General features: G+C 63.9%; 58 protein-coding genes and 1 pseudogene (2 of these 59 only partly in view). 39 read left to right on the forward strand and 20 right to left on the reverse strand.

The annotated features are described in order from the left end of the window. A protein-coding gene (locus CK228_RS03545) for an amidohydrolase (protein WP_095786938.1) crosses the window boundary here: on the reverse strand, positions 1–460 show its start. 1,220 nt of this gene lie to the left of the window's left edge; 460 of the gene's 1,680 nt are visible here — the first part of the coding sequence; the start codon lies at positions 458–460; its stop codon lies beyond the left edge, outside the window. 260 nt (positions 461–720) lie between these two features. On the opposite strand from CK228_RS03545, the gene CK228_RS03550 reads away from it, so the two are divergent. Both CK228_RS03550 and CK228_RS03555 read left to right on the forward strand, forming a co-directional pair. Next, positions 721–1,374, forward strand: coding sequence for a TetR/AcrR family transcriptional regulator (locus CK228_RS03550; protein WP_095772678.1), 654 nt, complete (start codon positions 721–723; stop codon positions 1,372–1,374). Positions 1,375–1,397: 23 nt separating this feature from the next. Further along, a complete protein-coding gene (locus tag CK228_RS03555; protein ID WP_095772677.1) occupies positions 1,398–2,429 on the forward strand; it encodes a histone deacetylase family protein in 1,032 nt (343 codons plus the stop codon). Positions 2,430–2,501: 72 nt separating this feature from the next. Here the strand turns inward: CK228_RS03555 and CK228_RS03560 are convergent, their stop codons facing one another. Further along, on the reverse strand, positions 2,502–3,695 hold the full coding sequence (locus tag CK228_RS03560) for a TMEM43 family protein (protein ID WP_179295799.1): 1,194 nt from the start codon (positions 3,693–3,695) through the stop codon (positions 2,502–2,504). Positions 3,696–4,200: 505 nt separating this feature from the next. On the opposite strand from CK228_RS03560, the gene CK228_RS03565 reads away from it, so the two are divergent. Together CK228_RS03565 and CK228_RS03570 are read left to right on the forward strand one after the other, a co-directional pair. Further along, positions 4,201–4,911, forward strand: a complete 711-nt coding sequence (locus CK228_RS03565; RefSeq protein ID WP_095772675.1) for a helix-turn-helix transcriptional regulator — start codon at positions 4,201–4,203, stop codon at positions 4,909–4,911. Then, positions 4,908–5,678: a helix-turn-helix transcriptional regulator gene (locus CK228_RS03570; RefSeq protein WP_095786940.1), complete on the forward strand. Its 771-nt coding sequence runs from the start codon at positions 4,908–4,910 to the stop codon at positions 5,676–5,678. Before CK228_RS03565 ends, CK228_RS03570 begins: the two co-directional genes overlap by 4 nt. A gap of 159 nt (positions 5,679–5,837) precedes the next feature. On the opposite strand, the gene CK228_RS03575 is transcribed toward CK228_RS03570, so the two are convergent. Genes CK228_RS03575 through motA form a run of 6 tightly spaced genes read right to left on the reverse strand, consistent with a single transcriptional unit; the run spans position 5,838 to position 10,671 of the window. Continuing rightward, positions 5,838–6,272 carry a hypothetical protein gene (locus CK228_RS03575; protein WP_095772673.1) on the reverse strand — a complete coding sequence of 145 codons (435 nt, stop codon included), beginning with the start codon at positions 6,270–6,272 and terminating at the stop codon, positions 5,838–5,840. Further along, positions 6,269–7,351: a flagellar biosynthesis protein FlhB gene (gene flhB, locus CK228_RS03580; RefSeq protein WP_019860936.1), complete on the reverse strand. Its 1,083-nt coding sequence runs from the start codon at positions 7,349–7,351 to the stop codon at positions 6,269–6,271. Before flhB ends, CK228_RS03575 begins: the two co-directional genes overlap by 4 nt. 3 nt (positions 7,352–7,354) lie before the next feature. Beyond that, positions 7,355–8,365, reverse strand: a complete 1,011-nt coding sequence (locus tag CK228_RS03585) for a flagellar motor switch protein FliG (protein WP_095772672.1) — start codon at positions 8,363–8,365, stop codon at positions 7,355–7,357. 46 nt (positions 8,366–8,411) lie between these two features. Continuing rightward, entirely contained in the window at positions 8,412–8,798 is a 387-nt protein-coding gene (gene fliN, locus CK228_RS03590) for a flagellar motor switch protein FliN (RefSeq protein WP_019860938.1), read from the reverse strand. Between the two features lie 17 nt (positions 8,799–8,815). Next, a complete protein-coding gene (locus CK228_RS03595) occupies positions 8,816–9,763 on the reverse strand; it encodes a FliM/FliN family flagellar motor switch protein (RefSeq protein WP_095787124.1) in 948 nt (315 codons plus the stop codon). 32 nt (positions 9,764–9,795) lie between these two features. Next, positions 9,796–10,671 (reverse strand): flagellar motor stator protein MotA, encoded by an 876-nt coding sequence (gene motA, locus CK228_RS03600; protein ID WP_095772671.1) that lies wholly within the window; start codon positions 10,669–10,671, stop codon positions 9,796–9,798. A 162-nt stretch (positions 10,672–10,833) separates the two neighbouring features. Here motA and CK228_RS03605 point away from each other — a divergent pair, with 162 nt between their 5' ends. The 31 genes from CK228_RS03605 (at position 10,834) to CK228_RS03755 (ending at position 38,999) form a co-directional block, all read left to right on the forward strand. Beyond that, positions 10,834–11,955 carry a DUF1217 domain-containing protein gene (locus tag CK228_RS03605; RefSeq protein WP_095772744.1) on the forward strand — a complete coding sequence of 374 codons (1,122 nt, stop codon included), beginning with the start codon at positions 10,834–10,836 and terminating at the stop codon, positions 11,953–11,955. A 2-nt stretch (positions 11,956–11,957) separates the two neighbouring features. Further along, complete coding sequence (gene flgF, locus CK228_RS03610) at positions 11,958–12,683, forward strand: flagellar basal-body rod protein FlgF (RefSeq protein WP_019860945.1); 726 nt, start codon at positions 11,958–11,960, stop codon at positions 12,681–12,683. Between the two features lies 1 nt (position 12,684). After that, on the forward strand, positions 12,685–14,085 hold the full coding sequence (gene fliI / locus CK228_RS03615; protein WP_095772670.1) for a flagellar protein export ATPase FliI: 1,401 nt from the start codon (positions 12,685–12,687) through the stop codon (positions 14,083–14,085). Beyond that, positions 14,066–14,890 (forward strand): hypothetical protein, encoded by an 825-nt coding sequence (locus tag CK228_RS03620; protein ID WP_095786941.1) that lies wholly within the window; start codon positions 14,066–14,068, stop codon positions 14,888–14,890. Before fliI ends, CK228_RS03620 begins: the two co-directional genes overlap by 20 nt. 65 nt (positions 14,891–14,955) lie before the next feature. Beyond that, a complete protein-coding gene (flgB, locus tag CK228_RS03625) occupies positions 14,956–15,336 on the forward strand; it encodes a flagellar basal body rod protein FlgB (protein WP_019860948.1) in 381 nt (126 codons plus the stop codon). A gap of 1 nt (position 15,337) precedes the next feature. Continuing rightward, positions 15,338–15,754 carry a flagellar basal body rod protein FlgC gene (gene flgC, locus CK228_RS03630; RefSeq protein ID WP_095772668.1) on the forward strand — a complete coding sequence of 139 codons (417 nt, stop codon included), beginning with the start codon at positions 15,338–15,340 and terminating at the stop codon, positions 15,752–15,754. Next, complete coding sequence (locus CK228_RS03635; RefSeq protein WP_019860949.1) at positions 15,751–16,074, forward strand: flagellar hook-basal body complex protein FliE; 324 nt, start codon at positions 15,751–15,753, stop codon at positions 16,072–16,074. The genes flgC and CK228_RS03635 overlap by 4 nt, the downstream gene beginning before the upstream one ends. A gap of 10 nt (positions 16,075–16,084) precedes the next feature. Further along, complete coding sequence (gene flgG / locus CK228_RS03640; RefSeq protein WP_019860950.1) at positions 16,085–16,873, forward strand: flagellar basal-body rod protein FlgG; 789 nt, start codon at positions 16,085–16,087, stop codon at positions 16,871–16,873. A gap of 6 nt (positions 16,874–16,879) precedes the next feature. Beyond that, positions 16,880–17,416 (forward strand): flagellar basal body P-ring formation chaperone FlgA, encoded by a 537-nt coding sequence (flgA, locus tag CK228_RS03645; RefSeq protein WP_179295800.1) that lies wholly within the window; start codon positions 16,880–16,882, stop codon positions 17,414–17,416. Positions 17,417–17,565: 149 nt separating this feature from the next. After that, positions 17,566–18,654, forward strand: coding sequence for a flagellar basal body P-ring protein FlgI (locus CK228_RS03650; RefSeq protein WP_245318115.1), 1,089 nt, complete (start codon positions 17,566–17,568; stop codon positions 18,652–18,654). Positions 18,655–18,657: 3 nt separating this feature from the next. Then, positions 18,658–19,245, forward strand: a complete 588-nt coding sequence (locus tag CK228_RS03655; RefSeq protein ID WP_179295801.1) for a MotE family protein — start codon at positions 18,658–18,660, stop codon at positions 19,243–19,245. After that, positions 19,242–19,949, forward strand: a complete 708-nt coding sequence (flgH, locus tag CK228_RS03660) for a flagellar basal body L-ring protein FlgH (RefSeq protein WP_095786944.1) — start codon at positions 19,242–19,244, stop codon at positions 19,947–19,949. The genes CK228_RS03655 and flgH overlap by 4 nt, the downstream gene beginning before the upstream one ends. A 20-nt stretch (positions 19,950–19,969) precedes the next feature. Further along, entirely contained in the window at positions 19,970–20,464 is a 495-nt protein-coding gene (locus tag CK228_RS03665; RefSeq protein WP_095772664.1) for a flagellar basal body-associated FliL family protein, read from the forward strand. Beyond that, positions 20,461–21,192, forward strand: a complete 732-nt coding sequence (gene fliP / locus CK228_RS03670; RefSeq protein WP_019860957.1) for a flagellar type III secretion system pore protein FliP — start codon at positions 20,461–20,463, stop codon at positions 21,190–21,192. The genes CK228_RS03665 and fliP overlap by 4 nt, the downstream gene beginning before the upstream one ends. A 244-nt stretch (positions 21,193–21,436) precedes the next feature. Continuing rightward, a complete protein-coding gene (locus CK228_RS03675) occupies positions 21,437–22,423 on the forward strand; it encodes a flagellin (protein ID WP_032931520.1) in 987 nt (328 codons plus the stop codon). Positions 22,424–22,699: 276 nt separating this feature from the next. Then, positions 22,700–23,770, forward strand: a complete 1,071-nt coding sequence (locus tag CK228_RS03680) for a flagellin (RefSeq protein ID WP_095772663.1) — start codon at positions 22,700–22,702, stop codon at positions 23,768–23,770. Between the two features lie 131 nt (positions 23,771–23,901). Further along, on the forward strand, positions 23,902–25,551 hold the full coding sequence (fliF, locus tag CK228_RS03685) for a flagellar basal-body MS-ring/collar protein FliF (protein ID WP_095772662.1): 1,650 nt from the start codon (positions 23,902–23,904) through the stop codon (positions 25,549–25,551). A 3-nt stretch (positions 25,552–25,554) separates the two neighbouring features. Continuing rightward, positions 25,555–26,175, forward strand: a complete 621-nt coding sequence (locus CK228_RS03690) for a hypothetical protein (protein ID WP_095786945.1) — start codon at positions 25,555–25,557, stop codon at positions 26,173–26,175. Beyond that, entirely contained in the window at positions 26,172–27,566 is a 1,395-nt protein-coding gene (locus tag CK228_RS03695) for a MotB family protein (protein ID WP_095772660.1), read from the forward strand. The genes CK228_RS03690 and CK228_RS03695 overlap by 4 nt, the downstream gene beginning before the upstream one ends. Next, positions 27,563–28,942: a chemotaxis protein MotC gene (locus CK228_RS03700; protein WP_095786946.1), complete on the forward strand. Its 1,380-nt coding sequence runs from the start codon at positions 27,563–27,565 to the stop codon at positions 28,940–28,942. Before CK228_RS03695 ends, CK228_RS03700 begins: the two co-directional genes overlap by 4 nt. Then, positions 28,939–30,318, forward strand: a complete 1,380-nt coding sequence (locus CK228_RS03705) for a flagellar hook-length control protein FliK (RefSeq protein ID WP_095786947.1) — start codon at positions 28,939–28,941, stop codon at positions 30,316–30,318. Before CK228_RS03700 ends, CK228_RS03705 begins: the two co-directional genes overlap by 4 nt. Next, positions 30,248–30,835 carry a transglycosylase SLT domain-containing protein gene (locus tag CK228_RS03710; RefSeq protein WP_179295814.1) on the forward strand — a complete coding sequence of 196 codons (588 nt, stop codon included), beginning with the start codon at positions 30,248–30,250 and terminating at the stop codon, positions 30,833–30,835. Before CK228_RS03705 ends, CK228_RS03710 begins: the two co-directional genes overlap by 71 nt. Positions 30,836–31,058: 223 nt before the next feature. After that, positions 31,059–31,727, forward strand: a complete 669-nt coding sequence (locus CK228_RS03715; RefSeq protein ID WP_010911291.1) for a response regulator transcription factor — start codon at positions 31,059–31,061, stop codon at positions 31,725–31,727. Positions 31,728–31,806: 79 nt separating this feature from the next. Continuing rightward, complete coding sequence (locus CK228_RS03720) at positions 31,807–33,063, forward strand: flagellar hook protein FlgE (protein ID WP_095772657.1); 1,257 nt, start codon at positions 31,807–31,809, stop codon at positions 33,061–33,063. A 27-nt stretch (positions 33,064–33,090) separates the two neighbouring features. Further along, entirely contained in the window at positions 33,091–34,545 is a 1,455-nt protein-coding gene (flgK, locus tag CK228_RS03725; protein WP_095786948.1) for a flagellar hook-associated protein FlgK, read from the forward strand. Positions 34,546–34,548: 3 nt separating this feature from the next. Continuing rightward, on the forward strand, positions 34,549–35,592 hold the full coding sequence (locus CK228_RS03730) for a flagellar hook-associated family protein (RefSeq protein ID WP_095786949.1): 1,044 nt from the start codon (positions 34,549–34,551) through the stop codon (positions 35,590–35,592). Positions 35,593–35,621: 29 nt separating this feature from the next. Further along, the gene (gene flaF / locus CK228_RS03735; RefSeq protein ID WP_019860973.1) at positions 35,622–35,969 is read left to right on the forward strand and encodes a flagellar biosynthesis regulator FlaF; all 348 of its coding nucleotides are present in this window, start codon (positions 35,622–35,624) and stop codon (positions 35,967–35,969) included. Then, positions 35,966–36,409 (forward strand): flagellar biosynthesis repressor FlbT, encoded by a 444-nt coding sequence (flbT, locus tag CK228_RS03740; protein ID WP_095786950.1) that lies wholly within the window; start codon positions 35,966–35,968, stop codon positions 36,407–36,409. The genes flaF and flbT overlap by 4 nt, the downstream gene beginning before the upstream one ends. After that, entirely contained in the window at positions 36,409–36,816 is a 408-nt protein-coding gene (gene flgD / locus CK228_RS03745) for a flagellar hook assembly protein FlgD (RefSeq protein WP_095772653.1), read from the forward strand. Before flbT ends, flgD begins: the two co-directional genes overlap by 1 nt. A 13-nt stretch (positions 36,817–36,829) precedes the next feature. Continuing rightward, positions 36,830–37,096 carry a flagellar biosynthesis protein FliQ gene (fliQ, locus tag CK228_RS03750; protein WP_010911298.1) on the forward strand — a complete coding sequence of 89 codons (267 nt, stop codon included), beginning with the start codon at positions 36,830–36,832 and terminating at the stop codon, positions 37,094–37,096. Between the two features lie 259 nt (positions 37,097–37,355). Next, positions 37,356–38,999 (forward strand): MFS transporter, encoded by a 1,644-nt coding sequence (locus tag CK228_RS03755; RefSeq protein ID WP_095786951.1) that lies wholly within the window; start codon positions 37,356–37,358, stop codon positions 38,997–38,999. A 24-nt stretch (positions 39,000–39,023) separates the two neighbouring features. Here the strand turns inward: CK228_RS03755 and CK228_RS03760 are convergent, their stop codons facing one another. The 9 genes and pseudogenes from CK228_RS03760 to CK228_RS03800 all read right to left on the reverse strand — a co-directional run bounded on the left by CK228_RS03760 (position 39,024) and on the right by CK228_RS03800 (position 48,581). Continuing rightward, a complete protein-coding gene (locus tag CK228_RS03760; RefSeq protein ID WP_095786952.1) occupies positions 39,024–39,392 on the reverse strand; it encodes a cupin domain-containing protein in 369 nt (122 codons plus the stop codon). Between the two features lie 3 nt (positions 39,393–39,395). Continuing rightward, positions 39,396–40,666 (reverse strand): annotated as a pseudogene (locus CK228_RS03765) (FAD-binding oxidoreductase). 24 nt (positions 40,667–40,690) lie between these two features. Continuing rightward, positions 40,691–41,806 (reverse strand): ABC transporter ATP-binding protein, encoded by a 1,116-nt coding sequence (locus tag CK228_RS03770; protein ID WP_095786953.1) that lies wholly within the window; start codon positions 41,804–41,806, stop codon positions 40,691–40,693. After that, positions 41,803–42,600 (reverse strand): ABC transporter permease, encoded by a 798-nt coding sequence (locus tag CK228_RS03775; RefSeq protein ID WP_095772648.1) that lies wholly within the window; start codon positions 42,598–42,600, stop codon positions 41,803–41,805. The genes CK228_RS03770 and CK228_RS03775 overlap by 4 nt, the downstream gene beginning before the upstream one ends. Further along, positions 42,600–43,466, reverse strand: a complete 867-nt coding sequence (locus tag CK228_RS03780; RefSeq protein ID WP_095786954.1) for an ABC transporter permease — start codon at positions 43,464–43,466, stop codon at positions 42,600–42,602. Before CK228_RS03780 ends, CK228_RS03775 begins: the two co-directional genes overlap by 1 nt. A 22-nt stretch (positions 43,467–43,488) precedes the next feature. Further along, on the reverse strand, positions 43,489–44,565 hold the full coding sequence (locus CK228_RS03785) for a PotD/PotF family extracellular solute-binding protein (RefSeq protein WP_095787127.1): 1,077 nt from the start codon (positions 44,563–44,565) through the stop codon (positions 43,489–43,491). A gap of 39 nt (positions 44,566–44,604) precedes the next feature. After that, a complete protein-coding gene (locus CK228_RS03790; RefSeq protein WP_142875558.1) occupies positions 44,605–45,264 on the reverse strand; it encodes an XRE family transcriptional regulator in 660 nt (219 codons plus the stop codon). 166 nt (positions 45,265–45,430) lie between these two features. Next, entirely contained in the window at positions 45,431–47,212 is a 1,782-nt protein-coding gene (locus tag CK228_RS03795) for a chloride channel protein (protein ID WP_095772646.1), read from the reverse strand. A 586-nt stretch (positions 47,213–47,798) separates the two neighbouring features. Then, positions 47,799–48,581, reverse strand: coding sequence for an NAD(P)-dependent oxidoreductase (locus CK228_RS03800; protein WP_245437961.1), 783 nt, complete (start codon positions 48,579–48,581; stop codon positions 47,799–47,801). Positions 48,582–48,643: 62 nt separating this feature from the next. Here CK228_RS03800 and CK228_RS03805 point away from each other — a divergent pair, with 62 nt between their 5' ends. Further along, complete coding sequence (locus CK228_RS03805) at positions 48,644–49,123, forward strand: MarR family transcriptional regulator (protein WP_095786955.1); 480 nt, start codon at positions 48,644–48,646, stop codon at positions 49,121–49,123. Between the two features lie 25 nt (positions 49,124–49,148). Here CK228_RS03805 and CK228_RS03810 read toward each other — a convergent pair whose 3' ends face one another. Continuing rightward, positions 49,149–49,448: a putative quinol monooxygenase gene (locus tag CK228_RS03810; protein ID WP_095786956.1), complete on the reverse strand. Its 300-nt coding sequence runs from the start codon at positions 49,446–49,448 to the stop codon at positions 49,149–49,151. A gap of 116 nt (positions 49,449–49,564) precedes the next feature. Here CK228_RS03810 and flhA point away from each other — a divergent pair, with 116 nt between their 5' ends. The 3 genes from flhA to CK228_RS03825 are packed head-to-tail and all read left to right on the forward strand — an operon-like array spanning position 49,565 to position 52,786. After that, positions 49,565–51,652 carry a flagellar biosynthesis protein FlhA gene (gene flhA / locus CK228_RS03815; protein WP_095786957.1) on the forward strand — a complete coding sequence of 696 codons (2,088 nt, stop codon included), beginning with the start codon at positions 49,565–49,567 and terminating at the stop codon, positions 51,650–51,652. Beyond that, on the forward strand, positions 51,649–52,401 hold the full coding sequence (gene fliR, locus CK228_RS03820; RefSeq protein WP_095786958.1) for a flagellar biosynthetic protein FliR: 753 nt from the start codon (positions 51,649–51,651) through the stop codon (positions 52,399–52,401). The genes flhA and fliR overlap by 4 nt, the downstream gene beginning before the upstream one ends. A 1-nt stretch (position 52,402) precedes the next feature. Next, positions 52,403–52,786, forward strand: a complete 384-nt coding sequence (locus CK228_RS03825) for a hypothetical protein (protein WP_095786959.1) — start codon at positions 52,403–52,405, stop codon at positions 52,784–52,786. A gap of 81 nt (positions 52,787–52,867) precedes the next feature. Here the strand turns inward: CK228_RS03825 and CK228_RS03830 are convergent, their stop codons facing one another. Together CK228_RS03830 and CK228_RS03835 are read right to left on the reverse strand one after the other, a co-directional pair. Continuing rightward, positions 52,868–55,798, reverse strand: a complete 2,931-nt coding sequence (locus tag CK228_RS03830) for a patatin-like phospholipase family protein (protein WP_245437962.1) — start codon at positions 55,796–55,798, stop codon at positions 52,868–52,870. A gap of 166 nt (positions 55,799–55,964) precedes the next feature. Continuing rightward, positions 55,965–56,506 carry the 3' portion of a peptidoglycan-binding protein gene (locus CK228_RS03835; RefSeq protein ID WP_095786960.1) on the reverse strand. It continues 853 nt past the right edge of the window, so the window shows 542 of its 1,395 coding nt (coding positions 854–1,395); its start codon lies beyond the right edge, outside the window; the stop codon is at positions 55,965–55,967.

Raw genomic sequence — 56,506 nt, forward strand, 5'->3', positions numbered from 1 at the left:
TCGTGTGGTGATCGGGCGCGGCCATGCAGAACGGGCGATCGGGCAGGATCTGATCGAGATGGTGGCGCGTCACCCGCTCGTCGCCGAGCACGGTGTAGTCGACGCCCTGCCCGACCAGCATTTTCGCGTCGGGCTTGGTCGACGCGTAGTCGCAGATCGCCTTTTTCAGCGCCTCGAAGCCATGGACCCCGCCAAGCTGAAGATGCGCGAGCTCGGCCCCTCCCGAGAACAGATGCATATGGGCTTCGATGAAACCGGGCAGGACCGAACCGCCCTTGGCGTCGATCACCTGTGTGCCCGTTCCCTTGAGTTCTTCGATGGCGGCGCGGCTGCCAACGGCGATGATGGCGCCGTCCTTGACGGCTACGGCCTCGGCTGCGGGATTGCCACCGTCCATGGTCAGCACACGACCATTGATGACGACCAGATCCGCATTGTGACCCGCACCCGTAACAGACATCGCGACTCCGCGCTTTTGATGACCGACTGAGACCGACAGCCCTGCGCTCAACGACCTGCCAACTCCACCGGAGCGGCGCCACGGAACAAAAAACGATGCCAGTCCGCTGCCTTCGAAATTCCCCTTGTTATCCCTAGGGACAGCGTGGATAAAGAATGCGACTGATTATTCGCGTTTGTCAACATGCGGAATTTAGAATGTATTGTGGACAGCACCCTGCGCCTGGCTTCAGACCAAGCGGGGAACGAGGGCATAGAGCAGTGAAGCGTAGTCTCGACCGCAAAATCAGGATAGCGCTCGAGCCGCGCAAGCAGCCTCGGCAGCAACGATCGAGCAAGGTGGTCGACCGCATTCTCGACGCGGCGCTGATCCTGACGCGGGAGCAAGGAACCAGGACGCCGACGACGCTCGCCATCGCGCAGCGCGCGGGCCTGTCGGTCGGTTCGGTCTATCAATACTTTCCCAACAAGGAAGCCATTCTTCTCGACCTCGCTCGGCGCTGGCTGTCCTCCTTTCCCGACGTGATCGAGAAGCGCATCAAGGCACCCCGGCCCGCCAACCGCGACGAATTCCGGCGCGAAGTGCGCAAGCTCTTCATCGACACGTCCAGTATCTATCTCGAAAACGCCACTCTGATGCCGGTGATCGAGGCCATTTCAGGCAACGCCGATCTCAGGCCCATCCAGGACGAATATGACGAGCAGATCATCGCGCTTTACGCCGCCTGGCTGCGGCATGTGAATCCTGCTCTCGAAGACAAGATCGCCAAACGGCTCGGGCTTGTGATGATGGAGGTCGGGCACGCCTGCCGGCTGGTCGGACTGAAGAGAGATCGCAGGACATACAACCTCATCGAGGACGATGTCGAAGCCATGTGGCTGGCTCTGGTGAGCCCCTATCTCAACCTTGACTGATTGCGCATTTCGAGAGGAATTTCATGAAGACTGTCTATTCGCCGCTTCATGCCGGCCATGCCGGCCAGATGGAACTGGTCACCTCGGCCATCGTGCCGGGTTTTGAAAAACCCTCGCGGGCCGAATTCATCAAGGCGAGGGTCGAAAGCGAGAAGCTCGGTCCGATCGTCCTGCCGCTCGAGCACGATCTTGCCGCCGCCAAGCGCATCCACAAATCGGACTATATCGACTTCCTGCCGACGGTCTGGCCGCAATGGGTGGCTTCCGGTCATGAGGGCACGGCCATGCCCTTCACCTGGCCGACACGCGGCCTGCGCGGCGACGTGCCGCCAAAGCGTGTCGATGCGCTGCTCGGCTACTATTCCTTCGATGCCGGCGCCACCTTCGTCGAAGGCACCTGGGCCGCGATCAAATCGTCCTATGACGTGGCGCTGACCGCGGCCGGCCTGGTCAAGGGCGGCGAGAGGTCGGCCTTCGCGCTCTGCCGTCCGCCAGGCCACCATGCCGGCGCCGGCTTCATGGGCGGCTATTGCTACATCAACAACGCCGCCGTCGCCGCGCAGTGGTTCCTCGACCAGGGCGCCAAACGCATCTCCATCCTCGATGTCGACTACCACCATGGCAACGGCACGCAGGAAATCTTCTATGACCGCGCCGACGTGCAGGTCCTCAACCTGCATGGCGATCCGATGGTCGAGTATCCCTTCTTCCTCGGCCATGCCGATGAACGCGGCGCCGGCGCCGGCGAAGGCTTCAACGTCAACTACCCCATGCCGTTCGGCACCGGCTGGGACGCCTGGAACGCCTCGCTTGAGGATGCCTGCGCCAGGCTCACCGCCTACGCGCCCGACATCGTCATCGTCTCGCTCGGCGTCGACACTTTCGAGAAGGATCCGATCAGCCAGTTCAAGCTGACAAGCCCCGACTATCCCAAGATCGGTCGCCGCATCGCCAGGCTCGGCCTGCCGACCCTGTTCGTCATGGAAGGCGGCTATGCCGTCGAGGAGATCGGCATCAACGCCGTCGGCGTGCTGACCGGTTTCGAGGACCGCTAATCCCGCCCACAAACCCGGAGCGGACAACGCAGGTAGAAAGAAAACGGGCGGCATATCAGCCTTTTTTGCAAGCTACGTTGCGGCGCCGGCGCTCGGCGCGGCCATCGGTGCGGCTGCCTTGCGTGAGCGGCCCAGATAATAGACCGCCGCTTCCGCGATGGCGCCCGCCGCCAGTATGCCTGCCGCCAGAACCGGCCGATACCAGAACCACGCAATCGCGATCGTCGTCGTGCCGGCCAGGATCGCCAGGAAGAAGGCGATGATGCCGGTTCCCATCCGCGCCATGCTGCCGAGGAACGGGATGACGTCGAGGATCACGCCGATCGGGCCGAGGAACAGGGCAAAGCCGATGGTCAGCAGCAGAAGGCCGGCGGCGCGCAGCAGCCAGGTGATCAGCGTGTTGGCGCTCACCGCCTCGGCGAACATCTTGTCGGCCGGCACATTGCCGGTATCGACCATCAGCAGCGCGTCGCCCGCTTGCGTCTGGTACGGTTCCAAGCGGCTGCCGGCCTGCCGCGCCACAATGCTGACCACGCCGAGCGGCGCAAGTTCGTAGCCGATGCGGTAATCGCCCAATGCGGGGGTCGTGTTGTCGCTGCCGAGATAGATCTTGCCATCGACGATGCTGAGCGGCTTCGTGCCGGTATAGGCGGCCTTTATCGCGCCCGACTGATTGGCCGACAGTGAATACGCCTTGTCGCCGTCGATGCGATCCAGCACCGGCGTGTCAAGATCGAAGGCGACGAGCTTGCCTTCAGGGATCTGGAAGGCGCGGCTGTGGATCGCCATCGGTGGATTCTGATGGCCGTCCGGCTTCCTGAAGTCCGACGAATCGATCTGGCCGTCGTCCCACACTTTCGAATAGCTGTAGGTGGTCTCCGTCTCCTCGCCGCCGCCAAGCTTCTTGGTGGTTTCGGATCTGGACTCTTCCTTCCACTGGTACATCTCGACGCTGCGCGACAGCCGCAGTCCTTGCGCGGCGATGCCGAAATCCGGATCCGACAGGCCGCTATCGGCCGTCACCGGCCCGCTGACATGCACCAGCCTGCCGTCATTACCGGCATCGACGCTGTCGGCGTTGATCGACGCCACGGCGCCGGCGCCTTCGGCCAGTGAGCGCGCCGTCTGCACCGCGCGGCCCTCGTTCCAGAACAGCCCGATCACCATCAGCACGATCAAGAGCAGGCCGAAGATGACCCCGCCGACCGCGCGCTTGATCCGCCCGAACCACGAGACGGAAGTAACTTCCCGAAATGAATCGCTCATCGTTTCCCCCGAAACAAAAGATGCCAGGAGCCCGCATGGCACTGCCGCGAACGACCGCGGCCGTAATGCAGCTACGAACTCCCTTGCCGAAGGTGCCCACCCCCTTCGACACTTGCGAATCTATCGCATAGAGCCGAGCGCGGATATGGCCCGCTTGCGCAGTCCCGGCATTTTCGCACGCTCGAAGGCGGCGAAAATCGACCTCTGAGTCGCACGCGAGTCCGTCGGATTCGATTTTGTCAAATCGCGTTTGATGTCGGATTCATCTGCGGGTAGATTAGACCCGAATCAGCCGGTCCTCGGGGGGCGCGGCGACCACCCAAAGTCTCACGTTCCGGAATTTTCCGGCGCCAGACGCGGATGTTTTCGCGTTCCCTGATGGATTCCGTCTGGTTGGGCGCGACCCCGCGCCTCGTGTGTGTCTCGTAAAAGTAACGCGTTTTCGGGTTCGGCGGCTGGCCTCCAGCATCCGGACGGCAGAAACGATTCCGGCCAAAAGCAGCAAATGAGCAGTTCCGCCGCGCTTCTTCAATCCGACACATTGGGCTCGCGCCTGACGTCGCGCGGCGATCTGACCAGCTTCTTCATGGAGCTGACCGCCGAGATCGGCGCCGACAGCTACATGCTGGTCGCCATCGTCCACGACCAGGACCGCAATGACGCGCGCATTGTCTCCTCGAACTGGATCTTCGACGCCATCGAACTGATCGGCAAGCGGCTGATCGCCAGCCTTGCCCAAGGGGCCCTCACAGTCGCGCCCGGCATCCGGCCTAGACCACTGGTGGCCGCGCAGGCGCCCGATGCCGACGGGCTGGTCTCCGGCGAAGAGGCCCGCCTGCTCGACGTGCTCGGCCATGCCGAGATCTATTCGCTGCGGCTGAATGTCGGCCGCCAGCGTCTGTTCGCCCTGTTCTCGGCGGCGACAGCAGGCCATATCGACCAGCCGGCGCTGATGAAGGCGCAGTTGAAATGCTGCTACGCTCTCTCGCATATCCCGCAGCTGATCGCCGCCGCCGCCATGCAGGATCCGCTGTCCGATCGCGAGCGCGAATGCCTGTTCTGGGTCTCGGAAGGCAAGACCACCGATGAGGTGGCGGTCATCCTTGGCGTTTCCTCCAACACCGTCAACAGCTACATCACCCACGCCATCCAGAAATTCGCGGCCAGCAACCGCGCGATGGCCATCGCCACGGCGATCAGGAGTGGCATCATTTGAAACACGCCGACATCAAGGACGCCGCGGAGGCCCTTTTCAACGAGCAGCGCAGCCCCTTCGGTGCCTTCTCGCTCAGCTCCGAGACACATCACGCCGTCACCATTCCCGATGCTGTGCGCCGCTGTCGCTGGGTATCGGTCGACATCAACGCCTCGGCCTTCGGCCTGTACTTCGTCAGCCCGTCGCCGGAACGGGCGCGGCTGGTGCCGTGCTTCGATTCCGACTATCCCGGCCTGGCCGTGGCGACGAAGTTCATCTCGGGCGCCAATGGCGAGGAGATCGTGCGCCACACCCACAACTCGACGGAGCCACGCTGGTGGACGGATGACGGCGTCGCGGCCATGGCCGAAATGTTCGGCAGCCTTGCCTGGACCGCGCAGATATCCCCCCTGGCGCCCGGCACCAGCGGCATTGCCTTTCCCGTCCACGCCGATCGCGGTCAGTGCGGCCTTGTCGTCTTCCTGGGATCGGAGATCGCGCTGCCGCAGGATATGCTCTACGAAATCCACGCCCGCTGCTTTTCCCTGTTCGCCGCTGTCGCGCGCATCCGTCCGAGCGATGCCGGCAGGATGCGAGCCATCTCCAAGCGCGAACTCGAATGCCTGAAGCTGACCGCCAACGGCAACACCAGCGAGGAGATCGCGCGGCTCCTGAAGCTGTCGGTGCATACCGCCAACCAGTACCTGACCCAGTCGACGCAGAAGCTCAACGCCGTCAACCGCAACCAGGCGGTCGCCAAGGCGCTGCGGTTGGGCCTGATCGAGTAACCAAACGATGAGCCGCTTAGGTTTGTTGAGATTCAGGTCAGGCCGAGTCGAAAATGGTTGATACCGAGAACCGGAGCGGAGCGTACTTTTCGTACGTGAGCACCGGAAGCGCAGGTGTCAGCCATTTGCAGGCCGGCCTCACCTGAATATCAACGGACCTCAGAACGCCATAGGCTCGACCTTGCGGATCCGGGCCTGTTCGATCACCGCCTCCAGCAGCGCCGTATTGTGCTCAGGGTCCTCGCCGGGCTTTTCGAACGACACATAATTGACCACGACCGAATTGCCGGCCTCGCTCAGCGTCAGCTGGAAATAGACGGTCACACCGGGTGGCCTGAGCTCCAGGTCGAGCACAATGCGCGGACTGCCGCTCCAGTCGACATGCGCCTCGCCGCCATGACCGAGTTTGAGCGTGCCCGGCATGAAGAACAGCTCCACCGCTGAATCGACCAGATCCGAAAGGCAGGCGAAATGCTCCAGCCGGATGAAGGCGATGTAGTCGGCGACATCGATCAATCTCAGTTCGCCGACCACCTGCTCGATGGCGCTGGCGACGATGATCTCGCGGGATTTTGCGTGTGGTTGGCGGTTCATGAAATCTGTCTGCGCTCAGCCTTTTTCGAGTACACGATCCGCACCAGTTCGGCGACGGCCTGGTAGAATTGCGACGGGATCACATTATCGACCGAAACTTGCTTGTACATGGAGCGGGCGAGCGTCACGTCCTCGAAGATAGGAATGTTGTGCTCCTTCGCGATCTCGCGGATTTTCAACGCCACCAGATCCTGCCCCTTGGCCACCACGAGCGGCGCCGAATCCTCGTCGCGCACATATTTCAACGCGATCGAGAAGTGCGTCGGGTTGGCGATGATCAGCGTCGCGCGCGGCACCGCCGTCATCATCCGCTTGCGCGCGCGGTCGCGTGCCAGCGAGCGCAGCCGCGACTTGACGATCGGGTCGCCTTCGGACTGCTTGAACTCGTCCTTCACCTCCTGCTTGGTCATGCGCAGGTCCTGCTTCCAATGGAAGCGAGACCAGACGATGTCGATCGCCGCGATCAGCCCCATGACGAAGACGATCGCCACCAATATGTCGACCGCGATGCCGCGGATGACGAGGCCGAAAGCAACCGGATTGGTGATCATGCCGGCAAGCAGCTTGCGATGATCCTCCGACAGCGTGAAGGTGAGCACGGCAATGGCGAAGCCGACCTTTGCCAGGGATTTCAGGAACTCGACCCAGCCCTGGGCACCGAACATCCGGTTCCAGCCCTTGGTGATCGAAATGCGCGACAGCTGCGGCCTGATCCGCTCGCCGACGAATTGCGGCATGTTCTGGAGCACCGAGGCGCCGATGCCGGCGACGGTTAAAAGCACCAGCAGGCTGACGACCGCGCGGCCAACTTCCAGCATGACGATCTTGTAGAGATCGATGACATCGGTCTCGGTGTTCATCGGCCAGGCCTCGGGCTTCTCGAGGAACATCGACAGGAACATGCCGAGGTTGATGACGGCGTCCTTGGCATAGAAGACGGTGAACACCAGTATGGCGACGAAGGAGGCGAGGATCGCGGTTTCCCTGGAATGGGGCAGCTTGCCCTGTTCGATGGTGTCGCGGACTTTCTTTTCCGTCGCCTCTTCGGTTTTTGAGTCCTTGTCGGCAGCGTCGGACATGCCTTAGGCGGCGTTCTGCGTCGCGGGAAGTTCGAATGCGCCCTCGCGCGACAGCCGGATCGTCGTCGTCACGATGGTCTTGCGCGCCGCCAGTATGTCGGCGGCCGGAACCCCCTCCGACCCCTGTCCAAGTTCGGCTTCGATCATGCGCCGCGACCGCGCGCCGATTGCCGAGAGCACCGCTTCGGCGAGCGCCGCCGATGTGCCGCGCAGCGCCAGCGTGACAAGCTCGGTCGACAGTCCGTCGAACAGAAGGACGCGTGCCTTCTGGGTGAGCAGCGGCAGGTCGTCGAAGGCAAAAAGCCTAGCCCGCACACCGTCGAGGTCGGGCGTGCCGGCGGCTTCCAGGTCCTGCATGACCTCCTCGAGCAGCGGCTTGTCCAGCTCGTTGAGCACGCTGGCGACGCGCGCCTGCCCGGCCGAAGTGTCCTTGGTCGAGGTTTCCGAAAGCACGCTGGTGCGCAACCGGTTCTCGACGATCCTGGTGGCCGCGGCCGGAACATTGGCCATCGTCACCATGCGCTTGATGATTTCGCCACGCATCTCCTTCGTCAGCGTCAAAAGCACGCTCGCCGCCGCCTGCGGCGCAAGCTTCGACAGCACCATGGCCGCCGTCTGCGGATGTTCGCCGGCGAGGAAGGTGCCCAGCCGCGAAGGTTCGAGTTTTTCGAGATCGGGCCAGATCGGTGGCGGCCCTTCGGGTGCCGCCTCCGGCTTCTTGTTGCCCATGATGGCGTTCATCTCTTCGGGCGACAGCGATTCGTTGAGGATGGTGTCCATCCTGTCGGCGGAATCGAGCAGGCCGGCACCCTCGGTGAACTCGGCCTCAAACTCGGCGACGATGCGCTCGAGATCGCTCTGCGGAATGGTCCTGAGCAGCCGGGCGCCGTCGATCAGCGCCTTCAGCTCTTCCTGCTTGAAGAATTTCAACAGGCGGCTGGCGGACGGCTTGCCCATCGCCACCAATATGGCGGCCGCCTTCTGCGCGCGCGTCAGGGTCGTCAGCGGCGTCATGCTGCCTCTCGCCTCCGCTGCAACCGGCAAGCCCCACCAGCCATGTCTAGGCGCCCTTCGTGCCGGCGATGATTTCGGTCAGCCTGATGCCGAAGCGCGAGGGATCGCTTTCGAGCACCGTGATCTCGCCGCGGGCGATCTTGCGGCCATTGACCACGACGTCGACCGGCTCGCCGATGCGGCGGTTGAGTGCAACCGTGGAGCCCTTCTGCAGCGCCATCAGGTCGGCCACCGCCATCTCGGTGCTTCCCAGGATGATCTGGACATCGACGGGGATGTTCATGATGACGTTCGAATTGGCGCCCGCGGCGGCCCTGAAAGCCGCATCTGGGCGTTGCTCCTCTTCATGCAGGACCCCACGCAATTCTTCGATGGCGCGGTCGAGCTGCTCGTCCGGCTGGTCGAGTTCTGCTTCCACTTTGGTCTTGGCCATGAATCGTCTCCAAAAGCTCAGGCGCGCCCGGCACCAGCCGGCATGAGCCCATCGATGAAATCCTGCCCGGCATCGAAGGGATGCTTGATTCGGACGGTGTAATTCTGCCCCAGTTTGCCGAACTCGCATACGAACAGCGTCTGGCCGCGCGCGCTGAGGCGAGCCCGTGACTGCGCCGTTTCGTCGAAGTCGATGACCTGGCCCACTTGGAGATTGGCAAGGTCGCCAAGCGTCAGCCGCGTCAGCGGCATGGTGGCTTCGAGCGCCACCGTCGAGCGCATCACCTCTTCCGAAAAGCGTGCGCGCCAACTGGTGCCATGATCGTCCTCGCCGATGCCGGTGGTGCCGTCGCGGCCGGCAAGGACGACACGCTGCGGCATCGTCACCGTGATGGAGCCGCTGTCGACCGGCGTCGAGATGCCAAGGACGATGCGGATGGCGGCACCGTCGCGCAGCACATGCCGTTTCGCCTCGGTACCCGACATCGCCCGCGGCACGGGCAGCCGCAGGTCGAGCGAGCGCCGCCCGGATCCGTTCAGCGCCTGCGCCACCTCCTGGAACACCATGGTCGAGACATCGGCCTCGATCGGCGACAGGTCGCGCTCGATCGGCGACGCCGGCATATCCGGATCGCCGCCAAACAGCGTCGAGACCATGATCGCGATCGCGGCAGCGTCGATGACGAGCGTCATCGCATCCGAGGATGCCGGCGAACCAACGACTGTCATGGCGAAATTGTCGCCGGCGCGCGAACGCGCCTCGGGGACGCGGCTGACCTCGACGGCCTTGAGGTCGACGATGACGGGAACGCCGAGTTCGCCCGAAAGGCCCTTCTGCAGCAGCGGCACGGCGCGTTCGGCCATGGCGCGGCCGGCATCGATGACCTGATCGGCCTCGCCGCTGTCGCCGACCAGGCGCTCGATGATCAGCGAGCGCGCTTGCGCGGGGCTGCCTGGGCTGGTCATGACCGTGTCGGCACCGATCTGTCGTGCATCGCTCAAGCGGCCTTCTTCTCGGCGCTGCCGGTGTTCATCGTGCTCTGCTCGACGGCGTCGATGGTCGGCCGCTCATAGGACGAGATGGTCTTGCGGCCGAATTCGATCGCCACCTGCGGCAGCGCGCCGTTCATGTAGGCGAGCAGCGTCTGCTTGACGATGATGTAGAGGCGGTTCTTCTTCTCGCGCACCGTCTTGATCTTGGTGGCGACAGGCCCGACCACGGCGTAGGACAGGAAGATGCCGAGGAAGGTGCCGACAAGCGCCGCGCCGATCAGGCCGCCGAGGATTTCCGGCGACTGGTCGAGTGCGCCCATCGCCTTGACCACGCCAAGCACGGCGGCGACGATGCCCAGCGCCGGCAGGCCGTCGCCGACCGCGACCATCGCGTGATAGGCCTTCATCTTGTCGGACTTGATGGTCTGGATCTCCTCGTCCATCAGCGCCTCGATCTCGTGCGAGCGGGCATTGCCGATGATGATGATGCGGCAGTAGTCGCAGATGAAATTCATCAGATCGTGATTCTTGAGCACCGTCGGAAAGGCCTGGAAGATGGCTGATTCTTCCGGATTGTCGATATGCGCCTCGACCTCGCTGCGCGACTTCGAGCGCAATTCGCGCATCAGGCTGTGCAGCACGCCGAGCGTTTCCAGGTAATCCTGTTCCTTCGGCACCGCCTGCTTGAAGGCCTCGATAATGCCCCTGCCGGTATCCTTGACCGTCTTCATCGGGTTGGCGACCAGGAAAGTGCCCAGTGCTGCGCCACAGATGACCACGGCTTCCCATGGCTGGACCAGCACGTGCAGATGCCCGCCCATGGCCATGAAGCCGCCAAGGACGCAGCCGAGCGTCACCACAAGTCCAATCAGAATGCCCACGACAGGTCCTTCCGCATTTCACGACAGATCCAAGGGATAGTCCCCGTGCCTTGTGTGAGGCTTGAATCCGGGCCGCCACGGAACCGAATGTTGGGCGATTCAGTTTCGCGCAAGGAAGTGAGGTTACTGTCGCGACACTAAGCTTCGGCCGGAGGCATGACGTTGCTCAATACCTTTACCAGCTACCAGTTGATCACCAGGGACATCAACAAGTCGATCGACCGCATCGAGCAGCAGCCGACTGTCGATCGCGATACCAAATATTACCTGGCCAACATAACCAAGGTGAAATCGATCGACGATTTCGTCAAAAATGACCGGCTGTTCAAATATGCCATGAAGGCCTACGGGCTGGAGGACATGGACTACGCCAAGGCCTTCATGGTCAAGGCGCTCAAGGAAGGCGTCACCGACCCTAACAGTTTCGCCAACAAGTTGACCGACAAGCGCTACGCCCAGTTCGTCAGCGCCTTCAACTTCGCCGCCAATGGCGCCAACGCCACCATCTACAACAAGGCGCAGCAGCTGGTGACGAAGAATTACGCCACGCAGGCGACGATCGCCGGCCTTGATCCGAATTCGGACTATGTGAAGGGCGAGACGACCTACTACCTCGCCAACATCACCAAGGTGAAATCGGTCGACGACCTGATGTCGAACAGCCGGCTCTACACCTACGCGCTGGCCGCGTTCGGTCTCGATTCGGCGACGGAGAATAAGGACCTCATCAAACAGGTTCTGCAGGGTGGCGTGCGCGACCCCAACAGCGTCGCCAACAAGCAGACGAACCCGGCCTACGCGGCATTGGCCTCGGCCTTCAACTTCGAGCAGTACGGCGAAGCCGCAACCACCATCAATCCGGCGCAGCAGCCGACTGTCGACAAGTATATGCGCCAGACGCTGGAGGAGGATGCCGGCAAGACCAATGAGGGCGTGCGGCTGGCGCTTTACTTCCAGCGCAAGGCGCCCGACATCACCAGCTGGTACGACGTGCTGGCCGATACGGCCCTTGCCAGTGTCGTGCGCACCGCGCTCGGGCTCCCCGATTCCTTCGCCACCGCCGACATCGACAAGCAGGCGCAGCTCTTCGAACAGAAGCTCGACATCTCGGATTTCACCGACCCCGTGAAACTCGGCAAGTTCCTGACCCGCTTCACCAGCATGTACGAGATCAACAATCCGACCTCGACGGCCGTGACGTCAGTCAGCGTGCTCTTTGCCCAGCCGGTCACGGCGGGCATCTCCACCGACCTGATGATGGCCATGCAGAAGTTGAAGTTCTGATCATGCAGGACAGTCTCTACGTCGCCCTATCCGCGCAGATGGCGCTCGAACGCCGGCTCGACACCATCGCCGACAATGTCGCCAACGCCAACACTGTCGGCTTTCGCGCCACCGGCGTGAAATTCGAGGACATGGTGTCGGGCACCGGGCAGAAATCAGTGTCCTTCGCCTCGTCGGGCAAGACCTATCTTTCGGGCGCCCACGGTTCGCTGACCGAGACCGGCAATCCGTTCGATTTCGCCATCCAGGGTGACGCCTGGTTCGCCATCGACACACCGGCCGGCACCGTCATGACGCGCGACGGCCGCTTCTCGATGAACGAGAATGGCGAACTCATGTCGATCGAAGGCCATCCGGTGCTCGACGCCGGCGGCGCGCCGATCCAGCTCGACCCCCGAAACGGTCCGCCCAAGGCCGGCGCCGACGGCTCGCTGCGCCAGAACGACCAGCTTGTCGGCTCGATCGGCCTTTACAATTTCGACCCGGGCGAGAATTTCGTGCGCTACGGCAATTCCGGCATCGTGCCGGCGCGCACCCCCGAGCCGGTCACCGACCGCTCCGATGTCGGTATCGCGCAGGGTTTCGTCGAAGAATCCAACGTCAATCCGGTGCTGGAGATGACCCGCCTGATCATGGTCCAGCGCGCCTTCGAGAACACCGCCGCGCTGATGCGTCAAACGGATTCTTCCACCGACGAGGCGATCAAGACGCTCGGCTCGAAGTCGTAGCATGTCGCTCGACCGGTCCTCCATCCGTGCACCCGAAAGGCAGCTCCCACCGGCGCCCGAAGATCGGCTCGCCGCACTGGAACGGGTAATTCGGCGTTTCAGCAACACCGACGGGCTGGTCAAGCGTGGCGGTCTCGTCACCGAAGTCACGTCCACGCACTACAAGGTGCGCGGCCTTTCCGATTTCGCCAGGCTGGGCGACATCGTCGAGCAGCGTGGCCAGTCCGGCGCGCGCCGCGGCGAGATCGTCAAGATCAGCCGCGACGAAGTCGTCGTCGCCCCCTTCGAACGCAGCGCCGATGCCGGTATCGGCGATGCGGTGTTCCGCAGGGGTCCACTCGCGGTGGCGCCGCATGATTCATGGCGCGGCCGCACCATCGACGCGCTCACCCGGGCGATCGATGGCGGTGCGCCGCTGATCAGGGGCGAAGACCTGTCGGGCGGCGCCACGACGCCAGGCGCCATGGCGCGGCAGCGCGTCGGTACCGCCTTCATGACCGGCGTCAAGGTCATCGACATCTTCACGCCGCTGTGCTTCGGTCAGCGCATGGGCGTCTTTGCGGGTTCGGGCGTCGGCAAGTCGACGCTGCTCGCCATGCTCGCCGGCGCCGACGCGTTCGACACCGTCGTCGTCGCGCTGATCGGCGAACGCGGCCGCGAGGTCCGCGAATTCCTCGAGGACACAATCGGCGACAGCATGGCCAAGACCGTGGCCGTCGTCGCCACCAGCGACGAGAGCGCCATGATGCGCCGGCGCGCGCCCGACACCGCCATGAGGGTCGCCGAGCACTTTCGCGACCAGGGCCACCGCGTGCTGTTGGTGCTGGATTCGATCACCCGCTTCGCCCATGCCTTGCGTGAGGTGGCGACGGGAACCGGCGAGCCGCCGGTCGCCCGCGGTTATCCCGCCTCGGTATTCACCGAACTTCCCAAATTGCTCGAGCGCGCCGGACCGGGGGCCGAAGGCAAGGGGTCGATTACCGCCATCATTTCCGTGCTGGTCGACGGCGACGACCACAATGATCCGGTCGCCGATTCCGTGCGCGGCATCCTCGACGGCCATGTCGTGCTCGACCGCGCGATCGCCGAACAGGGTCGCTATCCGCCGGTCAATCCCCTGTCATCCATATCGCGCCTGGCCGGCAAGGCCTGGAGCGTCGAACAGCGCGCTTTGGTGACGCGGCTGAAGTCGATGATCGCCCGCTTCGAGGACACGCGCGACATCCGCCTGCTCGGCGCCTATCAGGGTGGCGCCGACGCCGAGCTCGACATCGCCGTGCGCCAGGTGCCGCTGATCTACGAGGCGCTGACGCAATCGCCCAGGGACCGCCCGTCAGCCGATCCGTTCTCCGATCTCGCCCGCCATCTCAAGGGAAAGCTGAATGCCGAATCAGGAGACTGAACGCCAATACACCGAGCGCATCCTGAATGAGATGATCGCCGCGGCGAACGCCGCCGAGGAGGCTCGAGCCGAGGAGGAGAGGAGGACCAAGGCAAAGGCCGCCAGCGCCATCGCAGCCAAGACCGCGGCTGTTCTGGCCAGAGCCGTCAAGCCGGTCCTGCCCCGATCCGAACCTGTCGCTCGGGCTGCCGCGCCCGTGGTTCCCCGCGTCGAGGCCGCCGAGATCACGCAGGCAAGCCGCGAATCGCTGATCGATGGCCTGTTTCCCGTCACCGAATGGCCGCAACCGCCAAAGGCGCAATTTCCAAAATTAAGCAAGAAGGCGGACCGGCGCAGCGACTTCGTCATCGCCGCGCTCGGCGTCACGCTCGGCCTGATCTGCGCCCTGTTTCCCTGGTATATCTTCTTCAACCAGGAGCAGTTCGGCGTTCAGGCGATCAAGTTTGGCGGCACCGGCACCAATTCGGGACGCGAGGGTGGCGGCGTGGTGACCTCGCGCAGCGCGCCGCTGACGGCCAAGGACCTTCCCAACACCAGCATCGACCTGCTCGCCACCGGGACGGTGCAGGATGACGCCACCCCGGCGCAGCCGCCCGGCGACCAGCCCTTCCCGGCCGATGTCGCGAAATTCCGCATGGTCCATGTCGCCAACGGCCGTGCCATGATCGAGGACGACACCGGCCTGTGGATCGTCCAGCGCGGCTCGATACTGCCGGACTCTAGCACCGTGTCGTCGATCGAGCAGCGCAACGGCAAATGGGTCATGCTGACCAGCACCAACCAGCTGATCCAGCTTTCCAGGTAGCGGCTGCCCGCAAGGTCCGCGCAAGACTGGCGGCCTAGTCTTTGGGCACATGCCCGGAGATTCCCATGGAGCCCGTTTCCCTTTTCGATCTCGCCGCCAAGCAAGCGCAGTGGCTTTCCGTGCGCCAGTCGGCGATCGCCGGCAACATCGCCAACGCCAACACGCCGGGCTACACGGCAAACGATGTCGAGCCCTTCGAGAAGGTGCTCGACCGCACGGCTGTGTCGTTGCAGACCACCGAGGCCGGCCATCTCGGCAGCGCGGCGACCAATGCCGGCTTCACCATCAAGCCGCAGGAAGATGACGGCGTGGTCATGCCGTCCAAGAACACCGTCGTGCTTGAGGACCAGCTTCTCAAGGCTGGCGAGGTGCGCCGTTCCTTCGAGCTCAACACGGCGATCGTCAAGGCTTTCCACTCGATGATGATGATGGCGGTGAAGAGCTGACATGGACGCACTGACCGCAGCCCTGAAAGTCGCAGCATCCGGCCTCGGCGCCCAGTCCGAGCGCCTGCGCGTGGTCTCTGAAAACCTCGCCAATGCCCAGTCGACCGGCACGACGCCCGGCGCTGACCCCTATCGCCGCAAGACCATCAGCTTCGTCTCCGAGCTTGACCGGGCGTCCGGCGCCTCAACGGTTGAAGTGAACTCGATCGACCGCGATCCAAGTGTCTTCCCCGTCGAATTCCAGCCTGGCAACGAGGCCGCCGACGAGAAGGGCTACGTCAAGATGCCCAATGTCAACGCGCTGATCGAAATGGCCGACATGACCGAGGCCAACCGCTCCTACGAGGCCAACCTGCAAGTCGTGAAGCAGGCGCGCGACCTCATTTCAATGACCATCGACCTGATGAGGAACCAATGATCGTGAACGGCATCGGCGCGCTCAACCTGAAGCCCGGGCTGGGCGATACGGCGACCGACCTGCTTCAGGGCGGTGTCGCGCCGGCGACATCAGGCAACCTTGGCACCTCCTTTGCCGAAGCGGTGAGCCAGGCAGCCTCCAAGACCGTCAACACGCTGCAGAATGCCGAACAGGTGTCGCTCCAGGCGCTCAAGGGCGATGCCGACACACGCCAGGTCGTCGATGCCGTGATGAGCGCGCAGCAGGCGCTTCAGACCGCCGTCGCCATCCGCGACAAGGTCGTTTCGGCCTACCTCGAAGTCAGTCGCATGGGTATCTGAGGAATAGGTCATGAAAGCACTTTCCATCGCCGCCACCGGCATGAATGCCCAGCAGACAAATCTGGAAGTCATCGCCAACAACATCGCCAACATCAACACCACCGGCTACAAGCGGGCGCGCGCCGAATTCTCCGACCTGCTCTACCAGGTCGACCGCACGCAAGGCGTACCCAACCGCTCCAACGCCTCGCTGGTGCCGGAAGGCGTTTCGATCGGTCTCGGCGTCAAGACGACGGCCGTGCGCAACGTGCACACCCAGGGCGAACTGACCAGCACCGGCAACAGTTTCGACATGGCGCTGACCGGCAGGGGCTGGTTCCAGATCGAGGGCGCCGATGGCGGCACGCTCTACACCCGCGCCGGCGCCTTCAACACCAACGCCACCGGCCAGCTGGTGACGGTGGATGGCGCCAATGTCATTCCGGCGATCACCGTGCCGACCGACGCGGTCGAGGTGATCGTCAACAAGACCGGTCAGGTGTTTGCCCGCATCGACGGCCAGACCGACCTGCAGAATCTCGGCCAGCTCCAGATCGTCAACTTCGCCAACGAGGCGGGCCTCGCGCCGCTCGGCGACAATCTGTTCCAGGAAACGACCGCCTCCGGCCCGGCCAATGCCGGCGTGCCCGGCGATCCCGGCTTCGCCACCATCCAGCAGGGCTATCTCGAGGCCTCCAACGTCGACCCGGTCAAGGAAATCACCGAGCTGATCTCGGCGCAGCGCGCCTATGAGATGAATTCCAAGGTGATCCAGGCCGCCGACGACATGGCCTCGGTCGTCTCCAAGAACATCAGGTAAGGGATGATGGCCATGCCGATCTCCTGCTCCGCATTCCGCCGCACCGCGCTGATCCTTGCGCTGGTAGTCGGTGGCTTGCCGGCTTTCGCCCAGGAATCGGCAAATCAATCGACAAATCAGTCGGCAACGCAGATCGCCGGCAATCAGCCTGCCGGCGAAGTCGTGCTGATCCCCAGTCGCGTCATCTACCCCGGCGAGACCATCGAACTCGCCGCCCTGAAACAGGTGACCCTCATCGCGGGCAAACACAAGCCCGATGCGATGGCGACCCGCGCCGAAGAGCTTCAGGGCAAGATCGCCAAGCGCACGCTGCTGCCCGGTCGCTACATCCCGGCCGCCGCCATCCGCGAGGCCTGGCTGGTCGAACAGGGTGCAGCCGTGCAGGTCTTCTTCATCGCCGGCGGACTGACGATATCGGCCACCGCGGTAACCTTGCAGCCAGGTTCAGCTGGCGACCTCATCAAGGTTCGCAACAGCGATAGCGGCAAGATCCTCTCCGGCACGGTGATGGCCGACGGAACCATCCAGGTCAGCGCTTCATGATGCGCCCGCTTGCCCTTCTGCTTGCTGCCACGCTGGGCCTGCAGCCAGCGCTGGCCGACGGCCTGACACCCAAGGCCAAGCGCGAACTCGCCGCCAAGAACGGCGGCGTCTACGACGATCCGGAATATGATCCGGCGACCACCACCCGCATGTTCCGCGTTTCGCCCGGACCGAGCTCGCTGCCGCCTGGCCAGGTCGCCTCGCGCATCAAGGACATCGCCCAGCTGCAGAGTTCGCGCGACAACCAGCTGGTCGGCTACGGCCTGGTCATCGGCCTCGCCGGCTCGGGTGACAGTCTGCGCAATTCGCCGTTCACCGAGCAGTCGATCCGCGCCATGCTCGAAAATCTCGGCATCGCCACCGAAGGCGGCCGCGCGCGCGCCAAGAACGTCGCCGCCGTCATCGTCACCGCCAACATGCCCCCCTATGTGCAATCGGGCGCCCGCATCGACATCGACGTCTCCTCTATGGGCGACGCCACCTCGCTTGCCGGCGGCACGCTGATCATGACGCCGCTGAAGGCGGCGGACGGCGAGATCTATGCCGTCGGTCAGGGCGCGGTCATCGTTTCCGGCTTCACCGCCAAGGGCCAGGCCGAACAATTGACGCAAGGCGTGCCGACCGCCGGCCGGGTGCCGAACGGCGCCATCGTCGAGCGTTCTGTGAAGGCCGAGTTCGACGACCAGTCGACGCTGACGCTGCAATTGCGCAATCCCGATTTCTCGACCGCCATCCGCATCGCCGACGCGATCAACGACTATACCAGCCAGCGCTTCGGCATGCGCGTCGCGGGTGAGCGCGATTCTCGCACCGTGCAGATCAGAAGGCCAAAGGGCGTTTCGGCCGCGCGCTTCTATGCCGAGATCGAAAACCTGGTGGTCGAATCCGATACGCCGGCCCGCGTCGTCATCGACGAGCGCACCGGCACCATCGTAATCGGCAACGACGTCAAGATCTCGCGCGTCGCCATCAGCCACGGCACGCTCACGGTGCGCATCACCGAAGCGCCGCGCATCGTGCAGCCGGAACCTTTCTCCAAGGGCGAAACCGCTGTCGAGCCGTTCACCGCCATCGACGCCAGCCGGCCCGATGCCCGCGTCGCGGTGCTCGACGGACCCGACCTGCAAACCCTCGTTTCCGGCCTCAACCGCCTCGGCGTCAAGCCGGACGGTATCATTGCCATCCTGCAAGGCATCAAGTCGGCCGGCGCCCTGCAAGCCGATCTGGTCCTCCAATAGGCGATGCCGATGATCCCCTCCCTTCTATCCCACGAAAGACGCTCCTGCCGCGCAATCCTGTTCGCGGCCGCGGCTCTCGCGGCCATGGCCGTTGCCAGTGGCGGCGCACATGGCGAGGATGTCGTTCGCCAGGTTCTGCCCGGAGCGCAGCCCGCGGTGGCGCCGCAGCAATTGGCCCGGGAGAAGGCGCCCGACCAGAGCGAGATCGAGCGCTTCTGCTCCAACATCGCCGACGCCGCCCGCGACCGCCGCTACGCCTTGCAGGCCGAGGAACTGAAGCAGTTGCAGGCCGGCATCGACGAGCGCATGAAAGCGCTGGACGCGAAGAAGGCCGAATACGAGACCTGGCTGAAGCGGCGTGAAGTGTTCCTGGCCCGGGCCGAGGACGGCGTCGTCAAGATCTATGCCGGCATGAAGCCCGATGCGGCGGCCGAACGCCTGGCGATCGTCAACGCCGACCTGGCCGCGGCCGTTCTGATGAAGCTCGATTCACGCAAGGCCGGGGTCATTCTCAACGAAATGGACCAGAAGGCGGCGGCGACTCTCACCGGCATCATGGCCAGCGCAGCCCGAAGGGTAGATCCGTCATGATCCGCAGAACGCTCATCCTGTGCGCGGTGGCAGCCCTGTCCGGCTGCGGCACCAACCTCAGGGAAGTCGGCAAGGAACCGTCGCTGTCGCCGGTCGGCTCGGGCATTGACGGCGGCAACACGTCTTCCCTGTACAGATACCCCGAGCCGCCTCGGGCACCGGTGAAAAAGTTCTCGCTGTGGGACGATCGCCAGAGCCGTCTCTTCACCGATCCCCGGGCGCTCTCGCAGGGCGACATCCTGACCGTCACGATCAAGGTCAACGACCGCGCCAATTTCAAGAACCAGAACGACAGGAGCCGCACCGCCAACCGCAAGCTCGGCTTCGACCTCAGCGCGCAATGGGACAAGTGGAGCACCGCCGGCAAGGGCGCCGGCACGCTCAACTCCGCAACGGACACGACGGCCGATGGCGAGATCAAACGATCGGAAACGCTTGAACTCAATGTCGCGGCGATCGTCACCGATGTCTTGCCGAACGGCAATCTGATGATCACGGGGTCGCAGGAAGTGCGCGTCAACGCCGAACTGAGGGTGCTGACCATCGCCGGCATCGTGCGGCCGGCCGATATCGGCGCCGAGAACACGATCCCCTACGAACGGATCGCCGAGGCGCGCATTTCCTATGGCGGGCGCGGCCGCATCACCGAGATCCAGCAGCCGGCCTACGGCCAGCAGATCCTCGACCAGGTTCTTCCGTTCTAGGGATTGGAGAACAGAGCGCCGTGGCCAATGTCGAACAACTCCAGCCTCGCAAGGGTCCATCCCTTGTGGTTCAGGGCGCCATGCTGCTGGTGGTGACGGTCGCCGCCATCGGCATGGGCTGGATGTCCGGAGGTTATCTCAAGGGCGCCGGCGCACCGCCATCGGTGCCGGCTGCTCCTGAAAATGCGGGCAAGGTTGCCGAACCCTCCGCTGCGCAACAGCCTGGCACGGGGCCGACGCTTGTCGCGCTGGCGCCGATCACCACGAATATCGCCTCACCCGCCGACACCTGGATCCGGATGGAAGCATCCGTGGTCTACGACGCGCCGCAGCCGCCGGCGATGACGGAGGACATCCATCAGGACCTTCTGGCCTTCGTGCGTACGCTGAAGATGCATCAGGTCGAGGGCGCCAGCGGTTACCAGCACCTGAAAGCCGATATCGAGGAACGCGCCTCGATCCGCAGCCAGGGGCACGCCAAACAGGTTCTCATCAGGACATTGCTGCTCGAATGAAGAAGTTCCTTCTCGCCGCGGCGCTGATCGGCGCCGCCACCTCCGTCGCGGCGGCGCAGCAGCTGGACCTGGGCGGCATCGGAAAGGCCGACGGTACCACCGTCGGCTACATCATCCAGATGTTCGGCCTGCTGACCGTGCTGTCGGTGGCGCCCGGGCTGCTGATCATGGTGACGAGCTTCACCCGTTTCGTCATCGCCTTCTCGATCCTGCGCGCCGGCATCGGCCTGCAGTCGACGCCGGCGAACCTCATCCTCATTTCGCTGTCGCTGTTCATGACCTTCTACGTCATGGCGCCGACGTTCGATCAGGCCTGGAACACCGGCGTCAAGCCGCTGATGGACAACCAGATCAGCCAGACCGAGGCCTTCGAGAAGATCTCGGATCCGTTCCGCACCTTCATGCTGCACAATGTGCGCGACAAGGATTTCGACCTTTTCGCCGACCTCGCGCGCGAGCGCGGCCAGGTCGTCGCCAAGGAGACGGTCGACCTGCGCATCCTGGTGCCCGCCTTCATGATCTCCGAGATCCGCCGCGGCTTCGAGATCGGCTTCCTGATCGTGCTGCCCTTCCTGGTCATCGACCTGATCGTCGCCACCATCACCATGGCGATGGGCATGATGATGCTGCCGCCCACCGTTGTCTCGCTGCCGTTCAAGATCCTGTTTTTCGTCCTGATCGACGGCTGGAACCTGCTCGTCGGCAGCCTGGTGCGCTCCTTCACCTGACCCTGCTCTCCGGCCCGAGGCCGCGTCTGCCCGACAGGACCGGGCAGTGCGCCGGACATCGTCGATTTTTTCTCGAATTATTTTCGATTAACCGTCCGATTTAGCCCTTTGGTAGGAACTCGCCGCCATAGTCGCTCGCAGATGGCGGGTGATCTCTCGACGATCATTGGCATGATGCCGCTCCGTCATACCGGAAAAGCCGGTATGTCAAAAAAACACCTGTAAAAACAAGGTACGAGTAGCCATGGCCAGTATCATGACCAACAGCGCCGCATTGACGGCCCTGCAGAGCCTTAACGCCACCCAGAACAACCTCTCCACCACCCAGGCCCGCATCTCGACGGGCTACCGCGTCTCCCAGGCTTCGGACAACGCCGCCTATTGGTCGATCGCCACCACGATGCGTTCCGACAACCAGGCCATGTCCACCGTTTCGGACTCGCTCGGCCTCGGCGCCTCGAAGGTCGACACCGCCTACACTGGCATGAACAGCGCGATCACCACCATCAATGCGATCCAGCAGAAGCTGACCGCGTCCTACGGTCAGACCGATGCCGCGAAGGAAAAGACCCAGGTCGAAATCGCCGCTCTGCAGCAGCAGCTGAAGGGTTACGCCGACTCCGCCACCTTCTCCGGCACCAACATGCTGTCGGTGTCCACCGCCACGGGCACGGCCGCCGACGTCAAGATCGTCTCGGCCTTCAACCGCAGCTCGACCGGCGCGGTTTCGCTCTCGACGATCGATGTCAACGTGGAAAGCATCAAGCTCTATGACTCCGGCGCCGCGCCGACCGCCAAGGGCCTTCTGGATACGGCCCGCCTCGGCACCACTGGCGCTGCAACCACCACGGCACAGAACCCGACCCTTGGTGCCGCTCCCGCTGCCGGCGATACCTATTCGGTCGCCTCGCTGAAAATCTTCTCGGGCACCACGGCCGCCAGCGACGCTCAGATCTCGCAGATGATGACCGTCGTCGACGCCGCGCTCAAGGACATGACGACCGCCGCCACCAAGCTCGGCGCCGCCAAGAGCTCCATCGACCTGCAGAAGACCTTCACGCAGAGCCTGATGGACTCCATCGACCGCGGCGTTGGCCAGCTGGTCGATGCCGACATGAACAAGGAATCGACCCGCCTCCAGGCGCTGCAGGTCCAGCAGCAGCTCGGCGTCCAAGCGCTGTCGATCGCCAACGGCTCGTCGCAGTCGATCCTGTCGCTCTTCCGCGGCTGATCGCTCTACACCGACCAACCAAGAAAACGGGCCGCGCCAAAAGCGCGGCCCGTTTTGCGTTTGCTCCAGCCCCGCGCAACCCTCGTTTCTTAACCCTCGAAAGCGAGCCTTTAACAGGCCGTTAACCATAACGCGCTAGTCATGGTTAACCAAAGCTTACAACGGATTGGCGAATCGGCCCGGTCGGGGCGACGGCAATCGACGGGCGGGCCATCGGCTCGCGAGGGCAATGCCGGTTTTTGAGAAAGACCGGCCTGGGAAAAAGGAGCGAGTTTCTTGGCGAGCATCATGACAAACGCCGCGGCGTTGACCGCACTTCAAAGCCTCAACGCCACCAACAAATCGCTTGAGCAGACACAGTCGCGAATCTCGACGGGCTACAGGGTCTCCGAGGCCTCCGACAACGCCGCCTACTGGTCGATCGCCACGACGATGCGCTCCGACAACGCAGCCTTGTCGACGGTGCAGGACGCGCTCGGCCTCGGCGCCTCGAAAGTCGACACCGCTTATACCGGCATGAACAATGTTCTGACGTCGATCGGCCAGCTCAAGACCAAGCTGCTCTCCACCATTGGCCAGACAGCTGCCGCAAAGGCAAAGACGCAGACGGAAATCACCACGCTTCAGGCGCAGATGAAGTCCTTTGCCGATGCCGCCACCTTCTCGGGCTCGAACTACCTTTCGGTGACGTCAACGCAGGTCGCTGCCCCCAATGACGGCGTTCAGGCCGACGCCAAGATCGTCGCGTCCTTCAACCGCTCCTCCTCCGGCGCCATCTCGCTCGGAACGATCGACATCGATGTCGAGAGCACGAAACTGTTCGACAACGGTCTTGCCACCGCCGTCAAGAACCAGGGCACGCTCGACCGCCAGACGTCCGTATACGCGACAGCGGCCGCCCAGAACCTGTACGACACAGCCTATGCGGCTACGATCGCTGGCGGTGGCACGGACATCGCCGCCAACACCGCTGGCCAGACGGCCGCGGGCGCGGTGGTCCCCAGGATTGACAATGTTTCCGCCTTCAATCTCGACATCACGGCGGCGGGAGTGACCGACGACATCATCACCCAGATGATCGGCAAGATCGACAAGGTCATGAGCCAGCTGACCGACCAGGCCACCATCCTCGGCGCCGCCAAGAGCTCCATCGACCTGCAGAAGACCTTCACGCAGAGCCTGATGGACTCCATCGACCGCGGCGTCGGTCAGCTCGTCGATGCCGACATGAACAAGGAATCGACCCGCCTGCAGGCATTGCAGGTCCAGCAGCAGCTCGGCATCCAGTCGCTGTCGATCGCCAACAGCTCCTCGCAGTCGATCCTGTCGCTGTTCAAGAACGGCTAATCCGGCTGTAGCCGACAGATACCCCTCCCTCCAATTCACGGGCCGCGCCGCAAGCGCGGCCCGATTTCATTTTCGCACAAGCTTCGAGGGCTAGTGTTCCGGCGGACAATCATGCTGGGAGTCGCTCTATCGTGCCGGAACAGATCCAGAGCATCATCTCGAATCTCCGCGGTTTTGGTGTGAAGCGCCTCGCCATGCTGGCGGGCATCGCCGTTCTGGTGATGGGCGTCATCGGCATCGCCTCGGTCTACCTCAACCGCCCGGCCTACGACACGCTCTATGTCGGGCTCGACCGCTCCGACGTGAACCAGATCGGCCTGGTGCTGGGCGAGGCGGGCATCGGCTTCGATGTCGGCGCCGACGGAACCTCGGTTCTGGTGCCGGCCGGCACCACGGCACAGGCGCGCATGCTGCTCGCCGAAAAGGGTCTGCCGACCAGCGCCAATGCCGGCTACGAGCTGTTCGACAATGTCGGGGCGATGGGCCTGACCTCGTTCATGCAGCAGATCACCCGTGTGCGGGCGCTGGAAGGCGAGATTGCCCGCACCATCCAGTCCATATCGGGCATCAAGGCGGCTCGCGTCCACATCGTCATGTCCGAGCGCGCCAATTTCCGCCGCGACGAACAGCAGCCCTCGGCATCGGTGGTCATCCGCTATGCCGGCATCGACGCAGAGAAGAGCGCCCAGTCGATCCGCCACCTGGTCGCCGCCGCCGTGCCTGGCCTGTCGGCCGACAAGGTGACGGTGCTCGATTCCAACGGCAACCTGCTGGCCGCCGGCGACGATCCCTCCAACACCAGTGCGGCCCGCACGCTCGGCGTCGAGCAGACGGTCGAGGCGCAGATCGGCGACAACATCCGCCGCGCGCTGGCGCCATACCTCGGCCCTGACAATTTCCGCGCCAGCGTCAAGGCCGAGGTCAACACCGACACCCGCCAGACGGAAGAAACCATTTTCGATCCGAACTCGCGCGTCGAGCGCTCGGTGCAGTCGGTGCGCGCCAATGAGAACAGCAACCAGAAGCAGGCCTCGACCCCGGCCAGCGTCGAGCAGAACCTGCCGGAGACCCAGGCGACCAGCACCGAGGGTCCGCAAACGACCTCGGCGAACGACCGCAAGGAAGAGATCACCAATTACGAGATCAACTCCAAGAAGATCGCCACCGTCTCCAACGGCTACACCGTCACCAAGATGTCGATCGCCGTCGTCGTCAACCAGGATCGGCTGAAGGCGATCCTGGGCAAGGACGCTACCCCGGAGCAGATCGCCAAGCGCGTCGCCGAGATCCAGAAGATGGTGACGTCGGCCACCGGCCTCGACGACAAGCGTGGCGACGTCATCGACGTCTCGGCGGTCGAATTCATCGACGGGCTCGACGGCGAAGCGATCCCGCAGGCTGGAATGCTGGATTCCATCGGCCAGCACGCCGGCACGCTGATCAACGCCGGCGCTTTCATCGTCGTGGTGTTCCTGGTGGCCTTCTTCGGCTTGCGGCCGATGGCGGCCGCACTGACGGCAAAAGCGATGCCCGCTTTGCCAGGCCCGAATTTCGATGAAGTCCAGCGGTCGCTGCCGACACCCGAGGCGGCTGCTTCCGTCGATGCGGGTGCCGCCATCGGCGCCTTGCCCGGCTCGCGGCCGGGCACCAATCCGCTCGATGATCTTCGCCAGAAGATCAGGCCGGCGCCACAGGAGCGGCTTGCCCGCATGGTCGACCTCAACGAGGAGCGCACAGCGCAGATCCTGCGCAAATGGGCGGCCCAGGAAGTCGCGGCGTAAACCATGGCCTCCGCAGCCCTTTTCGATCTTCTCCCTGATTTCGGTACGCGCGCGCCGCGTGTCAGTCAGCCCCAGGCCGCATCCGAGCACAGGCCGGAAGCATCCGCACCGCAGGCCGATATCGGCACGCTGATCGCCGAGGCGGTTGCCCAGGCAGAAGCAGCGCTGACGGAACGGCTTGTCGCCGCCCACGACGCTGCGCTGGAAGCGGAGCGCCAGGCGCATGTTGAGGAAGCGAGGGTTTTCCTCGAAAGCTTCGGCGGCGACATCGGCAAGGCGGTCTCGCTGCGCATCGACGCCATGGAGGCGCGCGTAACGGACCTTGTCACCGCCACGGTCGCACGCATCATCGGCGGCATTGTCAGCGACGATCTGCAGAAGCGCTCGCTCGAAGCGCTCGCCGGAGCGGTTCGCGAAGCCGTCGGCGATGGCGAAGCGGTGCGCATCGCCGTCCGTGGGCCACTGTCGCTGTTCGAAACGCTGAAGGCATCGCTTGGACCAAGCATTGCAAATCTCGACTTCATCGAGGCGCCAGGTTTCGACCTGACCGTGACCATTGACGAGGCCGTGTTCGAGACACGCATCGCCGAATGGTCGGCCACCCTTTCCGAGGTCTTGTCATGAGTGTCGCCGAGGCCGATCACGGCAGGCACGAGATCATCATCGTGCGGCGGGGTCATGACGACCACGACGAGGGCCATCACGGTGGCGTCTGGAAGATCGCCTTTGCCGATTTCATGACCGCCATGATGTGCTTCTTCCTGGTGATGTGGCTGATCAACGCCGCCAACGAACAGACCAAGGCGGCCGTCGCCAGCTACTTCAACCCGGTCAAGCTCGTCGACCGTGAGTCGAGCCGCAAGGGCCTTGAGGACCTCGGCAATGGGCCGCGCGCGGTCGGGATGACGACCGACGACCCGCAGGAGGCGACAAAAAAGTCTGGACAGGACGGCATCGGTGCGGCGGGCTCATCCAACCGCAAGCAGGACAAGCAGGAGCCGAACAAGGCTGAACAGTCGGATGAGCATCTGTTCGCCGACCCCTACGCCGTGCTCTCCGAAATCGCCACCGACACCGGCGTCATGCAGAATGTCAGCCAGAAGGGCGACGGCGGCGCGCAAAGCGCCGGGCCGGCGACGGGCGCCTCGGGCGGCGCGTCCTACAGGGATCCCTTCGAGCCGGACTTCTGGTCGCAGCAGGTGGCCACACCCGCCGCCGAGGCGAGTGCCCAGCGCCCCAAGATCGAGGGCGATCCGCTCAAACCAGGTGACAAGGCCGCCGAAACGCAGGTCGCCAAGGTCAAGGCCGTGCCGCCGGCGTCGCCCGTCAAGGAAGCCCCACTCGAGCCCCTGGCCGAGGATGGCAAGGACGCCGCCGCGACGATGGCCAAGGCCGGCGAAATCAAGGCCGGCGAAACCAAGGCCAGCGGCGCCAAGGCCGGTGACGCCAAGACGGGCGAGAGCAAGGCCGTGGCTGCCGCCAAGGCGGATACCGCGGCCGCCGTGCAAGAGACGACCGCGCCTGAAGCCGGGGAAAAGCAGCCGACCGCCGCTGCCGTGAAGGCCGCGGCCGACGTCAAGCGGCAGCTGGCTGAAGCGTTCAAGCCTGGCGACAAGCTGCATGACGGCGTCTCGGTCGAAGCCACCGACAAGGGTGTCGTCATCTCGATCACCGACCAGCTCGACTTCGGCATGTTCGAAGTTGGATCGGCGGTGCCGAGCCGCGAACTGGTGCTGGCGATGGAAAAGATCGGCCGCATCGTCAACAGCCAGAAGGGCACGATCAGCATCAACGGCCACACTGATGCGCGCCCCTTCCGCAGCGCCAGCTACGACAATTGGCGGCTGTCGACGGCGCGCGCGCATTCCGCCTACTACATGCTCGTGCGCGGCGGCGTCGACGAGCGCCGCATCACCGAGGTCGCCGGCTTCGCCGACCGGCAGCCGAAGGATCCGGCCGATCCGCTGTCGGCGGCCAACCGCCGCATTGAGATCCTGATGGCGACCGGCGGATGAAGCGGGCGGCCGTCACCAGCCGGCTGATGGGCCTGTTGCTGCTGGCAGCCGGATATCCGTCGGCCGGCTTCGCCCAGGACACGCTGCAGCCCTACCAGCTGGTGCGCTCGCTGCAGCTGGTCCAGGACCGCATCGCCGCCGGCGATCACGCCGCGATGCCGATGCAGGCCAAGCTGCTCGAGATGATCGATACCCGCTTGCGCGAAGCGGATGCGGAGGACTTCAAGGACCCCAAGAATTTTCGCGCACTCCTGGTCTACGGCATGAGCGGCGGCAATCCGGTGACCGTCGAGGCGGCGGTTTCCCGTGCCAAGTCCGTGGATGCCGAAGACCTCTCAATCGCCAAGGGCGTCATAAACTATCTGGTTGGCCGGCCCGCCAGTGCGATCGAAGTCCTGAGGCCAATCGATCCTATGACGCTGCCCAGCGACCTCGGCGCCTTTCTTGCCTTGGTCAAAGGATCGCTGATGGCGACGGACGACCCGGTGATGGCGCTCACGCTGCTCGACGAGGCCAAGCTGCTCAGCCCCGGCACACTGGTCGAGGAAGCGGCCCTGCGGCGTTCGGTCGGCATCGCCGTGAGCCGAGGCGATGCGGCACGGTTCGCGCGTGCCTCCACCCAATATGTCGAGCGTTACCTCTATTCGCCCTATGCCAGTCAGTTCGCCGATTCCTTCGTCTCCGGCGTCATCACCCTGCATATGTCGATCAGCCAGGACAAGCTCGCCGACATCACCTCGATGATGGATCCCGAGCGCGAGAAGGTGATCTATCTGCGCATCGCCCGCCGCGCCGCGATCGACGGCCTCAGCGAATTGTCGGCCTTTGCCTCCGCGCGGGCCGAGCAGGGCCGCGACGGCAACACCAACCAAGGCGATCCGCGCGCAGAGCTTTACTCGAGCCTGTCCACGGTGACTTCCGGTACGATCGAGGATGTGCGCACCAAGCTCGGCAAGATCGACCGCAGCAAACTGTCGGACGGTGACCGTGCCCTGCTCGACGCCGCTCAGGCGATCGCCGGTGAGGTGGTGGCGCCGCCTGCTTCCCTTCCGGCCACAACTCCGGCGTCTGCACCCCTAGCGCCGCAGCCCAAATCCGAGGTCGCCGCCACGCAGGCCGCCGACGCGGCCGGATTGCCGCCCGTCGAGGGTGCAGTCTCCGAACAGCCCGCCGCCTCGCCATCCCAGCCATCCGACAGGACGGCGGCCGCGACGAGCGCGCCGCCGCCTTCAGCCGATTCGGCGACGGTCCTGCCGGCATCGGCGCCGGCAACTTCTGCCGGTCCCGACACGACCGATCCGACCGACGCCGCCATGATGAAAACCCGTCGACAGCTCGACGTGATCGACCAGATGCTTGGAGCCGCCCCGAAATGACCCCCAGCCTCGGCCCGGCCTTGCCAGGATTTACCGCCGCGCGCACGGCGGAGCAGCCGACCGCCCCCGGCAAGAAGGATGATGCTGGTTTCGGCAAGATGGTGCATGGCCGCGCAGGCCAGGCGGAAAAGCAGCCAACCACCGAGGCAGGCGGGCGCGATCCGCGCTGGAGCAAGCTCGCCGCCGGCCTGGCGGCACAGGCAGGCGAGGACGAGCCGATGCCGACCGGCAAGGCGAGGACCACGCCCACCGGATCGACGGCAGCGAAATCCACGAAGGACGACAAGGGCGTTGAGGCGGACAAGGACGTCGATACCGAAAAGCCGGCGACCGACGCCGGTGCAACGCCGCTCGACGATCATCTGCCTTTGCTGATGGCGTTTCATGACCTGCGCCATTTCTCGACATCGGCCAAGTCAGCCGATGCAAGCGAGGCCGGACAGGAACCGGCGCTCGACGGGCAGCTCCTGTCGAAAGCCTATCGCGCGGCGTCCGTCGCTGGGCAAGACGACCTCGAACCTATGCCGAAGCCCGAGCGGGTCGCACTCGTCGACGGGCCGTTGAAGAAGCTCGACGGCCAATCCGGCCGCGACGCGAGCGCCGGCACTGGCGCGCCACGGCGTGACAATGCAACCGCCGCCGGCCCGCTGCCCGAGACGACAACCGCCGATGTGCCGGGCGTCGAACAGAAGCAGACGGCGCCACAGCTGAAGTCGATCGCCGACGTCCAGTCCTCGTTGCGGTCGGAGCCAGGAAAACAGCCCTCGGCCCAGGCGCGCGTCGACGTGGTTTCCGAGCGCAGCTTCCCCGCCCCGCCGCAGGCGCCGATGAGCCAGGCAGCACTCAACGTAATCAACGCCGTAGCGGCCGATGTTGGCCCGCAGCAGGCGTTTTCGACAGCCGCCGCGACCACCCACATGGCCGGCTCTGTTGCCGTTCCGACACATGTGTTGAAGATCGAACTTCACCCGGCCGAGCTGGGCATGGTCAACGCCCATCTTCGCCTCTCGGGAGAACAACTCTCGATTGAATTGAAGCCCGAAACACACGACGCCTACCGCCGGCTTTCCAGCGACAGCGAGGCAATCGTCAAGTCGCTGCGCGGGCTGGGTTTCGAGGTTGATAAGGTCACCATCATGCAACCTTCGGTAGCAGTTCCAGTCGCAACCCGGACGGATGCGACCGCCTCGCTTGCCGCCGCGCCTGGCCGCGACCAATCCGCCTTTCAGCCCGGAAACTCCAGTGGCGGCAACGGTGGAACCGGCGGCCAGCAACCGGGCCAGCAGTCCGCAAGGGGTAATCATGATGACGCGCAAGCCCGCGGCCGCGCCGCTTCGCCATCTCGCGAGCACGCTGGCGGCGATATGTTTATCTAGCCTCGCAACCAGCGCCCTCGCCGCCGCCAATCCCTGCGAGCCCGAGATCCTGCGCGCCGCCGATCGCTATGGCGTGCCCGCCGGCATCCTCTATGCCGTCGGCCTGACCGAGACGGGCAAGAAGGGCAGCCTTCAGCCTAACGCCTTGAATATAGAAGGAAAAGCGATCTTTCCAAGGAGCCGGGCCGAAGCGCTTGCCACCTTCGCCAATGCCCGGCGCGAAGGCAAGACGCTGATCGATCTCGGCTGCATGCAGATCAACCACCACTATCATTCCTCGCACTTCCGCAGCGTCGAGGACATGCTCGACCCGCGCCAGAACGTCGATTATGCGGCGCGTTTCCTGGCCAGTCTCCACGCCCGCCACGAGACCTGGTCGATGGCCGTTGCCCGCTACCATGCCGGCCCCGACAACGACCCGGCGCAGAAGGTCTATGTCTGCAGGGTGATCGCCAATATGGTTGCCGCCGGTTTTGGCAAATGGACAACCAACGCCCGCGCCTTCTGCAACCCGTAAGCGTATCTTCTGCTCCTAATACGCCCGTGGCACTGCTCAGGGCTTGCCGTTTTGACTTACCCAGAACTTCCCCCCGTAAGCATATCTGGCTGCACGCTAATGCAACCGGCACGATTCCAGACTCCCAAGAAACTAGTTACAAGAAATGACGGTTGTTCAGGATTCCCGCCAACGGTTAGGCCTTTCCCCACGGGGCAAATGTGTTGATTCGGAGGCGGGGCCGATGATCGTGATCGTTGACGAGCGAGAGCTCGTAACTGAGGGATACAATTCACTTTTTGATCGCGAGGGCGTCGCCTGCGCGGGCTTCGCGCCCGGCGAATTCGGCGAGTGGGTCAACTCGGCCGCCGACACCGACCTGCGATCGGTGCGGGCCTTCCTGATCGGCGACTGCCGCGACGGCGCCATCTCTCCGCGCCAGATCCGCGACCGCACCGGCGCTCCTGTCATTGCGCTCAGCGAGCAGCATTCCCTGGAAAACACGCTGCGGTTGTTCGAGAGCGGCGTCGACGACGTCATCCGCAAGCCCGTCCACATCAGAGAGATCCTGGCCCGCATCACCGCCATCCGCCGGCGCGCCCATGAGGATGTCGCCTACACCGAGATCGGCGCCATGCGCATCTTCATGGACGGCCGCGACCCCGAGATTGACGGCCAGCCGCTGCCCCTGCCGCGCCGCGAACGCCGCATCCTCGAATATCTGGCGAGCAACCGCGGCCGGCGCGTAACCAAGACCCAGGTCTTCAACGCCATCTATGGCATCTTCGACGAAGAGGTCGAGGAGAACGTGGTGGAGAGCCACATCAGCAAACTGCGCAAGAAACTGCGCGAGAAGCTGGGCACCGACCCGATCGATTCCAAACGCTTCCTCGGCTACCGGCTCGTCTTCTGATGCCGCGCCGCGCCAGCCTCGCGCAAGACAGGACGCGTAGCCTCGCCGCCAGTGGCATGGATATTGCGGAGACATCTCGATGAGCCTCTACGGAATGATGCGGACCGGCGTTTCCGGCATGAACGCCCAGGCCAACCGCCTGTCGACAACCGCCGACAACATCGCGAATTCCGATACCACCGGCTACAAGCGGTCCTCGGCCGAATTCTCGACCCTGATCATGCCGTCGACGGGCGGCGCCTATAATTCCGGCGGCGTCACCACGACGATCCGGCAGGCAGTGAGCGATCCGGGCGTGCTGCAGTACACGACCTCTGTCTCCGACCTTGCCGTCAGCGGCGATGGTTTCTTCGTCGTCCAGGATCCGAGCGGCACGCCTTTCCTGACCCGCGCCGGCGCCTTCGTTCCCGACGCACAGGGCAGGCTGGTCAACGCGGCCGGTTTCCAGCTGATGGCCTACAGCTACGCCAATGGCACGCCGGCGGCGACGGTGAACGGCTTCGAGGGTCTGCAGCCGGTCGTCATCTCCGACCAGGGCCTAACCGCGACGCCGAGCACCCTGGGTACTTACAGCGGCAATCTGCCGGCAGGTGCCACGCCGGTCGTCGCCGCCAACCTGCCAGGTGCCAACGCCGCCACCGCGCAGTACACCTCGAAATCGTCGATGGTCGCCTATGACAACCTCGGCAACAAGAAGCTGCTCGACGTCTATTTCACCAACACCGGTACCGGCACCTGGCAGGTCGCGGTTTTCGATCAGTCGAAGGCGACGCCGGGAACATCATTCCCCTACACCGGCGGCGCGCTCGGCACGGCCAACCTGACCTTCGACACCACGACCGGCAAGCTCACTGGCGCGACCACCAGCGTTTCATTCACCGTGCCGGGCGGCGCGAGCCTCAATCTCGATCTGTCGAAGCTGACGCAGCTCGGCACCGGCTTCACGGTTTCCGACGCCCAGGTCAACGGCAACGCGCCCAGCACCATCGACAAGGTCCAGATCAGCAAGGACGGCACCATCTACGCCCAGTACAAGGATGGTTCCACCAAGCCGCTCTATAAAATTCCACTGGCCGACGTGCAAAGCCCGGACCAACTCAAGGCCCTGCCCGGCAACGTCTATGCGCAAGGCACCGACTCCGGCGCGATCCGTGTCGGCTTTGCCAATGAGGGCAAGGCCGGTTCGATCATCTCCGGCGCGCTCGAGAATTCCAACGTCGATATCGCCGAGGAATTGACCGACATGATCGCGGCGCAGCGCAGCTACACCGCCAATTCGAAAGTCTTCCAGACCGGTTCCGACCTGATGGACGTCCTTGTCAACCTGAAGAGATAAACCGGGCGCGGCCCGTGAAAGACCAGCATGTCGTTATCTTCCGCATTGAGCATCGCCCAATCTGCGCTTATGAGTACCGCGCGTCAGACCAGCGTTGTCACGCGCAACGTCTCGGACGCCTCCAATCCGGACTATGCGCGCCGCATCGCCGTCGTCACCAGCACGGCGCCCGGCGCGCGTTCGGTTGATATCCAGCGCGTCGCCAACGACCTGCTCTTCCGGCAGAATCTCGGTGCCTTGTCGGCCTATAGCGGCCAGAACGCGCTCTACAGCGGCATGGATCAGCTGGACGTTTCGGTCAATAGCGTCGACAATGCCTCCTCGCCCTCGACGGCAATCGCCAATCTGCAGCAGGCGCTGCAGCTCTACGCCACCTCGCCGTCCAACCAGAATCTCGGCTCGAGCGTCATCGACGCGGCCAACCAGGTCGTGCGCTCCCTGAATGAAGGCTCCAAGGCCATTCAGGATTTCCGCACCCAGACCGACGGCCAGATCGACACGGCGGTCAAGGACCTCAACGCGCTGCTCGGCCAGTTCCAGGACGCCAACCAGGCGGTCATATCCGGAACCCGTTCCGGCACCGATGTTTCCGATGCGCTCGACCAGCGCGACGCGCTGCTGAAGAAGATCGCGGACTATGTTCCGATATCGACCTTCACGCGCGGCGACAACGACATGGTCATCACCACCGGTGACGGCACCACGCTGTTCGAGACGATACCGCGCACGGTAAGCTTCACGCCGGCGGCCGGCTATGCCGCCGGCGTCCCCGGCAACACCATCTATATCGACAATGTGCCGGTCTCGGCGGGAAGCGGCGGCAACACCACCGCCAGCGGCAAGCTCGCCGGCCTGCTGCAGTTGCGCGACGGCGTCGCCTCGACCATGCAGAGCCAGCTCGACGAGACCGCGCGCGGCCTGATCACGGCCTTTGCCGAAACCGCGCCCTCGATGCCCAACGCCCCCGGTCTGTTCACCTGGTCCGGCGCGCCGGCGGTGCCGGCTGCGGGCACGCTGGTCAACGGACTGGCCGGCACGATCAGCATCAATGCGGCGATGGATCCGGGCGCCGGCGGCAATCCGACATTGCTGCGCGACGGCGGCGCCAACGGCGCGGCCTACGTCGCCAACACCACCGGCGGCCCTTCCTATTCCAGTCTCCTGATTGCCTATGGCGACCGGCTCGACAAGCCGATGACGTTCGACCCCGCCGCTGGCATTTCGGCAACATCAAGCGTTTCCGACTACGCTGCCAATTCGATCGGCTGGCTGCAGGGCATGCGCCAGCAGGCTTCGACCGCAGCCGATGCGAAGGAAGCGCTGGCACAGCGCAGCTCCGAGGCGCTATCCAATGCGACCGGCGTCAATGTCGACCAGGAAATGTCGCTGATGCTCGACCTCGAACATACCTATCAGGCATCGGCGCGGATGATGAAGACCGTCGACGACATGATGACGGCCCTATTGAACGCGGTGGGATAATCCATGACTTCAGTCTCTTCGGCCGCCCTCACCAACGCCATGCGCTATCAGCAGATGCGCATGCAGGCCGACCTCGTCAAAGCCACGAAAGAATCGTCGACCGGCAGGGTCGCCGATGTCGGCCTGGCACTGGGCGGACGCACCGCCCAGTCCGTCACTTTCTCGCGCGACCTCGACCGGCTGAACGTGATCGTCGATTCCAACGGGCTGGTCACCGCAAGGCTTGCGTCGACGCAGACGTCCCTCGCCCAGCTCTCCGGCGTGGCGCAGACCTTCCTGTCCGCCCTGACCACCGCGTCGTCCGGCGACAACTCCAACAGCCTGACCCAGTCGACCGGCCAGACGACCCTCCAGCAGCTGACCTCGATCCTCAACACCAGCATCAACGGCGAATATTTGTTTGCCGGCACCAACACCGACGTCAAGCCGATCAACGATTTCACGGCCGCCGGCTCACCGGCCAAGGCCGCCTTCGACGCCTCCTTCGTCGCCAAATTCGGCTTCACGCCCAACGATCCGGCCGCGGCCAACATCACCGCCGCCCAGATGGACGATTTCATCACCAACGACGTTGCGCCGCAGTTCCTCGGCGCCGGCTGGCAGACCAACATGTCTAACGCCACCGACCAGCAGATCGTCAGCCGCATCGCGCTCAACGAAACCACCGAGACCTCGACCAGCGCCAACAGCGACGGCATCAGGAAGCTCGCCATGGCCGCGGCAATGGTCTCCAGCCTGATGTCCACCAACATCAGCCGGGCGGCGAAGGACAGCATCGTCACCCACTCGCAGACACTGGTCGGCGAAGCGCTGAGCGGCATTGCCCAGATCCAGTCGGAGACCGGCATCGTGCAGAAGCGCGTCTCCGATGCCAGCGACCGCATGAAGACGCAGATCGATCTGTTCGAACGCCATATCCTCGATCTCGAAGCCGTCGACCCGGCCACGGCCGCCACCAGAGTCGCGGATCTGACACAGCATATCGAGACGTCCTTCGCCCTGACAGCGCGCCTGCAGCAGCTCAGCCTGTTGAATTACCTGACCTGACAACTTCCAGCGGAACGGTAGAGCCGACGATGTACCAATTCTCCTACGCCGACGTCCAAAGCACCTCCGTCTCGGACGCAAAGGACCGTGAGCGCGAACTCCTGACCCGCTCGATCGACATGCTGTCGGCGGCCGCCACGGCCGGCCAGGATTCGATGGAGGCGATCGAGGCGCTGAATTTCACCAACCGCGTGTGGACAATCTTCGTCGAGGATCTTGGCTCCAGCGACAATGCGCTTCCCAAGGAATTGCGTGCCAACCTGATTTCCATCGGCCTTTGGTTGCTGCGCGAGGCGGAGGACATCCGCCAGGGCCGCACCAACAATTTCGAAGGGCTGATCGAAGTGTCCCAGATCATCCGCGACGGCATTCAATGACCAACACACTGAAGATATCGCTGAAGCCCAACGAGAAGATCTACATCAACGGGGCGGTCATCCGCGTCGACCGCAAGGTCACCATCGAACTGATGAACGACGTGCAGTTCCTGCTCGAAGGTCATGTGATCCAGGCCGACCAGGCATCGACGCCGCTCAGGCAGCTTTATTTCATCGTGCAGGTCATGCTGATCAACCCGGCCGGCGCCGATGACGCCCGCGAGATGTTCCGCCGCTCGCTGCCGTTGCTCATCGCAAGTTTCGAGGATGCCGAGATCTGCGGCGCACTGAAGCAGATCGACCGTATGGTCGGCGAGGATCATATTTACGAGGCATTGAAGGCGATCCGTTCGCTCTATCCTCTCGAACGCCGCGCGCTTGGCGGCAATGACGATGTTCCGGGCGCACCGCGCCCGCTGGCCGTGGGAGCAAGCTACTGATGACCGTGGACATGACGACGACGATACCGGTTGGCGCCAATTCGACCACCAAGTCGACCTCCAAGACGGCGGTCGACTACCAGTCCTTCCTGAAGCTTCTGATCGCCGAGATGAAGAACCAGGATCCGACCAAGCCGATGGATTCGACGCAGTACGTCGCCCAGCTCGCCACCTTCTCGCAGGTCGAGCAATCCGTGCAGTCCAACACCAAGCTCGACCAGATCATGCAGTCCTCCGCACTGTCGCAGGCCGATGCGATCATCGGCCGCTCGATCACCTCGGCCGACGGCAAGACCACCGGAATAGTGGCTTCGGTGACGCTCGCCAGCAGCGGACTGATCGCGGTGCTGCAAGATGGCACCAAGGTCCCCGTCGGCCCAGGCGTGTCGGTCAAGCCGGCAAGCTAGGCCGGCCGCCCGCATGAACGAAGCCGACGCCCTCGACATCGTCCAGTACGCGGTGTGGACGGTGCTGACCGCGTCCGCTCCGGTGGTGCTGGTCGCCATGGCGGTCGGCATCGGCATCGCCCTCATCCAGGCGCTGACGCAGATCCAGGAAATCACCCTGACCTTCGTGCCGAAGATCGTCGCCATCATGCTGGTGGTGGCGCTCACCGGCCCGTTCATTGGCGGCCAGATATCGGCCTTCACCAACGTCATCTTCCAGCGCATCCAGAACGGGTTCTGAAGAAAGTCGCGGAAAACCGCTTCAGAACGTAATGGCTCGAAAAGCCGGCGCCGGCTATCGGCCGATTTCACCGCGGGCATGCAAGGCGTGCTGCGCGAAGGCGACCCCGGCCCTCGCGGCAAAGCTGGCCTTCCTCTATCCTCTTGTTGGACCATGATCTTGCGCGCATGACGTTCGCCCTTTGCGGCGCGATGCCATAGTTTCGGCAAACGATGCGGAGAAACCGCAAGGATCAGCACGTTCTGGCAGGAACCCATCCATGATTGACGAGAAACCGGATAGCGAAGGCGTTTCGGCGCTGGCGCCGTTCCGGCATGGCATTTTCCGCGCCGTCTGGTCGGCAAGTCTCGTTTCAAATTTCGGTGGCCTGATCCAGGGCGTCGGCGCCGCCTGGATGATGACCACGATCGCCACCTCGCCCTATCAGGTCGCCCTGGTCCAGGCCTCGACGACCTTGCCGATCATGCTGTTCGCGCTTGTCGCCGGCGCCATCGCCGACAGCTTCGACCGGCGCAAGGTGATGCTGGTGGCGCAGACCTTCATGCTGGTCGTTTCGGTGCTTCTGACCGTGTTCACCTGGTATGGCCTGATCACGCCCTGGACGCTGCTTGCCTTCACCTTCCTGATCGACAGCGGCACGGCGCTCAACAGCCCGTCCTGGCAGGCGTCCGTCGGCGACATGGTCCCCCGCAACAAGGTGCCCGCGGCCGTCGCGCTGAACTCCATGGGCTTCAACCTGACACGCAGCGTCGGTCCGGCAATCGGCGGCATCATCGTCGCGGCCACGGGCGCCGCGGCCGCCTTCGCGGCGAACGCGGTGAGCTATATCGGCCTCATCATCGTGATGGCCCGCTGGAAGCCGGATGTGCCGGTGTCGACCTTGCCGCGCGAGTCGCTGGGTGCGGCCATGGGGGCCGGCCTGCGCTATGTCGCCATGTCCCCCAATATCGGCAAGGTGCTGGTCAGGGGCGCGGCCTTCGGCTTCTCAGCCGGCGCCGTCCTGGCGCTCTTGCCGCTCGTCGCGCGCGACGTCGTCAAGGGCGATGCCTTGACCTACGGCATCATGCTGGGCTCCTTCGGCATCGGCGCCGTCGGCGGCGCGCTGATCAGCGTGCGGCTGCGGCAGTTGCTTTCCAGCGAGACGATGGTGCGCTGTGCCTTTGCCGGCTTCGCCGTCTGCGCCTTCAATGCCGCGCTCAGCCATCATGCCTGGCAGACCTCGCTCGGCCTGCTGGTTGGCGGCGCCTGCTGGGTGATCGCGCTCTCGCACTTCAACGTCACCGTGCAGATGGCGACGCCGCGCTGGGTGGTTGGCCGGGTGCTGTCGGTCTACCAGACCGCGACCTTCGGCGGCATCGCGCTGGGCAGCTGGATCTGGGGCGTCGTCGCCGATGCGCATGGCGCCGAGACGGCGCTGATCGCCGCCGCCATCGCCATGCTGGCCGGCGGCGCCATCGGCCTCGTGCTGCCGCTGCCGCAGCAGCAGGTGCTGAACCTCGACCCGCTCAACCGCTTCAAGGAGCCGCATCTGGCGCTCGACCTGAAGCCGCGCAGCGGTCCCATTGCCATCATGATCGAATACATCATCCGGCACGAGGACGAGGCGGAGTTCCTTGCCACCATGGCCGAACGCGGCCGCATCCGCCGCCGCGACGGCGCCCGCAACTGGACACTGGCGCGCGATCTCGAAAACCCCTCGATATGGATCGAGCACTACCACACGCCGACCTGGCTCGAATATGTGCGCCACAACGGCCGCATCACCCATGCCGACGCCATGGTCGGCGAGCGCCTGCGGGCGCTGCACAGCGGCGACGAGCCGCCGCGCGTGCGTCGCGTCATCGAGCGTCCGACCACCGCCGGCACAGCATTGGTGATGGCCAGGGGGCCGATCGAGCACTGATCCCGGGTAGCTGGTATCAGTCGATCAGCCGGCCGACTGGATCATGTAGAGCTTGCGCGTGGTCTCGCGGATGCGCCATTCGCCCTTCCATCCCTGCGGCAGCACGAGCAGGTCGCCTGGTCCCAGTTCGCGCGCCTCGCCGTCGGCGCGGCTCACCTCGACCCGCCCCGAAATGATATGGCATATCTCCGACGAAGCCGAGCGGTCGGCGGTGAAGCGGCCGGGCGTGCATTCCCAGATGCCGATGTCGACGCTCCCGTCCGGCGATTGGAAAAGCGAGCGCACGGCCTCGACCTGGTCCCCCTCGATGGAGGTGGGCTTGGGTGAGAACGCGCCGATGTCGGCCTTGGCGAGATCGTGGAAGGTCGAAAGGTCGATCAAACTGGTCTCCATCAGTCAGTGGCCGGTAATGCCGTCGGCGAGCGCGGCCAGTTTCGACGTATGCGCAAGCCCAGCGGCCTCGCGCCCATCGGCGATGCGATAAAGCTGGTACATCGAATGCACGCCAAGCCAGCGGACACGCCAAGCCCGACATAGCCGCCGGCCCAGCCGATGCGGGTCGCGGGATCGAGCCCGACGGTCGTGCACCAGTCGCGCGGCACGCCGAGCACGCCGCACCAGGCGTGCTCGATGCGGCAGTTCGCCGTCTGCGGCAGCAGCGTCGTCAGGATCTGATGCAACTGGTCGATCGTGGCCTGCTGCGTCTGCCCATTGACGTCGGTCCGCGAGCCGTAGCGATAGGGCACGCCGCGCCCGCCCATGGTGATGCGCCCCTCGCGCGTGCGCTGGGCATAGCAATAGGCGTGGGCGGCGTTGCCGAGAAGCTCGTGACCCTCCCAGCCGATCTGGCGCCAAAGCTCCTCGGACAGCGGCTCGGTGACGATCTGCGCGCTGTTGAGCGCCAGCCAGGTCCGTTCCTCGCCGGGAATGCCTGATGTAAACCCCTCCGTCGCGCGGATGATGGTTTCCGCCCGCACCGTGCCGCGGTTCGTCGTCACGCGGCCCTCGGCGATGGCCGTCACCGTCGTCTGTTCGTAGATCGGCACGCCCAGGCGCTCGACGGCGGCGGCAAGCCCGCGCACCAGCTTGGCCGGCTGCACCCGCGCCTGGCCGTGGACGACGAAGCCGCCCATGACATTGCGGATGTTGATGCGCGCCCGCGTCGCCGCTTGATCCAGCATTTCGACGCGGGTCGGATCGACATCCCAGGCGCGGATCGTTTCGCACTCCTCGCGCGCGCGTTCGAGCTGCGCCAGGTTGGTGGCCACCGTCAGATTATCGACCCGGCGGATATCGGCATCGATGCCTTCCGCGCTCGCCACCCGGATCACCTCGTCGACGCAGCCAGCCATGGCCGCCTGCATGGCGCTGACACCTTGCCGGGTCGAGGTCTTGAGATATTTTTCGCGCGACCAGGAGAAGCCGCCCGACAGCCAGCCGCCATTGCGGCCCGAAGCGCCGAAACCGGCAAATTCGCGTTCGATCAGCGCGACGCGCAGCGAGGGCCTCGCCTTCTTCAGATAATAGGCGGTCCACAGGCCGGTATAGCCGGCGCCGACGATCGCGACATCGGCCTCGATATCGCCAGGCAAGGGCGGCCGGGGCGCGGGAACCCCTCCCAGATCCGCATACCAGAACGATATGTCGCCGTTGCGCTTGGCTTGCATGGGATGACTTTCGAATTGATTGGATCAGGTCAGCGTCGCATCGGCCGAGCTGTCATCGGCCAGAAGCTTGGCGTCGGCACCGTCGAAGCAGAGCTCCACCTTGTCGCCAAGGCCGAAACTGTCGCCGGTCAGCGGTGTGCGCACGATCGCCATGGAGCCGTCGGCGAGCCTGACTTCGTATTTCGATCCCGAGCCGAGATAGATGGCTTCCGCGATCGTCCCCGGCAGCCGGTTGGAGGTGCCCGCCGCGTCCTGACCGGGCCGGCGGATGGCGAGCTTTTCGGGGCGCAGCAGCATGACAGGGCTGGCTTCGCCCGCGATCCGGCGCGGCGCAGTCACCGTCTCGCCGGCAATACGCAGCGCCGTGCTCACGCCGTCGCTGCGCGCCTCTCCGCGCAGCACCGTGGAGTCGCCGATGAAGCGGCCGACGAACAGCGTCGTCGGCTCATCGTAGAGCTCGCGGCCGGTGCCGACCTGCTCGATGCGCCCGCGATTGAACACGGCGATGCGGTCCGACAGGACCAGCGCCTCTTCCTGGTCGTGCGTCACATAGACGAAGGTCGTGCCGAGCTCGCGATGGATGCGCTTGATCTCGAGCTGAAGCCATTCGCGCAGCTTCTTGTCGAGCGCGCCGAGCGGCTCGTCCATCAGCAACAGTGGCGGATCGAAGACGATGGCGCGGGCCAGCGCCACGCGCTGCTGCTGACCGCCTGACAGCTCACTGGGATAGCGATGCGCGAAGTCGCCCATCTTGACCATATCGAGCGCCCTGGCCACGCGCGCCTTTCGCTCTGCCTGATCGACGCCACGCAGCGTCAGCGGATAGGCGACGTTGCGGCCGACGCTCATATGCGGGAACAGCGCGTAGTGCTGGAAGACGACGCCGATATTGCGCTTGTGCGCCGGCACGCCGACGACGTTCCTGCCGCCGACCAGCAGCTTGCCGCTCTTCAGGTCGGTGAAGCCGGCCACGACATTCAGCGTCGTGGTCTTGCCGGAACCGCTCGGGCCGAGCAGCGTCATGAACTCGCCGGGCTCGATGCGTAGCGACACGCCGTCCAGCGCCTTGAAGCCGCCATAGGCCTTGCTGATCGATTCGAGATCGATCGCCGCGCCCTTGCTCTCCTGTCCCGGCTTCATTGGGATCCTTTCCGCTCGCGGCCAAGAAGAAGCATGCCGCCGCCGATCAGGATCGTGGTGGCGAAAAGCAAGATGGTGCCGACGGCGGCAACGGTCGGGTCGGCGTCGCGGGTGATGGAAGAGAATATCTGCACGGGCAAGGTCTTGAGATAGGGGTTGGTGATGAACAGCGACACGACGATCTCGTCGAAGGAGGTGGCGAAGGCGAAGAGCAGGCCGGACAGGATGCCGGGCAGGATCAGCGGCAAGGTCACCGTGCGGAACGCGGTCAGCGCTCCCGCGCCGAGACTAGCCGCCGCCGTCTCGAGGCGCCTGTCGAACACTTCGAGGCTGGCCGAGACCGCGATCAGCACGAAGGGAAGCGCAAGGATGGTGTGGGCCAGCACAAAGCCGGTCAGCGTGCCGACGAGATGGGCGTCGAGATAGACCGCGTAGATTCCGATGGCCAGCACAACGCCGGGGACCACCATGGGCGTCAGCATGAGCATGCGCAGGAGGTTGGCCGGCCGCGCTTTCATGCGGTCGAGGCCGAAGGCGGCAAGCGTGCCGAGCACTGTCGCCAGCACCGCCACGATCGAGGCGACCTTCACCGAGTTCAGGAAGCTCGACATCCAGTCCGGATTGGTGACGAAGTTCTGGTACCATTGCCAGGAGAAGCCCTGCGGCGGGAAGGCGAGCGACTTGTTCTCGTTGAACGACATCGGCACCACGACCAGCGTCGGCGCGACAAGCCATATCGCCACCAGCAGGCAGACGAGGCCGAGGATGACGCGTGTGAGCGGCTTCATTTCCATCAGCGCCGCCCCGCTTCCCGATAGCGAGAGCGCATCACCGGGGCCGCCAGCGCCAGGAGCACGAAGGTGGTGACCAAAAGCACCACGCCCATGGCACCGCCGCGGCCCCATTGCAAAAGGCTCAGCACCTGGGTCTGCACCAGGGTCGACAGCATGGTCGAGCGCGGGCCGCCGAGCAGTGCCGGCGTGATGTAGAAGCCCAGCGCCAGGATGAAGACGATGATCGCGCCGGCATAGACGCCCGGCAGCGACAGCGGCAGGTACACCGTGAAGAACGCGCGCGAAGGCCGGGCGCCCAGGCTTTGCGCCGCCCGCATCAGCCTGAGGTCGATACCTTTCATCACCGAGTAGAGCGGCAGGATCATGAAGGGCAGCAGCACCTGCGCCATGCCGATGACCACGCCGGTCTGGGTGCGGATCAGACGGATGCCATCGAACCCGGCCGCGCGCAGCAGCGAATTGATGACACCTGAATCCTGCAGCAGAATCACCCATGAGAGCGTGCGTACGACCCCGCTCACCCAGAACGGGATCAGTACGCAAAGCACCAGGACAAGCCGCACGCGCGGCCCGACGGCGGTCATCAGATAGGCATAGGGATATGCGCAGACCACACAGACGACCGTAACCCACGCCGAGATGACAAAGGTGCGCTGGAGCACCGTGAGATTGACGGGCGCGCCGAAGAACCAGAGGTAATTCTGCACGCCCCATTGCGGTTCCGAGAGGCTGCGCACCATGATGGTGAGCAGCGGATAGCCGATGACGGCTGCCAGCAGGATCAGCGCCGGCAGCGTGAGCGCGAACGGCCGCGATACCCAACCCCGTTTCGCGACGGAAGGCGTTGTCGGTTCGAGCGCGCTCACGGGCTTTGCCTCCGTCAGCCGGTCAGTTGCCGGCCATCAGCGCCGACCACTTCTCCTGCGCCACCGCGAAGTTCGGAACCCAGAACTTGAAGTTCTGCTTGTAGCCCTGCTTCTGGCGTTCCGGCGTGTTGGTCAGGAAGGCGGAGACGGAAGCGTCGACCTTGGGCTGGGCATCGCTGTTGATCGGCGTGTAGGAGGTCTGCTCCGCCAGGACCTCCTGTGCGTGCTTGCCGAGATAGGCATTGAGCAGCGCATAGGATGCATCCGTATCCTTGACGCCGACCGGAATCGTCATCTGGTCCATCACCACCAGCCAATCCTGCCAGGCCGGCGCGTATTTGGCGCCGTTCTTGACCGCGGTCATGGCGCGGCCCGTCCACATCATCAGCATGTCGGCCTCGCCGGATTCGGCGAGTTGCTGCGATTCAGCGCCCGTCTTCCAGAAGATGGTATCGGGGCCGAGCTTGCGGACCACATCGATGGCCTTGTCGATATCGGCCACCGTCATCGCCTTCGGATCGCCGCCGGCAACCTTGAACGCCTGTTCCAGCAAGCCGCCCGTCGGGCTGCCGGAGCCGTCGATTCCGCGCACGCCCGGGAACTTTGCCGTATCGAAGAAGTCGGCCCAGCTCTTGGGCGGGTTATCCTTGTACTTCTCCTTGTTGTACATCAGCACGACGCCATAGTTCATCGCCGGCACCGAGCATTCGCCAACCTGGCCTTCCGGGATTTTCGAGACGTCGAGCTTCGTCAGATCCAGCTTCTGGAACAGCTTGCCGCAATAGACGTAAGGCGGCAGGTCGTCGGTATCGACAACATCCCAGGTGACATTGCCGGACTCGACCTGCGCCTGCAGCTTGGCGATCTCGGTCGGACCGTCATTGAGCAGCTTGACGCCGGACTTGTCGACGAACTCCTTCAGCGCCACGGCCTGGCCATCCTGGTAGATGCCGCCATAGGAGACGAACGTCAGGGTCTTGCCCTTCAGCGACCCCTCCTTGACTTCGCCCGCCACCGGCTTCTCCTGCGCGAACGCTGCGGTTGCCAGCACGCCAAGCGCCATCACGGCGCTGAGATACAAAGCTTTCGTTTTCTGCATGATTGTCATTCTCCCATTGATGCCCGCATTGGATTGGAGCTACCTGGCCGCGAGCGGTTTCCAGGCCGTGTATTGATCGAGCTCGGCGCGCACCGAGGTCGGCGGGGCGATGATCCACATCACTTCGGCTCGGCCGCTGCCGATGTTCTCCGAGCGATGCGGCGTCGAGGTCGTGTATTCGATGCTGTCGCCCTCCTCGAGGACGTGACGGGCGTCGCCGAGCGAGACCTCGACGACCCCGCGCAGCACGACGAGCATCTCGTGCGCGTCGCCATGGGTGTAGCGATCGGGCCCGGTCGAGCCGCCAATGTCGAATTCCCCGACATAGACCTCCATGTCGCTCAGCGGCGGGCGCGACAGCAGCATCTTGCGGCAGCCGTCGCTGGGCGGCAGGCTCGGCCGCTCGCTTCGTCTCAGAACGCCATGGTTTTGCGCCGTGCTTTCCTCGAACAGCATGGCGACGCTGACGCCGAGCGCCGAGGCCATCTGGTTGAGCGAGGCGGTGCTGGCCCCTGTCAGGCCGCGTTCGAGCTGGCTGATGAAACTGGCGCTCGTCCCGGTTGCTTCCGCAAGCTCGCGCAGGGACAGCCTGCGGGCGAGGCGAAGGCTTTTGAGGCGCATGCCCAGCACTTGGTGGGCGTGCGTCGCGACCGGTGTCTCGCCCGTTTTCGACGAAGCCTTGTCCGACCCCTTGCTCATGCCGTCTCCTCACCGCACTTAACAAGATGTACAGTACCACTGTACAACTGACAAGCCATGTATGGGCGCCAGAACAGGGCCAGTCGCTGGGCCAGGCTGCAAGTCGGAAGGGTCACGTGAGCAAGCCGCGCCGCCGATTGACAAAGGGGGCGCGTAGGGGGAAGCCTTATCCTTCGCCCGACAGGTCCCGGCGCGCCTTTTCGAGTTCCTCGGCATAGCGCCGCATCAGATGGCCCTCGGTCAGCAGACCGAGCACGATGTGGTCGGTGAAATCCTCGACGACGGCCAGTTCCTCGGCGCCGGCGCGCTGAAACGTCTCGGCGGCGGCCTGCACGTTCATGCTGGGCACCAGGACGGCATCCTTGTACTGCGCGAGATCGCGCACCGGCGCCTCGCCGCCGGCGGGATCGCTGTGCAGTTCGGCCACGATCAGCACGCCGACATACTGGTCGCCCGGGTCGACGGCGATGACGCGTTGCGCCGAACCCAGCGGGATCTGCTTGCGGAAGTCGGCCAGCGTCGTCGCGGCATCGATGGTCTTGATGTCCTTGCGCATCATCGAGCCGACGGTCAGGCTGCGCATCCAGCCGACATCGTGGGCGCTGCGGATCGTCTCGCCGCGCAGATGGAAGCGCCATGTCGAGAACGAATAGCCGAAGGTTTCGCGCACCAGGATCGCCGCCATGATCGAGGCGGCCAGCACGACGCCGGTGAGCGTCAGGTCGCGGGTCGATTCCAGCGCCAGGAAGGTCATCGTCAGCGGACCGCCGACGACACCGACGGCAAGCGAGGTCATGCCGACGACGGCGGCAACCGAAGGGTCGATGCCGGTCGCCGGCGAGACCAGCGCCATCACACCGGCGAATGCCTTGCCAAGCAGCGCACCGAGGAACAGCGAGGCGAAGAACAGGCCGCCGCGAAAGCCCGAGCCCAGCGAGATGGCTGACGCCGCCAATTTCAGCACGAAGACGCTGGCCACCACGGTCAGCCCATAGTTCATCGCGAATTCGCGGTGCAGCGCGCCATGGCCGCTGGACAGGACCTGCGGCGTGATCAGCCCCAGCAGGCCGACGATGACACCGCCGACGACGGGACGCAGCGAGGCATCGACCGACAGCCTGTTGAAACCGCGCTCGATCAGCGTCACCAGCTGCATGATGGCGATCGAGGCCGCGCCGCCCAGCAGCCCGAGCAGCAGGAACGGCACATACTGGCTGGGGGTCAGTTGCGGCAGCCCAGAAAGCTCCAGCGGAAACGGCACGCCGCCGAACATTTCCGCGGTCAGCGAGGCCGAGATCGCGGCCGTCATGACCGGCGCGACATTGGCGACCGAGTAGATGCCGATGACCAGTTCGAAGCCATAGAAGGCCCCGGTCAGCGGCGCGTCGAAGGCGGCGGCGATGGCCCCGGCCGCACCGCAGCCGACGAGGATGCGGACATCATTGCGGCGCAGCCTGAAGATGCGCGCCAGCCGCGACGCCAGACCGGAGCCGACCTGCGTGTAGCCGGCTTCCAGGCCGACCGAAGCGCCGAAGCCGCTGGAGATCATCGTCTGGCCGGCGATGATGAAGGTGTCGGTCAGCGACATGCGACCGCCATAGAGCGCGTTGGCCTCGATCGGGTCGACGGGTGTGCGGAATTTCCGCAGCCGCAGCCATATCACCGTCAGGCCGAGCAGGGCGCCGCCGACCGGCGGGATCAGCGCCTGCATCGGATTGGCGAGCGAGAACATGCCCGAAAGCCGGCCGCCGGGCTGAACGCCGAACAACAACCCGTGCAGATCCTGCACGATCTGGCTCATCGCGGTGACCAGTATACCCGCCATGACGCCGACGGCGCCCGCCAGCATGACCACTGCGATGCCGCGCGCCTCGAGCAGCGGAATTGACCTCAGAAGCACCGCACGCAGCCGGCGGGCGTAGACTTGTGGCTGGTTTCTGGAAAGCACCGGGCGGCTCGCCGATATCAAAAGGGACGTGGAAGGCTGATACGCCTAGGGATACCGCATGGCAACCGCGATGCCGGCTCCCCGAATGCCAGGATCGCTTTCGAACAGTTTGGAGGCTTCCTTTGATCAACCCGGAGCCAAAAAGGCATAAGTGAATTGGGCATCTGAAATCGGACACCGGATTCGCGGCAAAGGCCCTCCTCCCCCTCGCCTGCGAAATCGACGCAGGGCCTTAAAAGTGGTATTTTGGCCCGTCTCTATTTCCCTCCAGGAGGAGAACATGATTGCGCGGGGATTGTTTTCATTGGCTGCTTGCACGATTTTTTTGAGCTCGTCTGCAATGAGCCATTCAGACATAGACATGCCAGTTAAGTTGAGTATTTCATACCCCATGTCTCCTTTTGCGGGAGGCAATACGGAAAACGGAGCCGGCCCGCAGAAGAATTTCTTCGGACCGCACAGCAGGATGTCTGCTGTCCTGGCGGTTATCCTTGGTACCGTAATTCAACGAAACGTGTTACGGCAGCTATGAAGATTGCCACGATACCGATAGCGGAGGTTGGTCCTGCAGGCAGGTCAACGCCTGCTAGGCGATAAGAGATTGGCCGGTGCGCAAGCGAGCTTGATTGCCGATCATATCGACGTCTCCGAATTCAGGCAGGCAAACGGAAGTCCGCTCGCCAACCCAGCTCCTCGACCGCCTTTTGCGTCGAGACCGCCCGGTTGGGTTCCGCCACGTTGAAGACGCCGGGCGCCCCCTTGTCGAGCGCGAGCAGCGCGGCACAGGCGGCGGCATCGACATGCACCGGCGATGCGCCGGCGGCCGTATCGGCCCATAGAGCTGGCCATATCGCAGCACGACGCCGGCGAATGGCGCGCTGAGAACGGCCTTTTCCAAGGCGATGACGCCACTGACGCTGATGCCGCGATTGCCACTCGCGCCACCATCCAGAGGGTCGGCTTCGCCATGCGCCTCCGAGCCCGGCGCATAGGCCCAGGCGATGCTTTGCGCCACCATGCGCCGGACACCGGACGCGACGGCGGCCGCGACCAGATTGCGCGTGCCTTCGTCGCGGATGCGGGCATTGCGCACGACCGCCTCGCCCATCCGGCTCGGATCCAGCCCTGGCGGCAGGTCGGTCTGCTGATGGACGACGATGTCGGGCTGGGCGGCGAGCATCGCGCGCGACAGCGCCTCGGCATCGAAGACGTCCACGACCGCCGGCCCGACTCCGAGGGCGCGCAATGTCGCGGCCTTGTCCGCATTGCGCGTGGTGCCCGTTACCTGATGACCGGCGGCCAGAAGTTGCGGAATCAGTCGCTGGCCGATGGCGCCGGAGGCGCCGGCAAGAAAGATTCGATGACCCATCGTCAGGGACTCCGCATTGTCTTAATATCAGTGCACGAACAATATATAAGAGCTCTTACATTATGCACAAGCCGAATCCGCACGCATCGATACCCGCCCCCGGCGAAGGCAAACGCGGCGAGGAAGGCTATCTCGGCTACCTGCTTCGGCAAGCCGCCGGCGCGCATCGGCTCAGAATGGACCGGGCGCTAGGAGATCTCGGCGTGACGCAGCCGCAATTTGCCACGCTGACCATGCTTGCGGCCTATCCCGGCCTCTCCAATGCCGATCTGGCCCGGCTGGCGCTGCTCACCCCGCAAACGCTCAGCGTCATCGTCGCCAATCTCGAACGGGCCGGCGCGCTGGTGCGCAAGCCACATGCCGTTCACGGCCGCATCCAGCACATCGATCTCAGCGACAGCGGTCGCGCACTGCTGCGCGCCTGCCGCCGGCGCGTGCGGGCGATCGAGAGCGAGCTGACGCAGGGGTTGTCGGAAGCGGAAGAACGCACCGTCCGGCGCTGGCTGGTCGGCGTCGCCATGGCCGCAACAGCCGAGTCCTGATTATTGCCGGTTGCTGACCAGCCGATCAGGTGGGCATGGGCTCACCGGCCTCGTAGAGCACAAGGTTGCGCTCGCCAATGCCAAGCGCCGGCCAGCTCGCGCGCCATTCGGCGATGTGCGGCGAGCGGAAATGCGCATCGAACGCCGCCCTGTCGCGCCACACCTCGGTAACCCGGATCAGCCCCGCATCGAGCACATCCCGCGCGTAGGAATATTCGAGGCAACCATCCTCGGCGCGGCTGCCCGAGATCATGCGCTCCATCGCCGGCCTTGCCTCCTCCAGCTTTCCTGCAGGCAAGCGGATCGTGCCGATGATGAGAAGCATGGGTCTTCCTCCTTGCGGGATCGTCGAGCTGGCCACTCTCCCACCCTCGCGCAAGCTTGGCCAGCTACCCTCGCCGGGCTGTCCCATGCGCGGCAGTCTATGGTTCGAGGACTTATATGGCGATCAGCGAAAGCATCCAGCCCGGCGCGGTGGCCAAGAACGGCCGCGACATCTTCTTCGCGCTCGGCATCGTCATCATCCTGGCCGTGCTGTTCCTGCCGATCCCGGCCTTCCTTATCGACATCGGCCTCGCCTTCTCGATCGCGCTTTCGGTGCTGATCCTGATGGTGGCGCTGTGGATCCAGCGGCCGCTCGACTTCTCCTCGTTCCCGACCGTGCTGCTCATCGCCACGATGCTGCGGCTATCCCTCAACATTGCCACCACGCGCATGATCCTGTCGCATGGCAATGAGGGCACGCACGCCGCAGGCTATGTCATTGCCGGCTTCTCCAAGCTGGTGATGGCCAGCGACTTCGTCATCGGCCTCATCGTCTTCATGATCCTGATTGTGGTGAACTTCATCGTCATCACCAAGGGCGCCACGCGTATCGCCGAAGTCGGCGCCCGCTTCACCCTCGACGCCATCCCCGGCAAGCAGATGTCGATCGACGCCGACCTTTCCGCCGGCATGATCGACGACAAGACCGCGCAGTTGCGCCGCCGCGAACTGGAAGAAGAAAGCTCTTTCTTCGGCTCGATGGACGGCGCCTCGAAATTCGTACGGGGCGACGCCATCGCCGGCCTCATCATCACCGCCATCAACATCGTCGGCGGTATCGCCATCGGCTACATCAGGCACGGCATGGGCATGGGCGAGGCCGCCGATGTGTTCATCAAGCTGTCGGTCGGCGATGGTCTCGTCACCCAGATCCCGGCGCTGATCGTTTCGCTCGCCGCCGGCCTGCTGGTTTCCAAGGGCGGCACCCGCGGCTCGACCAACCAGGCCGTGTTCGGCCAGCTCGGCGCCCATCCGCGCGCGCTTTACGTGGCGGCGGCGCTGCTGGTGCTGCTCGGCCTGATGCCCGGCCTGCCGCTGTTCCCCTTCTTCGCACTGGCCGGCGGCATGGCTGGCCTCGGCTACGTCATCCCGATGCGCGCCAACCGCGTCCTCGCCGAGGCCGAGGCGCTGAAGACCCAGGAAAAGGCGACCAAGGCCGAGGAAGAGAAGAACTCGGTCAAGGCCTCGCTCGCCACCGCCGAGATCGAACTGCTGATCGGCAAGCAGCTGTCGACCCGGCTGCTGGTGTCACATCAGGAGCTGGTCTTCCGCATGGCCAAGATGCGCAAGAAGTTCGCCCAGCAATACGGCTTCGTCGTGCCGGAAGTGCGCGTTGCCGACGATTTCGCCATCCCGCCGAAGAGCTATCAGATCAAGGTGCATGGCACGGTGGTCGCCGAATATTCGATGCGCGTCGGTGAGATCATGGTTCTGCTCGGCAGCCGCGAAGTACCCGAAATCCCCGGTGAAGAGATCCGCGAGCCGGCCTTCGGAATGCGTGCCTATTCCGTCATGGAAACCTTCGCCGAGGATTTGAAACGCGAGAACTACACCTTCGCCGACAACATGTCGGTGCTGCTCACCCATCTCTCGGAAGTCATCCGCAACAACCTTCCGCAGCTCCTGTCCTACAAGGACATGAAGGCGCTGCTCGAGCGCCAGGACCAGGAATACCGCAAGCTGGCCGACGAGATCTGCACCACGCACATCTCCTATCCCGGCCTGCAGGCGGTGCTGAAGCTGCTGCTCGCCGAACGCGTCTCGATCCGCAATCTGCATCTGATCATCGAGGCCATCGCCGAGATCGCGCCGCATGTGCGCCGCACCGAGCAGATCGTCGAGCATGTCCGCATCCGCATGGCCCAGCAGATCTGCGGCGACCTCTCGGAAGGCGGCGTGCTCAAGGTGCTGCGGCTCGGCAACCGCTGGGATCTCGCCTTCCACCAGAGCCTCAAGCGCGACGCCAAGGGCGAGGTGCGCGAGTTCGACATCGATCCGCGTCAGCTCGAGGAATTCGGCCAGGACGCCACCAAGGCGATCAAGAAATTCCTCGAGGCCGGCGAGCGCTTCGTTCTCGTCACAGCGCCGGACGCCCGCCCCTATGTGCGCATGATCATCGAGCGGTTGTTCACCACGCTGCCGGTGCTCTCCCATGTCGAAATCGCCAAGGGCGTCGAGATCAGGGTGCTCGGGACCATATCGTGAGCCTTCTCTCGCAGAGCGTCGTCATCGCAGCGTTCCTCGCCTTCTGCCGCATCGGCGCCTGCTTCATGCTGATGCCGGGCCTGTCCAGCGCCCGCGTGCCGGTGCAGGTCAGGCTGTTCGTGGCGGTCGCCGCCACCGGTGGCCTGCTTGCCTTCCTGTGGGACCGCATCATTCCTTTCGTCGATCCGCGCCCGCAGATCCTGGTGCCGATGATCATCTCGGAACTCCTGGTCGGCGGGCTTATCGGCGCCATGACCAGGCTCTACATGGAAGCGCTGCGCTTCATGGGCTCGGCCATCGCCATGCTGATCGGCTATGGCGGCTCGGGCGGGCCGGCGATCGAGGAACCGGAACCGCAGGCCGCCCTTGCCGCCATCATCTCGTTCTCGGCGCTGTTGATGCTGTTCGTCTTCGACTTCGACCACGAAATCGTCCGCGCTTTGGTGGCGTCCTACACGGTCGCGCCGGTCAACGTCTTCTTCAACCCGCAGGCGGCGCTGGTCGACATCACCGACACCGTATCGGACACCTTCTTCCTGGTCATCCGCCTCGGCAGCCCGTTTGTCGCCTATGCCATTCTGGTCAATCTGACGATCGGCTTCGTCAACAAGCTGACCCCGCAGATCCCGATCTATTTCATTTCCCAGCCCTTCGTCATCGCCGGCGGCATGATCATCTTCTATTTCGCCATCGGCACCATGCTGTCGCTGTTCGTCGACGGCTTCGTCGACCTGACTTTGGCGAGGTGAGATGAGCACGCGCAAGGACCGTCTGCGGAAACTGGTCAAGGTGCAGGAGCAACTGAAGGCGCTGCACGAGACCCGCCACGCCACCTTTCTCGCCGCGGCAAACGCGGCGGAGACCGAGGCCAGGGAATTGATCGGCCATTTCGACCAGGACAATTCCCTCTCCGGCCTGTTCCCCGATCTCTATCACCGCCGCATCGCCCAGGCGGTGGTGCGCCAGGAGAAGAGCCTGGAACGCGCCAGGCAGGAGGCCGGCCTCATCGCCACGGCAAATGCCCGCACCAACATGGTCGAGCGCGCCTACAAGGAGGTGCGCAACCGCGACGAGCGCGAACGCTCCGACCGCGAACGGCTGGATCTGATCGCGCAGAAGCGGAACGAGGAATAGCTGCGGGAATCGCTTCCCTCGCTACGATTCGTTCAACGACAAATGTGCGCGTTCGTGCCTCCAACGGCACCCCAGCTGACATCACTGGACGAAGGCGGCACCGCCTTTGCTCCGATCGACACAGTCATTGGAAGTCGCCTTGGTGTTTGAGATCACGGCAAGAAGCTCGTTCCATCTCGACTCCAAAGTAGGGTGCTCTAACGCGGGATCTTTCGCCCAGTCAAAAACCCTACTCGCGTCCTTCTGGTCATCGAACTTTGGAATGTCCCTGCTGAACAAAGCAACGACAAGCTTCTTGAGGTCAGCCGAATATAGCGTCACCGATCCCTGCGTCGGCTCCGTGAAGGTGAGTGATCCCGGCAGCAGCCAGTGCGTGCCGATGCCGTCGCGCAACACCCGAGGCATATCGAGCTCATGCCGGGTAGCGATCGATCGGTGCTCGCAATAGATGTCGTGTATGTCGGAGAACACTTCACCTTCCATTCCCAAGCCGAGTTGCCCACCCGCTTGCAGCACCGAATTGAAGCCAAAGCTCTCAGTATAGCCTCCAGCCGAAGCAGATACGTCGGCAATGACGATGTGAAGCGGTGCCAGAGGCACGGACTTGTCCAACGATTTCAGGGCGTCTCGAACAAAAAGGTAAAGCGTCATTGTACCGCGGTTTTCAACCGCGCCGCCGTCCGTCACCCAATAGCGCTGTCGGACAGAGTCTGTTCCATCCGGCAATACATCGATGGCTGCGTCGGAGAAAACGGGCGGAAAATTCGAACTGAGGGCGGCGGCGCGGGCGATTGAAAGGTTTACGTCATCGATAGGGACGACTTTCATCACGGCCGGTTCATTCGCCGCCGCCCCCTGGTTGGGCGCCTTGAGGTTCGTCAGCACCAGCCGCCCGCCCGCAACGCTGCCGTCAAGCAGTTTTGGACATTTCGCGGCGAGTTCTGGAAATGAAAGATTGTCATCAGTACAGGTTGTTGGCTTGGCTTCAAACGAACCCAGCAACGACGTGTTGAACATCAAGCCGAAAGGCGGCGATCCCATCACTCCCGCACCCATGTTGCAGACGAACGACTCTGCAAGGATATTGCCCAAACGGGTTCGCGCCGGGATCCATCCGTCCACGTGCTCATCTTTCAGGGGATTTTCACCGCACACAGCCGGCTGCCAGCTTCGCCGTCCAAAGGTTGTCCGCAGATCACCGGCTCTTTCGAGAACGTCCTCGATGAAGGGATCCGCCATGACCTTCGAAAAATTCCCCCAAGCGTCATTGTCTGGATCACCGGGTCGCCGCAGTTCGCGCTCATGCAAGGCAAAGTAGGCTAGAGCGGCACTGCCACCGGATACACCACTGACGAGGACGACGTTACAGATCTTGCCTTGTTGTGCGAGCCCGTGAAGGACTGATGCCGTGTAGATGGCGGCGCGAGTGCCACCGCCAGAAGCGGCAATGGCAATTCTGGCATCGCTCGGGCCTAAGGGCGGGCAAGCGCCTGTTTGCCCGGTCTCAGACCGCAAAAAGCTGGCGGGGTCGAGGTTCTTGGGCGCCATCGAATGGATTTCCAGTTCGGCAGGCTGAGCCGCGTGGAAGAACGAGACCCAAGACGGCCCGGCTATCAAAATGAAGGCCAAGGTGCTTGTGATTACCGGAAAGACCAGTGCGGAACGTTGAAAGTCGCGCAAGCTCGGCAGTGGGTCGGGGAATACGCTCTTTGATGCCGGCATCTGTTCGATCTGCCGGCGAAAAGTGGACAGCAGTTCCGATGGAGTCTGGAACTGTAAGGCTGCCCCCTGGGCTTCGTATCCCTTCTTATACTCGCCCTGAATTTTCAATCGTCCCGCCCCATGCAGCGCTACCAGGCGACCGTTCGGCTTGATGGGGCTGGTAGGCTGGTTACCGATGTAGTCGTATCGCAGCTCAAAGGGAGGCCCAGCGGCAACACTGCCACCAAGTAGATGGAGAATTCTCCGCGCCGCGAATTGATCGCACCAGAACGCGTAGTACCACGCCGCCAAATAGAAAAAAGCGAGGTAGCCCATGATCTTGGTATTGCCGTATCCGGTGCTGCCTGCGTTGAACAGATAAGTGATGTAGTGCACGTCACCCAAGCGCGCCAGGGCAACGACAATCACCAGCAAGCTTATGGCAAGTTGCGGGCCTATGAAGAAGAGACGACCGATAGTTTTAAGAACTTCCATCAATCTTTCGAAGAGCACGCCGAGGAAGAGCACTGCCCAGCAGAGAACGCCGACAATTGCAAACACCCACCAAAGAAATCGATCCGGTACAAAGAGCACCAATAGCGATCCAGGCAAAAGCAGCTCGACCGGGTAGCGGACGGGCACAATGAGCAAGGCGGAAACCAGCGCTGCGAAAGGGCTGGTACCCATGAAGTCGTAGCGATTCGTCGGTGGAAACAGGTCGACTGCGGGAAGCGCCTGCGCAAGTTCACTTCGTCCTTGGGGATTGAACAATCGCACGGCTACACACCAGGCCATGCCGAGTGCGATCGCCAAGATGATGACAATCGCGACACCAATGTGCAGGCGTAGTGATCCTGAATGATCGTCGTAGGTCTCAGGTTGGGTGAAGAGAAGCATTGGGGCGATCAAGACACCCGGGATCGCAAGCTGCCCAGCGAGAAGGTATCGCTGGACCCATGGTTGCAACCACGCTCCGATATGTAGCGCCAGCAACAGTGAAAGCCCGAATATCAACAGTCCGATCGTGGCCAACGTAAAGTGGAATGTCGGGCAGCCCAGCGCGATAACGACGATTAACATGAGAGACAGGACCGGGACGAACCAGGCGTAGCCATCGGGCGCAATCCAGCTCCAATACCACGCTCTGCCCGTTGGCAACGGCTGGTTCACAAAACCATCAAACCTTCGCCACCAACGAACGAAACTCCTCGTCTTGGCACCCAACCAATTGTAAAGGCCTGGTTGGTCATTCGCGGTAGCAGCTTGATCCACAGCAAACCTCTTGGCTTTCGTCATGTCTGGATTGCCCATTGCTGTGCCATCCACCGTGAGGACGCGAGTACGAAAGCTGGGTGTTCTTGGAAGCCCCATGGCTCAATGCGGCTTCTGGCCCTAGCGCGGCCGGGCCAGCCGACACGCAACCGCCATGGGGAACACTCAGCCGGGCCACTTGAGTAGGGCGACCCGTTCATGCAGGTCAATCTAGTGGGATTGCAGGCGTTCCCTGGTTCCACTTTTCAAGCTTTCCCAAGAAGCCCCACGCCGCAAGGCCAAGAAATAACGGCATTGCGAAAGGGCTTAACCCCATGGCTGGCGTGATATTGGACAGTGCAGTGCCTACCGCGGTCAGATCACCCGACACGCCAGGCGAAGTCGCCAATTTGGAAAGCAGCTGCGTAATGATCGCCCCGCCAATACCAATCGCCGATTTCTTTCCGTCGAGCAGATTCCCGATCGTCTGACCGAGCGCACCATTCACTGGGCCTAGCGGCGCATCCTTGGCTTGGCCAGGGAGCAAGATGGCCGAGACCAGGTCGATCGCCCTTCGCAAGCGATCTTGCTGACTACCGCCCTGATTGACTGGCGGGACGGTGTTCGCCACGCGCTGAACTGCACCTCCCAACGCACTGACAATGCCCGCGAGGTCGCTGTTCACGCCAACCGTATTTACATGGACAGGTGAAGGCACCTTGTCCGATCTATCGGTCAAGGCGCGAATAGCGGCCTGCAAAGATTCGA

It is taken from the genome of Mesorhizobium sp. WSM4312 (assembly GCF_002294875.1).
Taxonomy (GTDB): domain Bacteria; phylum Pseudomonadota; class Alphaproteobacteria; order Rhizobiales; family Rhizobiaceae; genus Mesorhizobium.

What these genes read in the sequence shown, in the direction of transcription:
- CK228_RS03555 (WP_095772677.1), top strand. Translation starts at nt 1,398, where the DNA reads ATGAAGACTGTCTATTCGCCGCTTCATGCCGGCCATGCCGGCCAGATG.
- fliQ (WP_010911298.1), top strand. Translation starts at nt 36,830, where the DNA reads ATGAACGAAGCCGACGCCCTCGACATCGTCCAGTACGCGGTGTGGACG.
- CK228_RS03585 (WP_095772672.1), bottom strand. Translation starts at nt 8,365, where the DNA reads ATGACGCCGCTGACGACCCTGACGCGCGCGCAGAAGGCGGCCGCCATA.
- CK228_RS03560 (WP_179295799.1), bottom strand. Translation starts at nt 3,695, where the DNA reads ATGAGCGATTCATTTCGGGAAGTTACTTCCGTCTCGTGGTTCGGGCGG.
- flhA (WP_095786957.1), top strand. Translation starts at nt 49,565, where the DNA reads ATGGCGATCAGCGAAAGCATCCAGCCCGGCGCGGTGGCCAAGAACGGC.
- CK228_RS03650 (WP_245318115.1), top strand. Translation starts at nt 17,566, where the DNA reads ATGTTCCGCGTTTCGCCCGGACCGAGCTCGCTGCCGCCTGGCCAGGTC.
- CK228_RS03675 (WP_032931520.1), top strand. Translation starts at nt 21,437, where the DNA reads ATGGCCAGTATCATGACCAACAGCGCCGCATTGACGGCCCTGCAGAGC.
- flgK (WP_095786948.1), top strand. Translation starts at nt 33,091, where the DNA reads ATGTCGTTATCTTCCGCATTGAGCATCGCCCAATCTGCGCTTATGAGT.
- flgG (WP_019860950.1), top strand. Translation starts at nt 16,085, where the DNA reads ATGAAAGCACTTTCCATCGCCGCCACCGGCATGAATGCCCAGCAGACA.
- CK228_RS03690 (WP_095786945.1), top strand. Translation starts at nt 25,555, where the DNA reads ATGGCCTCCGCAGCCCTTTTCGATCTTCTCCCTGATTTCGGTACGCGC.
- fliI (WP_095772670.1), top strand. Translation starts at nt 12,685, where the DNA reads ATGTCGCTCGACCGGTCCTCCATCCGTGCACCCGAAAGGCAGCTCCCA.
- CK228_RS03800 (WP_245437961.1), bottom strand. Translation starts at nt 48,581, where the DNA reads ATGGGTCATCGAATCTTTCTTGCCGGCGCCTCCGGCGCCATCGGCCAG.
- flgA (WP_179295800.1), top strand. Translation starts at nt 16,880, where the DNA reads ATGGCCATGCCGATCTCCTGCTCCGCATTCCGCCGCACCGCGCTGATC.
- CK228_RS03775 (WP_095772648.1), bottom strand. Translation starts at nt 42,600, where the DNA reads ATGGAAATGAAGCCGCTCACACGCGTCATCCTCGGCCTCGTCTGCCTG.
- CK228_RS03830 (WP_245437962.1), bottom strand. Translation starts at nt 55,798, where the DNA reads ATGGGCAATCCAGACATGACGAAAGCCAAGAGGTTTGCTGTGGATCAA.
- CK228_RS03805 (WP_095786955.1), top strand. Translation starts at nt 48,644, where the DNA reads ATGCACAAGCCGAATCCGCACGCATCGATACCCGCCCCCGGCGAAGGC.
- flgH (WP_095786944.1), top strand. Translation starts at nt 19,242, where the DNA reads ATGATCCGCAGAACGCTCATCCTGTGCGCGGTGGCAGCCCTGTCCGGC.
- flhB (WP_019860936.1), bottom strand. Translation starts at nt 7,351, where the DNA reads ATGTCCGACGCTGCCGACAAGGACTCAAAAACCGAAGAGGCGACGGAA.
- flgF (WP_019860945.1), top strand. Translation starts at nt 11,958, where the DNA reads ATGCAGGACAGTCTCTACGTCGCCCTATCCGCGCAGATGGCGCTCGAA.
- CK228_RS03620 (WP_095786941.1), top strand. Translation starts at nt 14,066, where the DNA reads ATGCCGAATCAGGAGACTGAACGCCAATACACCGAGCGCATCCTGAAT.
- CK228_RS03760 (WP_095786952.1), bottom strand. Translation starts at nt 39,392, where the DNA reads ATGGAGACCAGTTTGATCGACCTTTCGACCTTCCACGATCTCGCCAAG.
- CK228_RS03755 (WP_095786951.1), top strand. Translation starts at nt 37,356, where the DNA reads ATGATTGACGAGAAACCGGATAGCGAAGGCGTTTCGGCGCTGGCGCCG.
- CK228_RS03695 (WP_095772660.1), top strand. Translation starts at nt 26,172, where the DNA reads ATGAGTGTCGCCGAGGCCGATCACGGCAGGCACGAGATCATCATCGTG.
- CK228_RS03700 (WP_095786946.1), top strand. Translation starts at nt 27,563, where the DNA reads ATGAAGCGGGCGGCCGTCACCAGCCGGCTGATGGGCCTGTTGCTGCTG.
- flbT (WP_095786950.1), top strand. Translation starts at nt 35,966, where the DNA reads ATGACCAACACACTGAAGATATCGCTGAAGCCCAACGAGAAGATCTAC.
- CK228_RS03575 (WP_095772673.1), bottom strand. Translation starts at nt 6,272, where the DNA reads ATGAACCGCCAACCACACGCAAAATCCCGCGAGATCATCGTCGCCAGC.
- CK228_RS03655 (WP_179295801.1), top strand. Translation starts at nt 18,658, where the DNA reads ATGCCGATGATCCCCTCCCTTCTATCCCACGAAAGACGCTCCTGCCGC.
- CK228_RS03720 (WP_095772657.1), top strand. Translation starts at nt 31,807, where the DNA reads ATGAGCCTCTACGGAATGATGCGGACCGGCGTTTCCGGCATGAACGCC.
- flgC (WP_095772668.1), top strand. Translation starts at nt 15,338, where the DNA reads ATGGACGCACTGACCGCAGCCCTGAAAGTCGCAGCATCCGGCCTCGGC.
- CK228_RS03825 (WP_095786959.1), top strand. Translation starts at nt 52,403, where the DNA reads ATGAGCACGCGCAAGGACCGTCTGCGGAAACTGGTCAAGGTGCAGGAG.
- fliP (WP_019860957.1), top strand. Translation starts at nt 20,461, where the DNA reads ATGAAGAAGTTCCTTCTCGCCGCGGCGCTGATCGGCGCCGCCACCTCC.
- CK228_RS03710 (WP_179295814.1), top strand. Translation starts at nt 30,248, where the DNA reads ATGACGCGCAAGCCCGCGGCCGCGCCGCTTCGCCATCTCGCGAGCACG.
- CK228_RS03790 (WP_142875558.1), bottom strand. Translation starts at nt 45,264, where the DNA reads ATGAGCAAGGGGTCGGACAAGGCTTCGTCGAAAACGGGCGAGACACCG.
- CK228_RS03770 (WP_095786953.1), bottom strand. Translation starts at nt 41,806, where the DNA reads ATGAAGCCGGGACAGGAGAGCAAGGGCGCGGCGATCGATCTCGAATCG.
- CK228_RS03565 (WP_095772675.1), top strand. Translation starts at nt 4,201, where the DNA reads ATGAGCAGTTCCGCCGCGCTTCTTCAATCCGACACATTGGGCTCGCGC.
- flgD (WP_095772653.1), top strand. Translation starts at nt 36,409, where the DNA reads ATGACCGTGGACATGACGACGACGATACCGGTTGGCGCCAATTCGACC.
- flgB (WP_019860948.1), top strand. Translation starts at nt 14,956, where the DNA reads ATGGAGCCCGTTTCCCTTTTCGATCTCGCCGCCAAGCAAGCGCAGTGG.
- CK228_RS03635 (WP_019860949.1), top strand. Translation starts at nt 15,751, where the DNA reads ATGATCGTGAACGGCATCGGCGCGCTCAACCTGAAGCCCGGGCTGGGC.
- CK228_RS03595 (WP_095787124.1), bottom strand. Translation starts at nt 9,763, where the DNA reads ATGACCAGCCCAGGCAGCCCCGCGCAAGCGCGCTCGCTGATCATCGAG.
- CK228_RS03810 (WP_095786956.1), bottom strand. Translation starts at nt 49,448, where the DNA reads ATGCTTCTCATCATCGGCACGATCCGCTTGCCTGCAGGAAAGCTGGAG.
- CK228_RS03715 (WP_010911291.1), top strand. Translation starts at nt 31,059, where the DNA reads ATGATCGTGATCGTTGACGAGCGAGAGCTCGTAACTGAGGGATACAAT.
- CK228_RS03705 (WP_095786947.1), top strand. Translation starts at nt 28,939, where the DNA reads ATGACCCCCAGCCTCGGCCCGGCCTTGCCAGGATTTACCGCCGCGCGC.
- fliN (WP_019860938.1), bottom strand. Translation starts at nt 8,798, where the DNA reads ATGGCCAAGACCAAAGTGGAAGCAGAACTCGACCAGCCGGACGAGCAG.
- flaF (WP_019860973.1), top strand. Translation starts at nt 35,622, where the DNA reads ATGTACCAATTCTCCTACGCCGACGTCCAAAGCACCTCCGTCTCGGAC.
- CK228_RS03785 (WP_095787127.1), bottom strand. Translation starts at nt 44,565, where the DNA reads ATGCAGAAAACGAAAGCTTTGTATCTCAGCGCCGTGATGGCGCTTGGC.
- CK228_RS03730 (WP_095786949.1), top strand. Translation starts at nt 34,549, where the DNA reads ATGACTTCAGTCTCTTCGGCCGCCCTCACCAACGCCATGCGCTATCAG.